A 56,830-nucleotide genomic window follows, 5' to 3' on the forward strand; every position below is an offset into this window, starting at 1 on the left:
GCCTGGCATGAGCAGGCGCTGTTCTATCGGCTGATCCAGCCGGGGAAGAACCGGTGGAATGCGGCGTTCTGGTGTGGGAGCCCGTCGGTGGTGCGGCGAGCGGCGCTGGAGGATGTTGGGGGGGTAGCGACCGAGACCATCACCGAGGATATCCATACCTCAGTCCGGATGCACGCTCGCGGCTGGAAGACGGTCTATCACAACGAGACACTCGCCTACGGCATTGCGCCGCAGACGTTTCACGCGTTTGCGGTGCAGCGGCTCCGCTGGGCGCAGGGGACGATGCAGCTGCTCCGGAGCCCTGACAATCCGCTCATTCGGCCTGGTCTGACGCTCGCCCAACGGCTGAACTATTTCGCCTCGATGATGACGTATTTCGACTCCTACCAGAAGTTGGTTTACCTCCTCGCTCCGTCGATCGTTCTCACGACTGGCCTGTTGCCTCTCGATGTTCCGGCCACTGCATATCTTCTCAATTGGGTCCCCTACTTCGGACTGACTTTGCTCGCAAATGTCGCCCTGGGGCGGGGACAGTTCCGCTTCTTGCTCGTCGAGCAGTACAACCTGCTGAAAATGTTTGTCTTTCTGTGGGCGACGACAGTGCTCGTCTGGCCGCGCCGGCTGACCTTCCGAGTAACTCCCAAGCGTGTTGATACGTCGGTTTCGCAGATGGAGCGCGTCCTGCTCCAGCCGCAGATCGCGCTCCTTGTCGTCATCGGGCTGAGCGTTGTGCTCGCGCTCGTCAATCTGATCTGGGGGATCACGACGACCTACAGCCGTCCGGACATCATTCTCGCGATGGTGGGCTGGGCGGTGGCGAACGCGGGGATCTTGGCGCTCGGCATTCGCGCAGTGCTGCAGCGGCTCCACGCACGCGCGACGTATCGTTTCCCTGTCCAAGTGACCATCGGGCTGACTGATGTCGCTGGCCGTCTCGTCAAGGGGAAGGCGGTTGATCTGTCGCCGACGGGGGTGGGCGTCTGCTTTGGCGAGCCGGTCACGCTTGGCAAAGCGGTGAGCGTCGTCATCGAACTGCCCTCCGGGCTGATTGGGGCGCGCGGGGAGGTGCGCTATGTCGCGCCCCAGCCAGACGGCAATATCAAGGTCGGCGTCCGGTTCATTGCGCTCCATCCCGCCGACCGCGAGCGGCTGATCTTCTTCCTCTACGTTGTGGCGCCGCGCTCGCTCACCCTCGCGCCGCCTGCTCCCGCGCCGGTGGCGCGCGTCGCCTGAACGCGAACGGGCAGCGGTCGCGAGTGGGGTGGGGACCCTACCGTGGCGGCGGAGAAGGCTGCGGATCGTCGAGAAAGAACTCGCCCTTTTCATCGTCATAGCCGAACACCTCGGCATAACGCGCCCAATCGATCGCGGTATCAAGTTGCCGCCGCGCTTCGCCCGGACTGAACGCTTCCTCCAGTTCGGCAATCAGCCGGTGGTCGCTTAGCCGTCCTTTCGGCGCAGCGCGGAGCTCCTCGGCGATTCGGCGGATCAGCTCCACTCGAACGAGGGCCTGCCGGCGGAAGATCTCTTTCTTCTCAAGAATGCTTGCCGCAGCGAAGCGCTCTCCTTCTGCCGTTAGGCGGACATCTCCTTCCTCAACCTCCGCAAAATCGAGCAGGTCGGCCGCTTCGACGATGGGCAGCAGTTCGTCGACTTCCAGCTGGAGATCCCGCGCCAGATCATCAAGGCCGCGCCAGCCGCCCAAGGCGTGGAGCTGCTCGATGAGCCCCGAGATCTCGCCGATGGCGACATGCGGCAGCATCTGATACGTCGGCAGCGGCGCAGCCTCTTGGACCGGCCGCGCGCCGGGCAGCAGCTTCGCGACATCTTCGCGCGGGTTCGTCATGATCCGGTAAATCGTGTCGACCAGCTGGGAGGAGGCAGGGCTTTGGAAGCGCCGCTCTGTGACAGGAAGCCCTGGCAGTTCAGCCCGGATGCGGCCGGGATTGGCGCTGAAGACGAGGAGCCGGTCGGCGAGCCGCACCGCCTCTTCGATGTTATGCGTCACGAGGAGGATCGCCCGGGTCGGAATGCGGCGCGACAGCCACAAGTCGAACAGTTCTCGACGCAGGTTCTCCGCGACAAGCACGTCGAGCGCCGAGAACGGCTCGTCCATCAGCAGAATTTCTGGTTCGACGACGAGCGCGCGCGCGAAGCCGACCCGCTGCTTCATGCCGCCGGACAGTTCGCGCGGATAGGCGGCTTCGAAGCCGTCGAGCCCGATGAGGTCGATCATCTCGAGCGCTTTGGCCCGGCGCACCTCGGGGGGCACGCCCTTCGACAACAGCCCCAATTCGACGTTCTGCAGGACGGTCAGCCAGGGATAGAGGGCGAACGTCTGGAAGACCATAGCGACCGAGGGGTTCGGCCCCTGCAGCGGACGGCCATGGACCCTCACCTCGCCTGCTGAGGGGGGGACAAGGCCGGCGAGGATCCGCAGCAGCGTCGATTTCCCGGACCCGGAGGGGCCGAGCAGGGCGACGATCTCGCCTGGACGAAGCTCGAGGCTGACGCGGTCGAGCACGAGCACGCGCTCCCGGCTGTTCCCGCCGCCGTCGTAGTACTTCACAATCTCGCTCGCGACAAGCAGGGTCTCCTGCTCTGCCGGCGCGGCCGGGGAGAGAAAGAACTGAGCCATCGCAACACCTCCTGAATTTACGCCGTGCGCTTGGCGCCTCAGTCAAGCCGGAAGCGCCGCTCGCTGAGAGCCGCAAGCCGCCGCCAGAGGAGCCGATTGATCAGCACCACCACGGCAGACATTGTCAGCGTGCTTGCCAGCAAGGTTGAGAAGTCGCCCGCCGCCGCGCTTTGCGCGATAGTGGCGCCCAAGCCGACTGTCTGGATCGTCTCTTGGCCGAAGGTGACAAATTCGGCGACGATGCTCGCGTTCCAGGCGCCGCCGGTCGCCGTGATCACGCCTGTCAGGAACGAGGGGAAAATTCCGGGCAGAATGAGATAGCGCCAGCGCCGCCAGCCGGTCAGCCGGTAGAGGGCAGCGGCTTCGCGCAGATCGTTGGGAATGGCCATCGCGCCCGCAATCACATTGAAGAGGACGTACCACTGCGTGCCGAGCAGCATCAGGCCCACAGCGGCTACATTCAGTCCCCCGGGCAGCGTCAGCAAAAGGAGCAGCAGCGCAGGAAAGAGCGCAGTTGCCGGGATGGAAGCGACGACCTGCACGATCGGCTGCGCCCGCTGCGCCAGCCGCGGGTTGAGGCCGATCGCGACCCCGACCGGGATCGTCCACGCCGCGCCGATGAGGAGGGCGGCGGCCACCCGAAGAAAGGTTGCGCCGGTGGCGACGCCGATCGCGAGCCAATCGCCGGGCGACAGCGCTGCGAGCAGCCGTGCCGCGCCGACAATGCCCCAGATGCCGAAGGCAGCGACCCCGGCTCCAGCGAGCGCGCCGCCCGCCAAGATGAGAAAGCGGGTGCCCGGCCGCGATGGCGAGGGGGAGCTGCTGCGCGATGGCGCCGGAAACAGCCGCCCGCCGAGGGTGTCGAGAAGACGCGCGAGCGGCTGGAGAAAGCGCCGCCCAAGCCAGTCGAGCACTGCAGAGCGGCGGAGCGCCGTGAGCACGGCGGACGTGGGGGCGAGCGCGGCTTCCGTCTGTTCCACCTTGAAGCGGTCGGCCCAGGCGATCACCGGCCGCCACACCAGCTGGTCGAGGAGCACGATCACAGCCACCAGCGTCGCTAGGCCGAGGAAGAGAGCGGCGATGTCCCCCTCGTCGGCCGCGGTGCGCAGGTAGGCCCCGAGGCCGGGCAGCTGAAAGCTCTGCTCGCCGAGGGTGAACTGTTCGGCTGCCATGAGGAAGAACCAGCCGCCCGCCCAGCTCATCATCGAGTTCCAGACCAACGGGATCGCGCCGAACGGCAGCTCCAATCGAGTAAACCGCTGCCAGCCGTTGAGGCGATGGATGGCCGCAACCTCACGCAGTTCGGAGGGGATGGTGATCAGCGAGTGATAGAACCCGAACGTCATGTTCCACGCTTGGCTGGTGAAGATCAGGACGATGGCAGCGAGTTCCAGCCCGACGTTGCTCCCTGGCAGGAGCGCGACCAAGGCCAGCACGACACCCGGCAGAAACGAAAGGATCGGGATGCTCTGCAGGATGTCGAGAATGGGAATGAGCACCCGTTCGGCCAGCCGGCTTGTCACCACGATGCGGGCGTAGACGAGGCTGAAGCTGAGCGAAAGGAGATACGCCAGCGCCATCCGCGCTGTCGAGAGCGCGGCGTAGCCGGGCAATGCCCAGGGCGAGAGGTCGATTTCGACAGTCGGGGTCATGGGGGCAGCCCAGCGGGCGGCAAGTTCGACGATGCCGACCGTGACGGCCGCCAGGCCGAGGAGCACCGCTCCGTCGGACCAGGGCGAGAACCGCTTCGGTGCACCCTGCTGGCTGCTGAGGGGAGGTTGAGGAAGTCGCGTCTCGATCATCGTGCACCCCCATCCGCCGCGTTTATGGCGGCAAGAAAAATCCCCCGGACTGACCGGGGGAGGGGGCAGCAGAAGGCGGCGGTCAGGCGCGCAGCGCGCGCTCCCCGCGGTCAGTCGGACGTCGGCGCGGCGGTCGGTCTGGTCTATCGTCCATAAGCGTTCCCTCTGCGCCGCGCTTGGCAGCGTCGGCCGGCGCTCAACCGCTGACTGGCAGGCGCGGGCGGCTGGTCCCGTTCCAAACGAGCAGTAACGAACTGAGAGACTGCCGCAGAAGCCACGGAGGCCGGCAGGACTCTACACCTCGCGCCTGCCGACGCGCAAGCAGCGCGAGGGCGCAGACTGCCCGCTGAGCATGGGACGTCTGCCTGCGCTCCCAGGAGAACGCGAATGCTGTGCCCGCGCGCTGGCACTCACCCGAGCGCGGCGAGGCGCTCGATGATCTTGGCGAGGCGAGCTTCGGCCGCAGCGAGCTTCTCGCGCTCCTTCGCGACGACTGCGGCCGGCGCTTTGGTAATAAACTGCTCGTTGGCGAGCCGGGCGCGGACGCGGGCAACCTCATCCTCAGTGCGGGCACGTTCGTCGCGAAGCCGCGCCTTTTCCTCTTCAACGTCAACGAGCCCTTCTCGCGGAAGGTAGACTTCGGCGCCGTCGAGGATCAGCGCGATGGCATCCTTGGGCGGCTCGGCGAGCGTTTCGACGATGGTGAGCGGGTCGATGCGAGCGAGCTGACGGATTGCGGACGCTTGGGCCGCATACATCCCGGCGTGGTTGCCGGCGACGAACGTAGCCGGGATCCAGCGCTTCGCTTCCACTTTCTCCTCAGTCCGGACGTTGCGCACGGCGCGGATCGCCTCCATGACAGTCGTCCAACTTCGCTCTGCATCGGGGTCGATCAGGGTCTCGTCCGGCTTGGGATAGGGCGCGATGATGAGCGCCTCGCTCCGGAATTCGCCGGTTGGGCGGGGGGCAGTCGCGAGGTGCCGCCAGATCTCTTCTGTCACGAACGGGATGAAGGGGTGGAGCAGGCGCAGCATCGTATCGAGCACCTGCCACGCGACCTCGGGCGCCGCGCTCTGGATCCCGCGCTCCTTCGCCTCGCGGGCATCCACCTTCGCGACCTCAAGATACCAGTCGCAGAATTCCTCCCAGAAGAAGGTTTCCGCGATGCGGCCTGCTTCCCCGAGGTTGAAGTCGCCAAGCAGGCGGTTGACATCGGCGACGACGCGCTGCGTTCGGCTCAAGATCCAACGGTCAGCCAGCTTCAGCGGCGCGTCAGCGCGGTCTTCCCCATCCTGCAGCGAGATGACAAAGCGCGAGGCGTTCCACACCTTATTGACGAAGTTGCGTCCCGCTTCAAGGCGGGTGGTCGTCAGGCGCATATCGTTGCCGGGGCTGGAGCCGGTGGCAAGCGCGAAGCGCAAGGCGTCGGTGCCGTAGGTCTCCATTAGGGTGAGCGGGTTGACCACGTTGCCGAGCGATTTCGACATCTTGCGGCCGAGCTCGTCGCGGACAAGACCGTGCAGGTAGACGTAACGGAAAGGCACCTTCCCCGTGTTCTCGATCCCGAGCATCACCATCCGGATGACCCAGAAGAAGAGGATGTCGTAGCCGGTTTCCATCACCGTGGTTGGGTAGAAGGTGCGGAAGTCCTCCGTCTCCTCCGGCCAGCCGAGCGTGGAGTGGGGCCAGAGCGCCGATGAGAACCAGGTATCGAGCGAGTCTGGGTCTTGCTCGAGGTCGGCCGAGCCGCACTCCGGACAGCGGTCGGGGTCGGTGAGCGGCACGATCGTCGCGCCGCACGCTTGGCAGTACCAGACCGGAATGCGGAACCCCCACCAGATCTGGCGCGAGATGCACCAGTCGCGGATGTTCTCCAGCCAGCGGATGTAGTCCTTTGTGAAGCGCTCGGGAACGATCGTGATCTCTCCGTTGCGGACAGCGGCGAGTGCCGGCTCTGCGAGCGGCTTCATCGACATCCACCACTGGAGGGAGACGATCGGTTCGATCGGCTCGCCCGTGCGCTCGGAGTGGCCGACAGCATGGCGATACGGCTCGGTCTTGACGAGCAGTCCTTGGGCGGCAAGGTCTTCGACCAAGCGGGCGCGGCATTCATAGCGGTCGAGCCCGGCGTACGGTCCGGCATTCTCATTCATCGTCGCGTCGAGGTTCATCACCAAGACGCGGGGGAGGTTGTGACGGAGGCCGATCTCGAAGTCGGTCGCATCGTGGGCGGGGGTCACCTTCACGGCCCCCGTGCCGAACTCGGGGTCAACCGCCTCGTCGGCCACGATGGGCAGCCGGCGGCCGATAATCGGGAGAATGGCGTGCTTGCCGATCAGGTGGCGGTAGCGCGGGTCGTCGGGGTGAACTGCCACGCCGGTGTCGCCGAGGATCGTCTCGGGCCGGGTGGTCGCCACCGTGATGAAGGTCTCCGGCTCTCCCTCAATGGGGTAGCGGACATACCAGAGATGCCCGTCGACCTCTTCAAACTCGACTTCAAGGTCGGAGAGGGCAGTCTGCGCTTTGGGGCTCCAGTTGATGATGCGCTCGCCGCGATAGATCAGCCCCTTGTGGTAGAGGTTGTAGAAGGTTTGGCGGACAGCGCGGGTGGAGATGGGGTCGAGGGTAAAGCGCTCGCGCGTCCAGTCGCAGGAGGCGCCCAGCTTGCGGTGTTGGAGAGAGATGATCGTGCCGTACTTCTCCATCCACTCCCACATCTTCTCGAGGAACTTCTCGCGGCCGAGCTCCTGCCGGGTCACTCCCTCTTTGGCGAGCTCCCGTTCGACGACGATCTGGGCGTAGATTGCGGCGTGGTCAGTGCCCGGCAGCCACAAGGTGACATCGCCGAGCATCCGGTGCCACCGAGTAAGGGTGTCCTCGATGGTGGCGGTGAGGGCATGGCCGAGATGGAGTTCGCCGGTGACGTTCGGCGGCGGCATGATCATGGAGAAGATCGGTCGGCCCGGCTCGATCTTCGGCGTAAACCAGCCGCCCTCAAGCCAAAACTGATAGATCCGGTCCTCGACGGCGCGCGGATCGTACGCTTTGTCCATCGGCAAGGCGCGCTCCGTCTCGGTCATCGTTTCCTCCTCCACGAGAAAACCCCCCGTCCGAAGACGAGGGGCTGCCTCATGGTATCACCTCGGGTTCGGCTGACCCCCGCGTCAGCCCTCTCGCGCACGCGGAGAGGTGAACTCGGTCGGCGTTGGGCGCGCCACCCCTCGACCTGCAACTCCCGAGCGACCTTCGGCGGCATCCTCCGGCCGGCGTTGCGCTGCTCGCCCCCGCTCTAGAGGAAGGAGAAGCCGCCGCTCCTCTCGTTCACCGCTCTGTGCCGAGAGTGTAGGGAGGGGCGCAATACGCCGTCAACTCCGCTCGCGGGGAGAGAAGCTAGCGGTCGAAGGGGGCGGAGGTAACGATCGCTGTTTGCTCCGAGGCGCCGCGCCGCGTCCTCCTTAGCAGCACCCGCTGCGCCGCTCCCTTTGCCTCTGCAAGAAAGCGGCTAACGAGCTCCTGCGGGGGCGGCGCACCGGTGAGAAAGTAGTATTGCGCCGTTCTGCCTTCGACATACGTACCGATGTAGGCAATCGCGACTTTCGGAACAATGCCGAGCCCGAATGGCGCAACGCCGACAAGCTGCCGCGCCAGCAGCCGCCAGACATAGGCTGCGCCGAGGATCGTCACAGTTTCGGCGAGGATCGCTTTCTTGTCGCCGAGCGGTCGACCGTAGGTCGCGCCCAGCTTGTACACCATCATGATCTGGTTCTTCGTCAGGATCAGCATCTCGGCGACGCCTGCGATGAAGGGGCCGAGCACGGGCACAACGTCCGGGATGTTGCTGATGGCGGCGATCTGCGCGTTGAGAAGTGCATATTCGCGGATCTGGTAAGCGGCGGCGAGATCGCGGAGCGCAGGCAGCCGCCGGCCAAGCCCGGCGGCCTCAAGCGGCAGCCGGTCGAACAGTGCTGGGCCGAGAACCGTGACGATCGCCGCCGGATCGAGAGACGAGAGGTCGACGATGTCGGCAGCCCGGTCGTTGGGGGTGACAAGGCGCACGCGGACGATCTCCCCAACGCGCTCTAGCTGTATCTCGAGCGCCGGGGAGTCGACGTCATGGCCGACGATGCCGACCTCTCCCCCGTGGCTGAGCGCCTCGATAATCGCTTGGCGTTCGGCTGGCGAGGCGCCCACCACTGCGATCCGAGCGGGACGAGCGATCTGCTCGTCAATCTCCGCGAAACTGCTGTCGCGAAGAAGTCCCCACACTGTGGTGAGGGCGCCGAGTCCACTCGCCATCCTCTGTCCCCCGTGCGCCCGCTCTCCGGGCGAGCTGGTTCGAGTCGGTCGTGCCTCAGCCGGCGTCGCGCGCAGTTCGCCGAACTACGCGCTCAATTGTACCGTCCCGGTCGCGCCGCGTGCTCTCAGGAACGAGCGGTTTGATGCGGGAAGCGACGGCCGTCTCCCTGCGGAGCAAGGCACAGCCGACCCTACCACCCTACAGGCACGAGACGGATGTCGCGCACTTGGACATCCTCCCAGCGGTTAGCCGCAACTTGGAACGCCGGCAGCCACTGTCCGACGCGGATCTCAAGGATGTTCAGCCCCGAGCGGAGCACCCCCTCCGGAACGCGGAAGCGGAGCCGCGTCCAGTAGGACGCATAGTCCCAGTCGCGGCCGGGCCAGTAGGGAGGGTCGAGCAGCTGGCCATTGATCAGGATGCGGTTGCCGCGGTCGTTCGGCTGGAGTGCTTGGAGCGTCAGCTCCCACTGCCCGGCGGGGTTATCGACATAAAACTCGCCGCGCCAACTGAGCGCCAGCCGGCCGAACCCGTGGAGGGGCCGCCAGGGCGCGGCGAGGTCTGGTTGGTCGCCGAGGTGGACCGGCACGTCGGCGGCGAGGATCTCGATCGGGCGGCGGTGAAGGCCGAAAAGCAGACAGCTTGCCGGGAGGAGGCGCAGCGGGATCGGGCATGACGGCTGACGGACCGGGCGGGGCGGCGCGCCCTTGGGCATCGTGCGCAAGGCGTCCCAGCTCGGTTTTGTCGCCTCGTAGCCCGGCTCGGCGAGCCGAAAGCCCGCCTGATTGTCATCATCCGGCTCGTCGGCGCCGAGGCTCCAGACGGTTACCATCCCGACCCACGGCCATTCGCGCGCGGCGAGGGCGAAGGCTTCCACGAGGTAGCGGCCGCGCTGCTCCTCGCTCACTGCCGGCCCGCCAACGGGTGAGGTCGGGTCGACAGTCCAGCCGAGCTCCGTGATCCAGATCGGCCGGTCGGCAAGGCCGGCTTCGACTAGGATCGCGCGCTGCTGTTCGATGCGCCGAATGTTCAGACCGCCGTTGGCCTCGGCGGGGGCATCCGGCGGCAGGCCGAAGCCGTAGGCGTGCGCGGCCAGAACGTCGAAATCGCGTCCGCCGGGGGCGGCAAGCTGGCGGCGCAGGAACACGCGGTCGTCCATCGCCCGGGCGCTCATCTCGTTGGTTGGCGCGAGCCCGGCGGCAATGACGAGGGCGTTCGGGTCGGCGGCGCGTACTGCTGCTGCCGCGTCGCCGAGCAGCCGGGCGTAGGCTTCAGGGTCGGGGGGGTCGCCGCCCCATTCGTGGGCGAGGTTCGGCTCGTTCCAGATGATGTAGCCGGCGACGCGCCCGCGGTAGCGCTCGGCGACCCGCGAGACAAATGCGGGGTAGAGCGTGGGGTCGCGCGGCGGTCCGTTTGTCCGCCCGGGCCGTGCCCAAGCCGGCTGGTGGTCGAGCCGCAGGACGACCCGCACCCCGTAATAGTCGGCGGCGCGGAGAATGGCGTCGGGATACTCCCAGTAGAACTCGCCGGGCGACGGCTCGACCTCGCGCCAGGCGAGCAGTTGAACGACCCAACCAAAGCCGGCCTCGGCCACGAGGCGCATCGGCCGGTCGTGAATGCGCACCGTGTGCACGGCGTAGCGCAGGGACTCGGCCGGGGGGCGGGCGATTGCCACGCCGCCGATCACCAGCGCGAGCAGGAGCATCACGAGCGCCAGCCGGACGATCATCGCGTTCGCCAGACCCCGCTGTCCGTCGCGACAACGAGCGCGCCATCGCGCGGGTCCCGAGCAACAGCGTTGATCCGCTCGCCGGCAAGGCCGAGCGCGCGCCAGCCGAGGCCGACGCGCTGAAAGACGCCGTCGCTGCTTGTTGCGGCGATCTCGACCCGGCCATCCGCGCCGGCAAGCAGCGCGACGACATGGCGCTCGTCCAATCCGCTCCGCCGCCACGCGCTGCCATCCCACCGCCACAGCCCATCCGATGTTCCAGCGACCAAGCCCTCAGTGGTGGGGAGGAGGGCGCTCACCGTGCCGGAGAGCGGCGGGAGTGCCCGCCAGACAGTGTCGTCGAGCCGATAGACGCCCTCATCGGTGCCCGCCCAGAAGGCGCGGCCATCGCTCGCAACAGCGAAGACGGTTCGGCCGGCCAGCCCGGCGTCGGCGAGTGCCCATGTCGCGCCGCGGTCGCGGCTTTGCAGCGTCCGGTCATACTCGACCCGGGCGATCAGGGTGTCGCCGCCGGCGGCGATAGCGGGGATGATCGCCCGGCGGTACTCGGCCTCGGTCACCGGTTCCCACGTGCGGCCGCCGGTGACCGAGCGAAGGATGCCGCGCTCGAAGGTGCCGGCGAAGAGCGTATCGCCCGCTGGCAGCACAAACAGTGTGAAGGTCTCGCGCAGGTCGCCGCTGAGCGGCCGCCAGCCCTCGGCCTCGCGGCGGTAGACGCCGTCGCTCGTTGCCGCGAGCAGCGTTCCTCCGTCTGCGGCCAGGCCGCGGACCAAAGGCCGGCCAACGCCCTCCCCGCTTCGCTCCCAGCCGTCGGCCCCGGCCGCAAGCACGCCGTGCGCGGTCACCGCCCAGACCCGCGTTCTGCCCGCTGCGGCGTAGACCGTTGCGCTGAGCGCTCCTCCGACCGGTGTCCAAGTTGTGCCGCCGTCGCGAGATTGGAAGACCCCTGCTCCCTCCGTCGCCGCAAGGAGCGCGCCCGCTCCAGCGCCGACTGCCACGACCGGGCGCGGCAGCGGAGGCCCGGGCTCCCACACCTCCCCAGTGGCGCTGATCCAGAGGCGGCCCTCGCTGCGCGCGGCGAGACGGCCGGCACTGTCCGCAGCGACTGAAGAGACCACCTGCGGCAGCGGCGACACATGCTGCAGCCGTCCATCGTGCAGCAGATGGATGCCGCTGCCGGCCGTGGCGATGACGAGACCGGCGCGTCCGCGGGCGAGGCTGAGCACAGTGACGAGGGGATCGAAGCGGGCGACGACAGACCAGCTCTGGCCGCCGTCCGGCGAGCGCAGCACTTCCCCCTCGCCGCCCGCCCAAGCGGTGCCGTCAGGATCGAAATGCACGGCGTAGATAGGAGACCGGGATGAGGTTCTCCGCCACTGCCGGCCGCCATCTTCTGTGCGGTAGACGCCGTCGACAGTCGCAGCAAGGGCAGTGCCCGGCTGGGGAGCGGCGGCCACGCCGTAAGCCGCCACGCCGCGCAGGTCGGCGGCGGTGTGCCAGCTGTCGCCCGCGCGACGGACGGCGACCCCCTCCTCGCGGTACAGGGCGACATAGACGGTCTCATCCGGCCCCACCGCAAGGCCAGTCGCCATCGCGTAGCGCGGAAGGCCGGCGTCATCGCGCACCCATGCCGGCGCGGCGCCCAGCGGGTGACAGCCGGCAAGCGCGGCGATGAACAGGAGCGCGACGAGCGGGCGCATGGTCAGCAAATAGCTTAGGGGATCGCGGCACGCTCCGGGACTGCCGGCTCTTCTTGCCGGAGATTGGGCACGACATGGCGGCGCGCGCTGCCGCGCGGCATCAGAAGCGCGGGCGCGACGGCGACTGCCGCGAACGCTCCGGTCAGCCAGAGCACGGGCCCGAGCGCCGCGCCAATGGCTGCTGCCGACGCGGCGACCAGGTCCGGCGGGAGGGCAGCGCGCTGGCGGGCATCGAGCAGTTGGTTTGCGATGGCGGCGTCGACCCCGTCGAGGCGCGTTGCCAGCGCGGCGCTGAACAGCGCGCCCAGCATCGCCACGCCGACCGTTCCGCCGAGCATGCGCGCGAACTGGACCGTCGATGTGGCAACGCCGCGGCGCGACCAATCGACGGCGTTCTGCACCGAGACCGTGAAGGCAGTGAAGCCGAACCCGGCGCCGATGCCGAGCAGCGTGAGCAATGTCAGCAGCAGCCACGGCGCCGCCAGAGGCCAGGAAGCGACCCCCAGCGCGCTGCCCGTGACGACGATCGTGCCAACTGTTGCCGCCCATCGGTAGCCGAGGGTCAGGATGATCCGCCCGGCGATCACCGCGCCGATGGTCCAGCCGATCGACAGAGGAATGAGAGCGATGCCCGCGTCGATGACCGTGCCGCCCCGCGCTCCCTGCACAAGCACGGGAATGAAGGTCGGCGCGCTGAACACTACGGCGCCGAGCGCGAGGGCGCCGAGTGTCGAGGCGCGGATGATCGGATGCTGGAAGAGCGCAAAGGGCAGGACCGGCGCGGCAGCGCGGCGTTCGATGGCGACAAACGCTGCCAGCAGCGCGAGGAACAGCGCCGTCAGGCCGAGGGTCGTCGGCGAGAGCGGGCCGCGGTTGCGCAGTTCGATGAGCGCAAATTGGAAGACCGTCACCGTCGCGATGAGGGTCCCCGCGCCTGCCCAATCGATGGGGGCGCCGTTCCGCGCGAGTGGCGGCTCGACGAGAGAGAAGCCGACAAGCGCTGCCGAAACGAGGCCGACCGGGACATTGAGGAGGAAGATCCATTGCCAAGCAAGCTGTTCAACGATCAGCGCGCCCAGCACCGGCGCGATGACGCTCGCGAGCCCCCACACGGCGCTGAACAGCCCCTGAATGCGGGCGCGCTCCTCGAGGGCGTAGAGGTCGCCGACGATGGTGAAAGCGAGCGGCTGGATCGCTCCGGCGCCGACCCCTTGGAGCACTCGCGCTGCGATCAGCTGCTCCATCGAGCCGGACAGCCCGCAGAGGAGCGATCCCACGACAAACAGCCCGACCCCGAGGAGATACGTCCGGCGGCGGCCGGAGAGGTCGGCGAGCTTGCCGAAGACAGGAACGGTGGTCGATGAGGTGAGGAAGTAGGCGGTGAACACCCAGGCGTACAGGTCCACCCCGCCAAGTCGGCCGACAATCGTCGGCATGGCTGTCGCGACGATCGTCGCCTCCGTGGCAGCGAGGAAGATGCCGGTCAGGACCGCGAGCGTGACCAGCTGGCGCCGGCGGCCGACCATCTCCACTGCGCCACCCTCCTCTGCCTCGCGCAATGCTAGTGGGAACCGCCAAGGCGGTCAATCGCTCGACGGCGAGGCGGCCACCATGCTACATCCTCCTTGTGCGGCCGCCATTCGATATCGACTCGCTTGCCGATCTGCTGACCGTTCGCCAGCTAGTGCAGGCCGTGGAGGCGCTGCCGCGGCCGGCTGCCCGCTGGGTCCGGCCGCCAACTGTCCTGCCGCGATGGGCAGCCTTGATCGCCGGCTCGTTCAACCCGCCGACGCGCGCCCACCTTGCACTCGTTGAGGCAGCGCGCGCTGCTGGCGCTGATCTTGTCGCGTTTGTCCTCCCGGTGCGCAGCGTTGACAAAGAGACGGTCGAGGCGGCGACGGTCGAGGACCGGCTGGCGCTGCTGGATGCGATTGCCGCTCGGCTTGGCACGGCGCTGGCGCTCACCAACGCCGGGCTCTACGTTGACCAAGCGCGTGCCTTCCGCGCCTTGCTGCCGGATGCGCGGCGCAGTTTTGTCATCGGCTTTGACAAACTGGTGCAGATCCTCGACCCGCGCTACTACGATGACCGGGAGCGGGCGCTGGACAAGCTGGTCGCTCTTGCTGACCTGCTCGTGGTGCCGCGCGCTGAGGCCGGGGAGGAGACGATCCGCGCTCTCCTTGCCCAGCCGGCTCATCAGCGCTGGGCGGCGGCGGTGACGGTGCTGCCGGCACCTTCCTCGCTCGAGGCGCATCTCTCGGCGTCCGCGGTTCGCGCCGGCCTGCACGACGGTGACCTCGACCGCTGCCTGCCCCCAGAGAGCGCGGCGTTCGTCCGGCGCTGGCAGCCGTACCGCCCCGGCCCCTACGCCGAGCGCTGGCGCGCGCTCGAGCGGGCGTTGCAGGGAGGACCGCCCGGCGCGGGAGAGACGAAGTTGCGTCCTTCGCGGGAGTGAACGAAAATTCGTTCATCGCTTAGTGGGGGAACCGATGCCCCGGTCCCGGCGTCGCTCGCTGAAGCTGCTGATCCCGTCGGCGCTGCTGTTTGTCCTGCTCTGTCTCGTCGCTCCGCTGCTGGTCGGCCTCGGCCTGCGGGCGCAGCGCGGCAATGAAGCGCCGCTCGGCGAGCTTGGCGGCGGGCAAGCGTGGGTCGGCATCCGCATGCGCCCTGTCACGCCGGAGGCCGCAGCGGTGCTCGGCCTGCCCACTACCAATGGCGCCCTCATCGACCGCATCTATCCGACGAGCCCGGCCGAGCAGAGCGGACTGCAGCAGTTCGATGTCATTATCCAAATCAATGGCCAGCCCGTGGCGACGGTCGATGCCGTGAGCGGCGTGTTCAGCGGAATGCGTCCGGGCACGCCGGTTTCGATCACCGTCCTTCGCCCTGACCCGAGCGGCCGAAGCGCAGCGCAGCGGCGGGAGATCGCCTTGGTGACGGGCACGCGGCCGCGCATCGGCGAAGTGCGCGGCTGGACCGACTACCGCAGCGCGAATGTTCCCTATCAGTTTCGCTATCCGAACACGTGGTTCATCGATGATGTGGGGGCGCCTGCCGAGCCGATCCTGATCGCGCCTCCGACGCCCTATAACGACGTCGTCCAGTTCCAAGTCTCGGCGAACGTGCCGGCGCTCGACCAATGGTACCGGCAGGTGCTGGAGAGCGCGCGCGAAGGGGCGGCCGAGGTGCGGGTCGAGAATGAGCGTTCGGTGACCTTGGCGAACCTCCCGGGGCGCCGCGCCAGCCTGACCATCATCGGCAGCGCTAATCTCGAGCAGAAAGTCGAATTTGTCCTCATTCGCGACAGCGCGACCAGCCGAGGCTACTTCATCTTTCTGTCAGCTCATCCTGTCTCCTATCCTGACTTGCTTCGCAACTTCGAGGATATCTTGGCAAGCTTTAGCATTCGCGGTTAGGCAGTGCTACACTCCCGGCTAGCCCAGACAACCCGACCCGGACTATCCAGTGCAGGACCCCGAGGCCGTTCCTGACGCGCCGCATTCGCTCGAGGCGGCCTATCAGGAAGCGCTCCAGCTGATCAAACAGAGCCGCTGGACAGAAGCGAAGCGCGCTATTGAGCGCGTCGAAGCGGTTGACCCAACTTACAAGAATGCGGCCAAGCTGCGCGTGATGGTCGAGGAAGTGATCCAGACCTCGTTCTACGGCTTCCGCCTGCCGCCGCATCTTGCCGCGCAGCAGCGGCCGCCTGCCGTCCAGACAGCGAGTGACGAGGAGCCAGAGGACGACCTGCCGCCGCCGCGCCGCACGCGCTGGCCGCTCCTGCTCACCGGCCTGATCGTCCTGCTGATGCTCGTCGCCATCTGGATGATGTTCCCGCGCTAATCCTCTGCTCGCTGCGGCTCCGCCGCGAGGCGACCCCGGCTGCGGAGCGCAGAAGCGGCCAGAGCAACCCCGCGAGGTGCGAGAGCGGCGCGCCGGTCGGGGGCGAGGGCGCAGCGTCGTAGACAGGCGTCGTCCAGCCAGACTACAGTAAAACGATGCTTACTCGAGAGAAGGCTGCCCCGCCTGCTGACCTCCCCATCCCCGTCAGCTTCCGCCTGCCGCTGGCGCTCCGCAGCATCGTCCGTCGCTGGCGGAAGGTAGTTGGGGCGACGATCGGGCTTTCGTTTGCGCTTTCCGTCGTTGTCGCCTTCCTCGAGCTGTCGGCAGGGGGAACCTATCTCTTCACGAGCGAGTACACCGAGACGGAGATGGATATCTACGTTCTGATGCAGGGGGGGGTGATCGCGCCGATCTTGCCCGGCGAGCGTCTTGGCGAGATCGAGGATGGACGGCTCTTTCTCAGCCAAGTCCGCGCTTTTCCGGAAGTGCGCGCCGTGATCGGCATCTATCTGACGGCGCTCAGCCGCGAGCGCGAGCGGCTGCCGAACGGCCAGCAAGCGACCGAGCCGTGGACGGCGGTCGGGGTCTACGGCGACCCGAGCCGTGTCGCCGGCACGCTGGTGCTCAAGGAGGGGCGCTGGTTCCGCCCGGGCAACGAGATCGTCGTCGGGCAGAGCTTAGCCGACGCTCGCAGGCTGCGCGTCGGCGACACCGTGATCCTGAACGGCCGCCGCTTTCAAATTACGGGGGTCGGGCATCTGCGGGGGGTCGGGTATGGCTCGAACGGCTACGCCTATCTTGATTTCGATACCGCGCGCGAGCTCTCTCGGGGGCGAGATGTTGTCAACCTCGTGATGATCGACACGGCAAACCCTGCCGCGACGGCGGCGCGGATCACCCGTGCCCGCGACGTTCAGGTGCTGACGAAGGATGAGGCGATCGCCTCCGTCTTGGAGCTGGCAAACTCGCGCCTTGTCGTCTACGTTCTGTTTTCCGGGCTTGCGCTCGGCGTTGCGGGGCTGTTCATTGCCAGCGTTCTGGGCGCCTCTGTCAACGAGCGGCGGACCGAGTTTGCGACGATGCTGGCAATCGGTCTGCCGAAGCGGACGATCCTCAGCCTCGTTCTCGGCGAGGCGCTGGTGATCGCGGTAATCGCTTCGTTCGTGGGCACGGTGATCGGCATCGGGATCGGCGAGCTGATGAATGTCTACTTTGCGCCGATTGCTCAGATCGAGCGGATTGCGGTCTTCGAGCCGGTGATGGCCGCGCAGATCCTCGCTATTTCGATCGCGCTTGGCGCGATTGCCGGGTTCTTTCCGGCTCGGGCCGCGCTCAGCCTGCAGCCGGCAGATGCCCTGCGCGAGGCATGATGTTCGAACTTCGCTCGGTGACACGGGAATACCGTCTCGATGAGGTGACCGTCACCGCGCTGGAGGACGTCTCGCTTCGGATCGAGGAGGGGGAATTCGTCGCTATCCTCGGTCCGTCGGGTTCGGGGAAGAGCACCCTGCTCAACCTGCTCGGACTGCTCGACGTGCCGACGGCGGGAGAGGTGCGGTTTGACGGCCGCGATGTCGTCCACCTCTCGGCGGGCGAACGGGCGCGGCTGCGCCTCGAGGCGATCGGCTTCGTCTTTCAGCGGTTTCATCTCGTCTCGGCGTTTTCCGCAATCGAAAATGTCGCCTTGCCGCTCGAGGCAGCGGGCTGGCCGGTGCACGAACGGTGGGAACGGGCGGCAACCTTACTGCGGTCGGTCGGGCTGGGCGACCGGCTGGTCTTTCCGCCGGCGCGGCTGTCGGGCGGGGAGCGCCAGCGGGTCGCGATCTGCCGCGCGCTCGCCAACCGGCCCCGCCTCGTGCTCGCCGACGAGCCGACAGGCCAGCTCCACAGCGAGGACAAGGCCGGGATCATCGCGCTCTTTCAGCAGCTGAACCGCGACGGAAACACCATTGTTGTGGTCACGCACGACCCTGAAATGGCACGCGCTGCCCGCCGGATCATCGAGCTGCGCGATGGCAGGATCGTCCGCGAGGCGCGAACGTGACCGAACGCGCACTGCCGCACCGCCGGCCGATTGCGCTGCGGTGGGCAGCGATCGGCGCGCTGAGCGCGCTTGCAGTTGGAGCGATCGCGCTCCTCAGCCAGTTGCGGCCCGGAGGCGGGGCAGCGACGCCGATGTCGCTCCTCGACCAGCCGGTGGCGGTTGAGGCGCGCGGTCGAGTGGTGCCGGAGACATGGGCAAACCTCGCGCCGACCATATCGGGGCAGGTAACGGCGGTGTTTGTCCGGGAGGGACAGGAAGTTGCCGAGCGGCAGGAGCTGATCCGGATCGAAAGCGACCTCGGCGCTTTCACGCTCGTCGCCCCGTTCCGGTCGATTGTCGCTCAGGTGAATGCGAAGCGGGGCGAGACCGTTCTCGCGGGCCAACCTGTCGTTGTCGTCGGCGATCTCTCCCGCTTCGTGATCGAGACGACCGACCTGAACGAATATGGCGTGGCGCGGATCCGCGTGGGCCAGCGGGCCGAGCTGACGTTTGAAGCGCTCGAGGGGCTGGTCGGCAAGGGGGTCGTGCGCAGCATCGCGCTGCGCGGTCAGGCGAGCCCGACGGGCGATATCACGTATCCCACTGTGCTCGAATTTGATGTTGCCGACCCCCGCCTGCGGTGGGGGATGACAGTGCGGATCCGCTTCGAAAACTAGCGGCTTTAGGCGAGCGCCTCGTCGATCGCCGCCTTGATGCGCGGCTTGGGAAGCGCACCGACGATCCGCTTCGCCTCGACGCCGCCTTTGAAGACGATGAGCGTCGGGATGCCCATAATGCCGAGCTGGCTGGGCGTCACCGGGCTTTCGTCGGTGTTCAGCTTCGCGAACTTGACTTTGCCTGCATACTCCTCGGCGAGCGCCTCGACCGCGGGCGCGACCATCCGGCACGGCCCGCACCAAGGCGCCCAAAAGTCAACCAGCACAGGCAGGTCGCTCTCCAGCACCTCCTGCTGGAAAGTCTGGTCCGTTACCTCAATCAGATTGGCAGCCACCTCGCACTCCTTCTGCGCCGGCGCTTCGCTAGGGAGCGGCAGCCGGCCTTCCAAGCGTAGCATCTCTGCAGGAGAGTGACGCAACAGCAACGCCGCTCTCCTTGCCGATCTGATATGAGTCTAACGGGAGCGACTCTTCACGTGACGCGAAGTTTCGTATCCTTATCCTTAGCATGGGAGACCGCCCTGGAGGGAGAGGCCATGAACAATCTCAAGACCTTGCTCTTGCTCGCCCTGCTGACCGGCTTGCTGATCTTCGTTGGGCGGCTGGTCGGCGGCGTCTCGGGGATGGTGGTCGCCTTCATCTTCGCGATCGCGATGAACTTTGGCGCTTACTGGTTCTCCGACAAGATTGCGCTGCGAATGGCGGGGGCTCATGAAATCGATGAGTCGCAGGACCCCGAGCTGTTCGCGATGGTGCGGCACTTGGCACTGCGTGCCAACCTGCCGATGCCGCGCGTTGCCGTGATCGATGATCCGTCGCCGAACGCCTTTGCCACCGGGCGCGACCCAGCGCATGGCGTCGTTGCGGTGACGACGGGCATCCGCCAGCTGCTGACCCCGACCCAGCTCGCCGGCGTGATCGCGCACGAGCTTGCGCACATCAAGAACCGCGACACCTTGACGATGGCGATCGTGGCGACGATCGCGGGGGTTATCAGTTTCATCGGCCAGATGGCGTCGTGGGCGCTGATGCTGGGCGGGTTTGGCCGGAGCGACGAGGAGGAGGGCGGCGGCGTCCTCGGCGGGCTGTTCGCGGTCATCGTCGCGCCGATCGTGGCGATGCTGCTCCAGTTTGCGATCTCGCGGGCGCGCGAATATGAGGCCGACGCGCTCGGCGCGCGCATCGTCGGCGACCCGGAAGCGCTTGCCAGCGCGCTGGCGCGTCTTGAGGCGATGGTGCAGCGCGTCCCAATGGAGGCGTCGCCGGCGACGGCGCATCTGTTCATCGTCAATCCGTTTGGCGGGCTGAACATCGCGCATCTGTTCAGCACGCACCCGCCGACGGCCGAGCGGATCGCGCGTCTGCGGGCGATGCAGTTCGCCTACCGCTAATCTGACGGCCACTCGCCGATGGGACAGGGGTGGATACTTGACGGCGAGTGGCGCCCGTTTCGCATCGGCGGCCGGCACGATCTCCGCGCCGCCGCATGGCGCCCAGGGAGCGAAGAAGCGCTCGTTGCGGGCAACCACGGCACGCTCGCCTTCGTTGGACCGACGGCCCGCGTTCTCCCTCCTCCGACGCGCGACAATCTGCGCGGCATCGCTTGGCGGCCGGACGGCGCCTGCGCGCTCGCGGTGGGCGACGGCGGAACGATTGTTGTCGTCGCGGAGACCCTTCGCCTGACGCCCGTGCTGACGCCGGTCAATCTCCGGCGGGCGGCGTGGCATCCCACGGGCGCGTGCTGTCTTATTGTCGGCAACGACGGGCTTGCGCTGCTCTGGACTGACGGCCGAACGCGGGCGGTCGGGTGGGGGCGCGCTCACCTGCGCGACGCTGCGTGGCGGCCGGACGGCGAAGAAGCGGTGATCGCTGGGAACGGCGCGCTGTACCGCTATCGCCGCGATGAGGATGACCTCGAGGTCATTGCCGAGCTGCCCGACGGCGATTTCACCGGGGTGGCCTGGCTGCCGGGGGGAGAGCGCTTCTTCGCCGTGGGCTACCGGCAGGTCGGCGCGGCGCTTGATGCCCGCGAGACGGTGGCGTGGCTTGGGCCGAAGCTCGAGCCGGCCTTCGCCGGGATCGCGGGCCACACGTTCGTCCAAGCGGTCGCGCGGCCGGGACGCGAAGAGGTGTGGATCGTCCAGCAGCCGGCGTATGCGGCGAGCGAGTCGCGCCTCCTGCGCTGGTCGGGGGGCGCGCCCGAGGTGGTCTTCCGCCACGAGACGGCGCGTCTTGTCCAGCTCAGTTTCGATGAACGGGGCGAGCGGGCGGTTGTCGTCGGCTCGCCTCGCGCTGCCTTCTGGCGCAGCTAAGCGCTGCCGGCTGCGGGGCGGCCGGGCGCTTCGTCATTGCCTGCCTCGCTCTGCGGCGAGCGCGGGGCGCGGGGGCGCCGCAGGAGGATGTCGCCGAACGGCTGCAGCTGCTCGACCTCGGCCTCGCCGCGGCGGACCATCTCAAGCATTGCCAGAAACGTCGCCACGATCGCCGCAACGCCCTGATGGGCGCCGACGGCGGAGCGGAACGAGAGTGTCTCGTGGCGGGCGAGGAGGCGGCGGAGGGTCTCGATCTGCTCGGCGACGGTTATGGCGGGTGGAGGGAGCGCGTCCGCTGCGCTCGGGCGGCGGCGATGGGCGAGGCTGAGGAGGAGCTGGCGCAGCCGCTCCGGGGGAAGGGAGATCGCAAGCCGGCGCGCCGGCGCGAGCGCGGGGGGCACGCGGCGCGGCCAGCAGCGCAGTCCGGCCTCCTCGCGCTGGCGGAGCGCTGCCGCGGCGGCTTTGAGGCGCTGGTAGTCGCGCAATTGACGGGCGAGCGCCTCGGCGGCGGCGATGGCGTCCGGCTCGTTTTCTTCCTCGCGGGGCGGGACGGCGGGAGGCGGCAGAAGCCGGATCGATTTGAGCAGCAGCAGCTTGGCGGCGACGACGAGGTAGGCGGCGATCTCGTCGAGGTCGGCGGCGTTCGCCTCGAGATAGGCGAGAAACTGGTCGGTGACGGCGAGCAGGGAAACGACGCTGATGTCGAGCTCATGCCGCTCGATGAGGGCGAGAAGAAGGTCGAGCGGGCCGTCGAACACCTCGAGGTGAACGGCAAAGCGGGGCCGACTGGCGAGGTCGAGGGGCACGTTACTCCTCGATGGGCGGAGTGGAAGTGCGGAGAGTGACGGCGTCGCGGAGGTAGACGTGCTCGATCTCGTCTTGGGCTTTGTCGGTGTTCACGAGGACGAGGACGCGAATGCAGGCGGGCAGGGCGCCCGGCACATTCATCTCATGGCCGCAGAGGAGGGGCACGTGGTGCCAGCCGAGCTGACGCGCTCCGACGGCGGGAAAGTCGGCGTTCAGGTCGGGGGTGGTGGTGAAGAAGACGGCAGCGATCTGGTCGACGGCGATGGCGTTGCGGTCGACGATGGCGCAGAGCAGCTCCCGGGTGGCGGCGAGGATGGCGCGCGAGGAGTTCTCCTCGACGGTGATCGCGCCTCGGATGCCGCGGACCATCATCGGGCCGGTGCCAACGCGCGCAGGTCGCGCAGATAGTCGGCGAGCGCTTGGGCAGCTTCGGCGGTGGTGGGGCGGTCGATCCGGTCGACGACGGCGCTGCCGACGATGGCGAGGTCGGCAAGGCGTCCCACCTGCTCAACGTGCTCGGGGGTGCTGATGCCGAAGCCGACGGCGATTGGGAGGTCGGTGACGGCGCGAACGCGGGCGAGAAACGCCGGCAAGTCAGGGGGGAGGTCGCGCCGGGCGCCGGTGACCCCGGTGACGCTGACGCAGTAGAGGAAGCCTCGGGCGGTGCGGGCGGCGAGGCGGAGGCGCTCCTCGGTGCTGGTGGGGGCGACCATCGCCACGAGCGCGATGCCGACCGCGTCGAGGGCGGCGCGGAGATCGCCCGCTTCTTCGGGCGGCAGGTCGGGCACGATGCAGCCGTCGATGCCGGCGGCGGCGGCGTCGCGCGCGAAGCGTGTCAGCCCGTAGCGGAGAAAGGGGTTGTAATAGCCCATGAAGAGGAGCGGGATGGTCACGCCGGCGCGGCGGACGGCGCGGGCGGCGTCGAGGCAGGCTGCGAGCGTGATGCCGTTCTGAAGGGCGCGGGTCGTTGCGCGCTGGATGGTCGAGCCGTCGGCAAGCGGGTCGCTGAAGGGGATGCCCAGCTCGATTGCGTCGGCGCCGGCGGCGGCAGCAGCGCTGGCGAGGGCGACAGTCGAGTCGGCGTGGGGAAATCCCACCGGGAAGTACGGAATGAGCCCGACCCGTCCGCGCTCGCGCAGGGCGCGGAGCGTCTCCTCCAACGTTGCCATCGCGCTCCCAGTGCTCCGTGTGGCGATGCGCCACTCTTTTTCCATGATAGCGAAAAGCGGGGTCAGAGCGCGGCGAGGGCGCGGGTGGCGGTGTAGACGGCGAGCAGGGCGAGGGCGTTGAAGCTGGCGTGGAGGAGAATGGGAGGCCAGAGCGAACCGGACCAGAGCCGAAGGAGGGCCAAGAGGATGCCCAAGAGGAAGGTGGGGAGCATCACCTGCGGCACGAGATGCGCGACGGCGAAGAGCGCCGAGCTGACGGTGACAGCGCCTGCGGTGCCCAGACGGCCGACGAGGCCGGGGAGGATGAAGCCGCGGAAGAACGTCTCTTCGGCGATGGGGGTGATGACGGCGCCGCTGAGCAGGGCGATCGCGAGGGAGAGGGGGGTGGCGCCGACGAGCACGTCGATGCGTTGGGGGTTTTCTTGGCCGAGGCCGAGCGCCTGCAGCGCCAGCCCATAGGCGAGCTGGATGATCAGGCCGGCGAGCAGCAGGCCGGCTGCGGCGAGCAGGGCGTCGGGGGGAAAGCGGCGAAAGCCGAGCGCGGCGAGGCCGCCGCGTCGCGCCGCGAAGGCGAGGGCGATGCCGAGCAGGCCGAGCTGGGCGGCGGTAATCGCGCCGATCGAGACTGGCCGGGCGAACGGCGCGACGTCGATGACTGGCCGAAGGAGGGCGAGAACGGCGAAGGCGCCGCCGACAATCAGGATGACGAGCGCGATGGCGGCGGCGATAGCGCCGAGAATGTCTCCGATGCCCCACGGAACTGGACTGCGCTCGACGTCCACCCGCTCTGTCCCCTGTGACCGCGGCGGCTTTCGCGCCGTCGGATCAATGGTAGCGCGATTGCGGGACCGAGCGGGAAGCGGCGGGCCGGGCGCGCGCCGTTGTTCGGGGTTGGTGTCCTTGGAACGACATTGGGGGTCGAGAGCTGAGAACTGCGCTCAGACAAAACATGTCCGATTGCGGCACAAGATGTCTCCAGAAATCACAGGTGGCATATCATTTCACGGCAACGGAAGGAGCGGGCGAGGGCAGTGTCACTCAGCGACTGGCTGCGGCAAGTTATAGAAGAGACCGTGCTGCTTCTGTTTCCAGGACGCCCTCTGCCTGCGGGGCTAGTAAAGAGGCATGTCTGGCGGGATCAGAAATATGTTGGAGCGGCTGCAGGACGAGTCGTTCCCTGGGAAGGGTGGAGCGCCAATCTTGCCAATCTCGATGCGAGATATCGCGCAATATTTGCAGATGTGGTCGATAACATCCTTCCAGAAAGCGAACGTTATCGGCTGTTTGGGGATGCTTTTTCGGAGGAGATCCGCGAGCTCAATCGCTTTGTCGTTCTGTTTGTCCTAGATTTTCCTCTGGAAACTGAGCAGGACATCATCCTCGCTGGGTTTACTCCTCGTCGAATGGCTCGTGTTCTGCATGCTTGCAAAATAGTCTCTGTAGAAGAGTTTCTCGACAAGACGACTTTGCACTGGGCAGCTGTGTTAACGCGCCTTGTGATGCTGCAACGTTTTCTCTCCATCCATCGAAAACCTCTTGAGGGGAATGAGCTTCCTTTACAGCATCTCTTATATCAGACCGGCTATCTTCACAAGCTGATCGTCTCATCAGGGCTTGAGCTTTATTCGATTGATCCCCCGCGAAGATCTGGAAGATTTGGGCATGATCTAGAGATATTGGCTAGAAATCCTGTCAAAAGTCCTGAGAAAATAAAGATAGGGGTCGAGGCATACTTAAAATCTCCTGGATATCATCTGGACAGCATCCCTCAATACATTAAGCGATTCTCGCTCGATGCTATCATGGTTGTTGCTCCTGATAATCCGCGTCCCGTTTTGTTTCCGAGATTGTCAAGTCTTGGAATTCCGGTCTATGAGGCGCATCGAGTGGCAGAACTTGGCCGCCCAAATTTTCTCGGCTTCTATCATCTTCCGCTTCATCAAGTGATTGCTGATCTGCGAGGGCTCTCGGAGCGGATAGTAGAAGTCATTCCTGCTCTAAGTTTTCAAAAAGATTGAGTGATGTCTCCGGACGAGGCGGCAGTTCAGTGTCCTCGCGCAATCCTCGCTCCTCCGCGATTAGGGACGTCCACTTCTGCGCGAGTGCCGCCTTTCTGCTGTCACGGGCCTCGCGTTTCTCCAGCCTACGGCGCCGGCGGCCCCCTCGGCGATGCCTCTCGCGTCGATGCTTGGCAGCGTGCAGTACTGATCGATCCGGCGGACAAGGTAGGCGGGCGCCAGTTCCTCTTGGGCGCTGGAGAAATCTCGGCCTTGATCTTTTTCCGCGGCGTGCCATATCATACGGTGGCAGGACCGGCGGAATCCCGCTGGTCGTTTTTGCGATCAGCGCGAGTTGCCCGCGTAGCTCAGTTGGCAGAGCACGTTCTTGGTAAGAACGGGGTCACCGGTTCAAGTCCGGTCGTGGGCTCCGCAGCCGGTTCGCCGTCGAGCGGCACCCATCCCGCCGCTCGAGCGTGGGGTCGATCAGCCACACTTCTCGGAGGAATAACTTTTGGCCCGCAAGAAATTTGAGCGCACAAAACCACACGTCAACGTCGGCACCATCGGCCATATCGACCATGGCAAGACCACGCTGACCGCTGCCATCACCAAAGTCTTGTCACTCAAAGGAGAAGCCGAGTTCCGGCCCTTCGAGTCGATTGACAATGCGCCGGAAGAGCGCGCGCGTGGCATCACCATCGCAATCTCCCATGTCGAATACGAGACCGATAAGCGCCACTATGCCCACGTCGACTGCCCCGGCCACGCCGACTATATCAAGAACATGATCACCGGCGCCGCCCAGATGGATGGCGCGATCCTCGTCGTCGCCGCTCCCGAAGGGCCCATGCCGCAGACGCGCGAGCACATCCTGCTCGCCCGTCAGGTCGACGTGCCCGCTATGGTCGTCTTTCTGAATAAGGTCGACGAAATGGACGACCCAGAGCTGCTGGAGCTGGTCGAACTCGAGCTGCGCGAACTGCTGAGCAAATACGGCTTCCCCGGCGACGAGATTCCCATCATCCGCGGCTCGGCGCGCAATGCCCTCGAAAGCACCTCGACGGACATTAACGCTCCCGAGTACAAGCCGATCCTCGAACTGATGGACGCCGTCGACAATTACATCCCCACGCCTGTCCGCGCTATCGATAAGCCGTTCCTGATGCCGATCGAAGACGTCTTCGGAATCAAAGGGCGCGGCACCGTCGTCACCGGGCGCATCGAACGCGGCGTCGTTCGCGTGGGCGACGAAGTGGAGATTGTCGGGTTCGGCGAGAACCGGCGGACGGTCGTCACCGGCGTCGAGATGTTCCGCAAGACCCTCGACGAAGGGCAAGCGGGCGATAACGTCGGCTGCCTCCTTCGCGGCATCGAGCGCGACGAGGTCGAGCGCGGCCAAGTGCTCTGCAAGCCGGGCAGCATCAAGCCGCACACGAAGTTCAAGGCCCAAGTCTATGTCCTTTCCAAGGAAGAGGGCGGCCGCCACACTCCCTTCTTCAACGGCTACCGCCCGCAGTTCTACATCCGAACAACCGACGTCACCGGCACGATCCATCTGCCCGAAGGCGTCGAGATGACGATGCCCGGCGACAACGTCGAAATGACGATCACCCTCATCACGCCGGTGGCGATCGAAGAAGGCCTGCGCTTCGCTATCCGCGAAGGCGGACGCACCGTCGGCGCCGGCTCGGTGACGCAGATCCTCGAATAACGGCACGCACCGGTGGCCCGCTCCCCGCAGGGCGGGCCACGGGTCTGCCGCCTGAAGGGGCGCTATGGCGAAGAAGAAAGGCGAGGCACGGGTGCTGATCACCCTCGCCTGCGTGGAGTGTCGGGAGCGTAATTACCTGACCGAGAAGAACAAGCGCAACGACCCCGATCGGCTAACCTTGCGAAAGTACTGTCCGCGCTGCCGCGGTCATCGCGAGCATCGCGAGACGCGCTAAGCGTCGCCCAGCGCGGGAGGCGTGGCGAGAGGAGTACGCGATGGCACTAAAACAGACGGCCCGTCCCGGTCAGGCCGCGCGGCCAGCGCCGCGTCCGCCGAAACCACCGGTGGCGCGCGGCCACGCCGCTCCCGGTCGTCGCCTCCGCTTCAAAGCGCCAGACTTTCGCTTCGCGCGCGACATCATCGCCGAACTGAAGAAAGTCACGTGGCCCTCGGCGCAGCAAGTGCGCGAGCTGACGATCGTCGTCCTCATCATCTCCTCGGTGGTCGGCGTAATCTTGGGCGGGATCGACTGGGTCTTCTCGAAGTTGGTGGAAGTCCTGCTGCTGCGGCCGATTTTCTAGGTCACCAGCGCCAACTGAGGTAGCTCGCTATGCAGACGCATGACACGCCCACTCCTCCTGCTGACGCCACGCTTCCGCCCCCCGAATCCGAGCAGCCTGCCGCGCCGCGCGGCGAGTGGTACGTCATCCACACCTACTCCGGCTACGAAAACAAAGTCAAACGCAACCTCGAGCACCGCATCGAGTCCATGGATATGCGGGACAAAATCTTCGAGGTGGTCATTCCGACCGAAGACGAGATCGAAGTCAAGGACGGCCAGCGCCGCCAAGTCCAGCGCAAGGTCTATCCTGGCTATGTCCTCGTCAACATGATCATGGATGACGACAGCTGGTATGTCGTTCGGAACACCCCGGGGGTCACCGGCTTCGTCGGCTACGGCAACCGCCCGGTGCCGCTCGAAGATCAGGAAGTGAAGCAGATCCTGCGGCAGATGGCCGCCGAGACCCCGCGGATCAAAATCGGCTTTCAGAAGGGCCAGAGCGTCCGGATCATCGATGGCCCCTTCACCGAATTCGTCGGCACCGTCGACGATATCAACCACGAGAAGGGGAAAGTGCGCGTGCTGGTGTCGTTCTTTGGGCGCGAGACACCAGTCGAGCTCGATTTCTTGCAAGTCGAGAAACTGTAGCGAGGCGTTCGCCCGCCTCTCCCGCCATCGCCCTGCGGTGGCGGAGCAGAGGTCGGCCTCTTCTCAGGAACGCGCGCCCACTGCGCCAGGCGCGGCCGGCCGCACCTCCGGACCTGCGGCGCGTGCCGGGAGTACCGGCCGCACAGCGCGAGGATGACGCTGGGAGTAACAAACTATGGCGAAGAAGGTCAAAGCAGTCGTCAAGCTGCAGATCCCTGCCGGCAAGGCGACCCCGGCGCCGCCCGTCGGACCGGCGTTCGGCCCGCACGGCATCAACATTATGGCGTTCGTGAAGGAATATAACGAGCGCACTGCCTCCCAAGCCGGCATGATCATCCCAGTGGAAGTGACGATCTACGAGGATCGATCGTTCACGTTCATCACCAAGAGCCCGCCCGCCAGCGATCTGCTCAAAAAAGCCGCCGGCATCGAGAAAGGCAGCAAAGCGCCAAATCGCGAGAAAGTCGGCCGCGTCTCGAAGGAGAAGATCCGCGAGATCGCAGAGATAAAGATGAAAGACCTCAATGCCACCTCGATCGAGGCGGCGATGAAGATCATCGAGGGCTCGGCCCGCAGCATGGGGATCGTCGTCGAATAGAGAAGGCTCAGAGGGGGAGTGCGCTCTCGGCACGCCCGTACCCCGGAGGAAATGACAATGCGAAAGCGTGGCAAGCACTATCTGGCAGCGCTCGAAAAGATCGACCCGGCAAAACGGTATGACCCGAGAGAAGCGATCGCGCTCGCCAAGGCGATCCGCTTCGCGAAATTCGATGAAACTGTCGAGCTGCACCTTCGGATGGGGCTCGACCCCCGGCATGCCGATCAGCAGGTGCGCGGTGTTGCGCTCTTGCCCCACGGCCTCGGCAAGCGCGTGCGGGTGCTCGTGTTTACTGGCGACCCCGAAGGCATCCGCAATGCCCAAGAAGCGGGCGCCGATTACGTCGGAAGCGACGACCTGATCCGCCGCATCGAAGAAGGATGGCTCGACTTCGACGCCACGATCGCGACGCCGGAGGTAATGGGCAAAGTGAGCCGGCTCGGCCGCATCCTCGGCCGCCGCGGCCTGATGCCGAACCCTCGCTCCGGCACCGTCGTCCAGCCGGCGGACGTTGGCCGCGCAATCCGCGACGCGCGCAAAGGCCGCGTCGAGTTTCGGCTCGACCGCACCGCGAACATCCATGTGCCGATCGGCAAAGTCTCTTTCGACGACGCAGCATTAGTCGACAATTTGGCGACAATCATCGATGCGATCGTCAAGGCGAAGCCGAGCGGCGCCAAAGGCCAGTACGTCAAGAGCGCAACGCTCACGACGACAATGGGCCCGGGCATTCCGCTCGACCTCAGCTCGACGCTCGCCTTGAAGGCCGCGTAGCATCCGCGCCTCGCCGGAACTGCGGGAAGAGGCGCCACAATCGAACAGCCGAAGACGCAGGCGCGCGCTGCGCTTAATCTCCTGCCGAGGCGCTCGCGACTGGTCCGACGGACCGGCGTGCTCGCGTGGCCTCTGCAGGTGCGGAGGCCACAGCGCTTAATGGGGCAGAGAGAAGGGAGGACCATGCCGACCAAAAAGAAGGTCGAAACCGTTCGCGAGCTGACCGACCTCCTCAGCCGCAGCTCAATCACGGTGCTGACCGACTATCGTGGCCTGTCGGTGGCCGAGCTGAACGCCGTCCGCGCGCGGTTCCGCGACGCGGGAGCGGAGTATCACGTGGTCAAAAATACGCTCGTCCGGCGAGCAGCACATGCGACGGGCTGCGAGGCGGTCGAGCAGTTTCTCGTCGGCCCGACCGCGATCGCCTTCGGCTTCGACGATCCCGTCGCGCTCGCCAAGGCGGTCCAAGACTATCTCCGAGCGACACGGACGGTGCTCACCGTCAAAGGCGCTGTCCTCGACGGCCGGGCGGTCTCCCCGGAGCAGCTCGCCGAAATCGCCGCGCTGCCGCCCAAGATTGAGCTGTTCGCCCGCGTGCTCGGCGCCATTCAAGGGCCTGCCGCGGCGCTGATCGGCGCTGTCCAAGGCGCCCTCGTGCAGTTGCTGCTCACTCTCCAAGGGCGGGTGAAGCAGCTGGAAGATCAAGGAGCAACCCCGGCAAGCGCCGGGCTGGAGGGAACGATGGCGACCAAGATCGACACCCTGATCGAGCAGATCAAGAGCATGACCGTGCTGGAAGCGGCGGAGCTCGCCAAGCGGCTCCAAGAGGAGCTTGGCATCACCGCCGTCGCTGCCGCTCCGGTGGCCGCTGCTGCCGGCGCGCCCGCCGCCGCCGAAGCCGCTGCTCCTGCCGAAGAGAAGACCGAATTCGATGTCATCCTCACGGGATTCGGCGATAAGAAGCTGGAAGTGATCAAAGTGATCCGGGAGATCACCGCCCTGGGGCTGAAGGAAGCGAAGGACTTCGTCGAATCGGCGCCCAAGCCAGTGAAGGAAGGGATTTCCAAGCAAGAAGCCGAAGCTCTCAAGGCGAAGCTCGAGGCCGCCGGCGCGACCGTCCAAATCAAATAACCTTCCCCGTCGACCTGCTCGGGCCAGAACGCTCGAGCAGGTCAGGCCTTCCCCTCGCCGCCTGCCGCTCGACGGCGCGCGGGTTCCTGCTGCTGCCCACGCGCCCTCCTCACCGACCCGGTCAGCGGCACACGCCCAAGAGCGTGGCACGCCGCCCGGCCTGCCATCGGCGCGCCGGTGAGGTTCGCGTTCCTTGCCTGGGCAGTGCGGTCACGGCGCTGCCCGCCAACGCCTCTCTTGCGGCTGCTCCGTGCGTCACGCTGTCGCCGGAATGGACGCGTGATCCTGCTCCAACGCCACCGCTGCGTTCATGGAAGACGGACGGCGCGGACCTGAGCAGCGCCGCTCCACGCCGCCTGCTGCTCCCTCAGAGAAGACTGGCTGCTCCATGCCAGCTGGCGGAGACGCGCGCGGGCGCATGCTGCGGACAGCTATGCTAAACTACAGTTGCCGAAGCATTAGGAAATCGAAATGGATACCAGCGAGCAGGTGAGTGATCTCCTCCTCCTTCTCCCAGAGCTGGTGCGCCGGCTTCGCCCCCGCCCTCCGCGCGACAGCCATCCTCCTTCTCTCTCGCTCGCTCAGATCAAGGCGCTGACCCATCTTGCTCAGCACGGTGAAGAGAAGATGTCGGAACTGGCGCGCGGGCTCGATATCTCGCTGCCGGCCGCGACCGACCTCGTTGACCGGCTCGCGGCGGGCGGTCACGTCGAGCGCGTCCGCGACGAGCGCGACCGTCGGATTGTTCTCGTGCGCCTCTCTCCCCAAGCGCGCGCGCGCATCGAGCCGATCCTCCGCCTGCGCCGCCGCGCCGTCGAGCAGACTCTCGCCGCTCTCGACGACCACGAGCGTGCTGCCTTCATCAAGGGACTGCATCTCCTCGCTCAGAACCTCGCCGCGGAGCTGGGCGAGGCGACGCCGGAGCGCCGCGGCGATGCCTAATGTCCTCGCTGAGCGCGCTGAGCGCGCCGGCCGAGTGCTGCACACCGCCTCTCCTTTCCGCGTCTTGCGCCACCGCAACTTCCGCCTCCTTTGGATCGGCACGCTCGTCTCCAACTCGGGCGACTGGATGGACCAGATTGCGCTCAACTGGCTCGTGCTGACGATGACCGGCTCGCCGGTTTACCTTGGCGTGCTCAACCTCTGCCGGAGCGGGCCGATCCTGCTCTTCACCTTGTTCGGCGGCGCGGCGGCCGATCGCTTCGAGCGCCGCCGGCTGATGATGATCACGCAGTCGGGCGCGATGCTGACCGCCATCGGCCTTGGCGTCGTTGCGCTCGGCCACGGCTCGGTCGGGCTGGTGCTGGCGCTCGCCGCTCTGCGCGGCGTGTTGATGTCGGTCAACCTGCCAGCACGCCAAGCCCTCATCTCAGAGCTTGTCCCGCGCGAGGAGCTCACTGCCGCGATCAGCCTCAACTCCGCTACCCTCAACATCAGCCGCGTCCTCGGCCCTTCTCTGGGCGGCGTTCTGATCGCGACCATCGGCATCGCCGGCGCGTTCTTTCTCAATGCGGCCACCTTCATCGCCGTTCTCTACGGTCTCTACGAGATGCGCGGCCTCGCTCGCCCCGCGCAGCGCGAGGAGCCCGTCCTCCGCAGTGTGCTCGAGGGGCTGGCGTTCATTCGGCAGGACCGCATTCTCCGCTCGCTGCTCGTTGTCGCGCTCGCGCCGCTGGCGCTGGGCATGTCGTATCAGCCGATGCTCGCCGTCTTCGCCAAGGAGGTGCTGGACGTCGGCTCGGTTGGGCTCGGCGTGATGATGTCGGCTGCCGGCCTCGGCGCGGTCGTCGGCGCGCTCGGCGTCGGCACCATTGCCGGCGGGATCCGGCGCGGCCGGCTGATGTTCGCCGGCATGGCGCTGTTCGGCGTCGCGCTGGTCGTCTTCGCCTTGTCGAGCGCGCTCTGGCTCTCGGCGCTGGCGCTGCTGGCGGTCGGGATTGGCAGCGCCGTCTATCAGGCGCTGAACAACACCCTCATTCAGGTTCACGCGCCCGACGCCCTGCGCGGCCGGGTCATGAGCATGCTCTTTCTCACTCGCGGCCTTGTGCCGCTTGGGGCGATGCTGGCAGGCGTTGGCGCCGCGACGATCGGTGCGCCGACGACGATGGCGCTCTTCGGTGCCCTCATTGTCGTTCTGACGGCGGTCGCCCTCCTTGCGGGAACCCCGGTGCGAGAGCTGCCGTGACGATCCGTGCCGCGCCAGCCTCGGCGAGCACACCCCGTCGCACCGGCTTTTCCGCCCTGCGGCACCGCAACTATCGCCTCCTCTGGAGCGGCATGCTCGCGACCAGCACCACGATGTGGATGGAGCAGCTCGCCTACGGCTGGCTGGTGCTCGAGTTGACTAACTCGCCGTTTCTCCTCGGCTTCGTCAGCTTCTGCCGCACGGTTCCTACTATCCTGTTCTCCATCTGGGGCGGCGTTCTCGCTGACCGCCTCGACCGTAAGCGGCTGCTCCTGCTCTGTCAAACGCTGACCTGGGCGACCATCACGGCGCTGGCGCTGCTGACGACCCTGCGCCTCGTTGAGGTGTGGCACGTCTTCCTCGCGGCTTTCCTCGCCGGCACCGCCCAGTCGTTCAACCTCCCCACCCGCCAGTCGATCATCAACGACGCGGTCGGGAAGGAGGACCTGCCCAACGCCATCGCTCTCAATTCCCTCTCATTCAACGTCTCCAAGGTGATTGGGCCGAGCATCGCCGGCATCATCGTCGGCGCAGCAGGCACGGCTGCCGTCTTCTGGACGGAGAGCGCGATTATGCTGTTCGCCCTCGTCACGACCCTGTTCCTTGCTCTTCCGCCGCGTCCCTTCGAGCCGTCCGATCAGTCGCCGCTGCGCGACCTCGCCGACGGCTTCCGCTATGTCCGTCACGACGCCCTCATTCTCGGGCTGCTGCTCGCCGCTGCCGCGCCGGTCCTGCTCGCCTGGCCGTATCAGATGCTGCTGCCAGTGCTTGCTCGCGATGCGATCGGAACCGGACCAGAGGGGCTCGGCATCCTGATGTCGGCCTCGGGCATCGGCGCCATTGTCACCATCTCGCTGATGGTGTTCCTCGGCCAGCGCGGACAGCGGCAGCGCGTTCAGTTCGTGGCGATGGTCGCCTTCGGCGTCTTTCTGATGCTCTTTTCGCAGTCCACCCACCTCTGGCTGAGCGTGATTATTATCGCGTTCATCACCGGCAGCAGCATCCTCTACAACATCCTGAATCAGACAGCGCTCCAGACCTCCGTGCCCGACCGCATCCGCGGCCGCGTGATGGGGATCTATATGCTGGTGATGGGACTGAACCCGCTTGGCGCCCTGCTCTTCGGAGCGCTCGCCGATGCGGTCGGTGTCCAGCCGACGGTGCTGCTGATGGGGGCGCTCACCGTTCTTGCCGCTGTGCTGCTGTTCTGGTGGCACCCCGCGCTTCGGCGAGCAGAAGCGTAGCGGGAACGATCACCGGGCTGGCTGGTTCGACCGTGACCCCAACGCAATCTCCGGCCCGCGCGCACGCTGGGGCGACGGCGATGAGCGAAGGCAGTCGGCCGGCTGTCAACCAGGCGAAGCTGGGCGCTCCCGGAAAACGGGTCGCCGCAACGCGGAAAGACACATTGGTCGAAGCAGCGGATTAGGCTGCCGTGCGCGCCAGTAGCTCTCTAGCGCGGGAGCGCACGCTCGGCGCCGGGTCGTGCTCGGCGAGCGCGCCGACGGCGGCGAGGAAGGGGGCGCGTGCCGCGGCTGGCCAGCGTTCGAGCACCGCGAGCGCCTTGGTGCGCGTTGTGACAGGTCCCGCAAGCGCCAAGGTGAGAAGCGGACCGCCCGCGGCCGGGAAGCGCGCCGCGATGTCGAGCGCCACAGTCAGCGCGTGGGCGATCTCCCATGGCGTCGTCTCGCCGGCCGGCTGGAGTCGGCCAGCAGCAGCGGCGACAAAGCGCGCGGCATCGTCCTCGGCGATCTGGTCGCCGAGCGCTCTCAGGAGCCCGGCGAGCTCATCCGGCTCGGCGAGAGCAAGCCAGCGGAAACATTCCTCGACGGTCGGCCGGCCGATCGCCCGCGCCGCTGTCAGCGCGTCTCGCCGCGCTGCGGGGGTTGCCGCCTCAGCGATCGCGCGCTCAGCGACTGCCGCCCAGCCCGGGTCACTCAGGCGCGACTGGACCGTCGCCAGCAGGGCGGGCCGCTGCCCCTCGTCGACAATGCCCGGCTCAGCGAGCGCGGCGCGGAACAGTTCGAGCCGCAGCAGCTGGGTCAGGTCGCGCCGTTCCGCGGTGAGGGCAAGGTAGCGTTCGAGGGTCACCGCGGCATCCTCGTACTGGGCGAGCGTACCATCCGGTCCGCCGACGACAGCATCATGCGCGAGCGCGGCGAGGAGCGCGCCGGCGCCGTCAACGATGGTCGGGTCGGGCGCGGTCGCGAGGATCTCCGCCAGCCGCGCCGCGCGGGCGATCGTAAGCGCGCTGTAGCCCTCATAGCCGGGCGCGAGACCGCTCGTCACCAGCAGCCGGCGCATCGCCGGGGTCGGCGCGCTGGCCAGCAGTTCGACGAGTTCAACCTTGGCGAGCCCCTCCAGCTGAGGCAGGAGACGGCGGCCTGCTTCGTCGAGGCTGCCCAGCGCGGTCGCGAGGCCGCTTACGGCGATCCGGGTGAACGCCGGGTCGCGAGCAAACCGCTCGAAGATCGGCACGTCCGCCGGCTGTCCAAAGAGCGTCAGCAGCGCGAGCGCGTACTTCGCCGTCCCGATATGCTCGGTCGCGACGAGCAGCGCGCGCGCCTGGTCGTAGAGCGTCTCGGCGTTCTTGCCTCGGCTCTCCGCCAGCACCGCCTCGAGCGCTTGCCGAATGGCGACGCCGCGCTCGTCGGCGGCGAAGGCGGCGTCGGCACGAAGACGAGCGGCGTCGGAGCGGTCGGTGACGAGCGCGCGGGCGGCCGAGAGGATCTGGGGCACCTCAGCGGGCGGCGCGTCCGGATCAGGCTCGGGGACGGGACGGCCGGCCAGCACCGCCGCATAGACCGAGGCCGGGTTGGCCGGCGGCGGCGGCGCGCTCGGGGCGCTCCCGCCGGTGATGCGGGCATAGCGACGCCGGACCGCCGGCCAGCGCGAGCCGGCGATGAGCAGAACGAGCGAGACGCCATGGACGACGCCGGCGGCGAGGGCAAGACCGGGCGTCGCCGGGCTGTAGAGAACGGCAAAGTCGCTGCCGGCGAGTTCGCCGAGATTGGCCAGCGTTAGGAGCGGGTAGAAGACGAGGATCTGCAGCAGCTGCAGCATGCCGAACACGAGGATGAGCTGATTGATCGCCGGGCGGATGGGCCAGCGCAGCCCGACCGCGATCGCTCCCCAGCCGAGCGTCAACGTAACGAGCGGGCCCGCCGCCGCGATCAGCCACTGCTCGCTCGGCGTCACGCGCCCGGCGTAGGCCGTGTAGCCCCAGTAGAGGAAGAAGCCGATGCCGCGCAGCTGCGCTCCCGTCAGAAGGACCGCAGCGGCATGGCCGAGCTCGTGCAGATAGACCGCCGGCGGCGTCAGGAGCAGGAACGCCGTCAGGCTAGCGAGGCTGCGCGCCCCCGGCGTCGGCTCCTCAGCCAGCAGCCCCCGCCAGCCGCGGGCAAGCTGGATCAGCGTGTAGAGCGCCGCGCCGGCATAGAGGAGCGAAAGGAGACCGAAATCCACAGCCAAAGTCTACGCGGTTTCGCTGCCGGGCAGGAGAAAGGCGCCATTACGACAGCTTCTCGACCGTATCGAAGGTCGGCTGGAAGTTGATGCGCTGGCGGAGCCCGCGGATCGTGCGGCGGTAGGCGTAAGGCGCTTTTTCGTGATAAAGCGCAAAGACGGGGACCTCGGTAGCAGCGATCTCCTGCAGCCGCTCATAGATCGCGAACCGGCGGCGCGGGTCGCGCTCCTGCCGTCCCGCTTCGACGAGCTGGTCGACTTCGTCATTGCGGTAGCCGCCGCGGCTCGTCGTATTCGCGCCGCCGCGCGAGTACATGAAGTTGCCCATGATGAAATCGGGGTCGCCGTTCGCCCAGCCCAGCTGCCCGAAGCGGAGCGCCCACTCTCCCCGATTGACGACGTCGGTCAGGGCGGCGGTTTCGAGCTGCTGCAGCCGGAGGTCGATGCCGAGCGGCCGAACGACGACCTGCAGATAGGCCGCGATCTCCTTGTACGGCCGCGCCTGGCCGGCGCCATCCGTGTAGGGGAGCAGCGCCTCGACGCGGCGATCCCCGAGCGCGGCTCGGGCAAGCCGCGCCGCCTCGGCAGGATCGTAGCGGGGCGTGCCCTTCGGCGAGAACCAGCGGGCGGAAAACGGCGAAAGCAAGCTCCGTCCCGGCTCGCCGAACCCCCGCACAATCTCCTTCGTCACTTCTTCCCGGTTGAGCGCGAACGCCACCGCTTGGCGGAGCCGAACGTCATTGAATGGCGGCTGCCCGCAGTTGAAGAAGAGATACTGGGTGATCGAGATCGGGTCTGACCCGACAATGATGTCCGGCTCGTTCCGCAGCTGCTCGGCCTGTGCCGGCAGGATCGCTCCCAGTTCCACGAGCGCGTCCACCTCGCCTGCCCGCAGCGCCGAGACGCGCGTGTTCGGGTCGGGAAGGACGCGCGCTTCGATGCGGCGGACGCGGGCGCGCGGACCCCAGTAGCGGTCGTTCCGCTCCAGAATGGCAAATTGGCCGCGCTCCCACTGTTTCAGGATGAAGGGCCCGGTCGCGGCCGGGATATCGAGGAAGTCGCCGTTCGGCGCGAACGAGGCGGGCGAGAACATTGCCGAGAAGAAGTTCGACATCGTCGCCTCGAGGAGCGGATACGGCCGCTCATGGACGATCTCGAAGGTGTACTCATCGATCGGCCGGAGCTCGGCCACCGGACCGTAGGCGACCGGGGCGTTCATCGCGGTGTAGGGCGACGTTCGCGGGGAAATCTGGAAATTGCGCTCGATATTGCGGATCGCGGCGGCAGCGTTGAACGGCTGCCCGTCGGTGAAGGTGACCCCGCGTCGGAGGGTGAAGGTCCAGCGCAGGCCATCGTCCGAGAGCTGCCAGCGCTCGGCCAGCCACGGGACCGGCTCCAGCCCATCGCCAAGCCGGATCAGCGGCTCGTGGACCATCAGCGAGGTGTGCGTGAAGTAGGGGTCTTGGGGCCCATTGGCGAGGTCGCGCGACAGCCCGACCCGAAGAGTCGCCTCGAGGTCGGGCTGCGGCGCGACCGTCGCGGAGCCGGTCTCTTGGAGGCGGCACCCGACGAGGGTGCCGAGGGCGCCAAACGCAATCCCGCCCAGTACTGTCCGGCGGGAGATCGTGCGGGTCATCGTCTCGCTCCTTTCTTCTCCGAGCCGTTCGCGCGCCAAGCACGGAACTCCGGGTGATGCAGCACGGCCGACGCGAAGCGCTCCAAGTACATCAGGGTCTCCTCGGCGCTCAGCGCGCCGTTGCCGTTGAACACGAAGCGAAAATGGTCGGCTCCCTGCTCGGCGATCAGCTGCTCGAGTGCGCGCCGGCAGCCCGCGCCGTCGCCGATGATCGCCTGCTCGGCGCAAAACTCCGCAAAGGGGCGCTCGCGGAACGGCTGCCCGCGCTCGCGCGCCAAGGCGCGCCGGCGGTCTTGGACCGCCTGCCAGAGCCGGACCGCGAGGTCCTTCGCTTCCGCCGGTGTCCGCCCGATGCAGACATAGCGGCTGAAGGAGACGCGCCGCGGCCCCTCCACGCCGAGCGCTTGCCGCGCCTTCTCGAGGAGCGCAAGCTGCCGCTGCTCTGGCGGCTCGAGGCTGAGGAGAAGCCGGTAGCCGCGGGCCGCCGCAAATGCGATCGTTTCGTAGGAGGCGCCCGCGACGAAGATCGGCAGCGGCTGGGCCGGCCGCAGGGTCACGGGCAGGTCGGCGAAGCGCCAGCAGGCGCCCTCGGCGCTGACGGCGGGCGAGCTCCACGCCTTGAGCAGGAGGTCATGCGCCTCGAAAAAGGCGGCGCGGCGCAGGTCGTCCGGAACGGCGCGGCTCAGGCCGGGGCTGGAGCCGCGGCCGATCCCGACATCGAGCCGGCCGCTCCCAAGCTCGTCCAACTGGGCCAGCGCTTCGGCAAGGAGGACAGGGTGATACAGCGGCAGGACGACGACCGAAAGCCCGACCCGGATCGTGCTTGTCCGCGCCAGGGAGGCAGCGGCAAGCAGCAGGGCAGAGGGCGCGCCGCTGAGCCCCTCCGAAAAGTGCTGCTCATTGAACCAGACCGAATCGAATCCCAGCTGCTCTGCTGCCTGCACCAGCGACAGCAGCGGCTCAGGATGGCGGATGCCGCGCTGCAGTCCCGCGACCCCGAGATGCACCATCAGTGCGTCCTCCACCGCGGGTCGAGCCGGTCCTGAATGGCATCGCCGACAAGATTGGCGAGGACGGCAAAGCCGACAATGCACACTCCCGGAGCGAGCATCAGCCACGGCGCGGCGCCGAGGTAGGCGCGGCTCTCCGCAAGCATCGTCCCCCAGTCTGCCGAGGGCGGCTGCGTTCCAAGCCCCAGAAAGCTCAGCGCCGAAACAGTGAGCAGCGCTTGGCCGAGGTTGAGACTGGCGAGCACAACAACGGTCGGCACTGTTGCCGGCAGCAGATGGTGGCGCGCGATCCGCCATGGGGTCGCCCCGATTGCGGTGGCCGCCTCGATGAACTGGCTGGCGCGGACGCTCGCTGTCACGCTGCGGACGATCCGTGCTTCTTCGGCCCAGCCTGCGCCGATCAGGGCGATGACGACGGCAAGCCGCCCCGTTCCGAGCGTGCCGAGGATCGCCAAGGCGACGAGAAGGCCCGGCAACGCCAGCAGCATGTCCAACAGCGCGCAGACGAAACGATCGACCGCGCCGCCGCGCGCCCCGGCGAGTATCCCGACCGCAGCGGCAAGCGCCATCGAGCCGCTGACGGCGAGCAGCGCCGTCAGCAGGGCCGCCTGCCCGCCGTGGAGGAGACGGCTGAGGACATCGCGGCCGAGCTGGTCGGTGCCGAGCAGCGCCTCCGGCCCCGGCGGGAGAAGCCGGCGGCCGAGCGCGATCTCGTTGGGGTCGGCGGGCGCAAGCGCGGGCGCAAGGAGCATGAGTGTCAGGCTGGCCCCAAACAGGAGGACGGGCGCCCACGCGCGCGTGGCGCGCACGGCGCGCGCGCGAAGGAGAGGAGGAGCGACGGTCATCGCGCCCTCCATCCGCCGAGCGCGACCCGCGGGTCGACCACGCTCGTCACCACGTCTGTCACGAAGTTCGCCGCGATCACCATCGAGCCGGTGAGGAGGACATAGCCCGCGATCACGGGCACATCGCGGCCCGAGATGGCCGTAATCACCGCTGTCGCCATGCCCGGCCAAGCGAAAATCGTCTCGACGATGACCGTGCCGGCGAGGATATTGCCGAACCGGACGCCGACAGAGGCGATCAGCGGCGCGGCGGCGGCGCGCAGGACATGCTGGATGGCGACCGTCCGTTCGGGGAGCCCCTTGGCGCGCGCGGTCCGCACGAAGTCTTCGGCCAGCACGCTCCGGACCGCGGAGCGCGTTAGGCGGAGCGTTGCGGCAGCAGGGACGACCGACAGCGCCGCCACGGGGAGGATGAAATGCTGCCACGCGCCGTACCCGGCGACCGGCAGCAGACGCAGGCGCTCGGCGACGACAACACTCAGCCCGATCGCCAGCAGGAAGGACGGCAGCCCGGCGGCAAGAACGATCGCGCCGCGCACGCCGAGGTCGACCGTCGCCGACCTGCTGAAAGTGACGGCGAGCCCAAGGCCGAGGCCGACGACCGTCGAGACGACCAGCGTCGCGAGGCCGAGTTGAACCGTCGGCCAGATCCGCTCGCCGAGGATGGCCAGCACCGGCCGGCGGCTCAGGATCGACCGGCCGAGGTCGCCCTGGATGACCCGCCCGAGCCAACGGACATATTGAACGGGAAGCGGCGCGTCAAGCCCGAGCTGCCGCCGATACTCGGCCAGCAGCTCCGGGGTCGGTGTCTGACCGTCCTGCTCGAGCGCGATCAGGGCGGGGTCGCCCCGCGCAGCGCTCACCAGCAGGAAGGCGGTGATGGTAATGACGAAGAGAGTAGTGAGAGCGAATATCGCTCGCTGCGCGAGATACCGAATGGCCATCACTGGCCATCCCGCGCGGGGCCCGCCAAGCACGCGCCGACGGGGGGACAGGTGCTGCCCATCGCTGGTCCCCCAGAAGCAGAATCGCTCGCCGTGGGACCTCCCGACCGCCGCGCTGCTCGGCACAGGGTCAGGTCGAGTGGGCGAGGCGACCGGACTCCAGCCTCACGGGCTGATTACCGTTGCGGCACAGTGCCGGAATTGCACCGGACTTCGCTCGCTGCCCCTCTCAGGGCAATCCCACCCGAGCGTGGGCAGGACTGTAGCAGGGAGGATGTCGGCAGATCAAGGGCGGGGACGGCGGCTGCGCCGCAGGATCAGGCAGAGAACCCGCCCGTCTCGGCACAGGCGCGCCGGGCCGCGTCCCTTCCGCGGAGGCGCTCCGCTGCCGAGCCTCGCCACGCGCCAGAACGCGAGACCGTCCTCTTCGCGCGCGAGCGGCCAAGAAGCTGGGCGCAGCGATCGGCTGTGATCCGTCTTGAGCGACGACTGCACTATGCCCCGATCTACCTTCCCGGCGGTTAGGGCGCAAGAGTGCGCGAGGCGAGGTCGGACAGCGCGATCAGCGGATTGGCGAGGAGAAAGACGACCACGACGCCGATCGAGGCGAGGGCGACCGCGGCGACCGTCGGCGCGGCGGCCGTCACCGCCGTCTCTTCGTCGGCGGGCAGCAAGTACATCGCCCGGACGATGCGCAGGTAGTAGTAGGCGGAAACGGCGCTGTTCAGCACGGCGATCACGACCGCCCACGCCAGCCCCACTTGGACCGCCGCGCTGAAGAGGTAGAACTTGGCGAAGAAGCCGGCGGCAGGCGGCAGGCCGGTGAGCGAGATCAGGCAGAGCGTCAGCGCCGCCGCGAGGAACGGCGCCCGCTTCGCCATGCCGTTGTAGGCGCTGATCTCGTCGCTGTTGAGCCGGTTCGAGATCGCGATCACGGCTGCGAAGGCGCCGAGGTTGGTGATCGCATACGCAAGCAGGTAGAAGATGACGGCCGAACGGCCGAACTCGGTCTGCACCGCCAGCCCGAGCAGGACGTAGCCGGCTTGGGCGATCGAGCTGTAGGCGAGCATCCGCTTGATATTCGATTGGACCAGCGCCGCGATATTGCCGAAGGTCATCGTCAGAACCGCCAGCGCCACCCAGAGGACGCTCCAGTCGACCGGGAAGTCCGGCGGCAGCGCCAGCCAGAAGAAGCGGAGGATCGCCGCGAAGGCCGCCGCCTTGCTCCCCACCGACAGCAGGGCGGTAATCGGCGTCGGCGCGCCCTCGTAGACGTCGGGCGTCCACATCTGGAACGGCACCGCCGACACTTTGAAGCCGAAGCCGGCGACAACCAGCGAGAGCGCCAGCAGCAGGACGCCTCGGTCGGGGGAATGCGTCACGCTCAGCTCGCGCGCCATCGCCGCGTACGTCGTCTGGCCGGTCAGCCCGTAGAACAGCGCCATGCCGTAGAGCAGGATCGCCGACGACAGCGCGCCGAGCAGGAGGTATTTCATGCTCGCTTCGGTCGACTTCTGGTCCTTCAGGAAGCCGGCAAGGGCGTAGAACGAGATGCTCATCAGCTCGATCGCGATGTAGGTCGTCATCAGCTCGGTCGCGCTCGAGAGGAGCATCATCCCGGCGACTGCCATCAGGATGAGCGAGAAGAACTCGCCGCGGTAGCGCGGAAAGCGGTCGGCATATTCCACTGCCGCGAGCAGCCCGAGAGCGGCGATGCCGAGGAAGAACAGCTTGAAGAACAGGCTGTACGGGTCGACCGCGACAGCATCGAGCAACGAGCCCCGCTGCGTCCAGAGGGCGAGCGTGAAGCCGAGCGGCGCCAGCAGTCCGACGAGCGAAATCGTCGCCAGCGTCGTCTTGTTGCGGACGACGAGGTCCAGCATCAGGACGACCATCGCCAGCGTGATCAGCGAAGCTTCGGGCGCGATGAACAGCAGGTTCATAGCAGCATCATCCGCCGAGCCGAGCAAGGATCGGCTGCAAGCCAGATTCAAAGACGCGGGTCAGCACTGTCGGGTAAACGCCGACGAGCACGATGATGGCAACGAGCGAGAAGAGCGGCACCATGTCGATCGGGTCGGCGTCGGTGAGATGGGCCCACCGCGGATTGAGCGGCCCGAAGAAAACGCGCCGGTACATGAACAGGATGTAGCCCGTGGCGAGCAGAACGCCGAAGGCGCCGAGCACGGCCGCCCACGCATAGGCTTGATAGGAGCCGAAGAAGATCAGGATTTCGGCGACGAAACCGGCGAGCGACGGCAGGCCGAGCGAAGCGAGCCCCGCGATCAGGAACACTGTCGCCAAGACCGGCATCCGCGCCGCGATCCCGCCGAAATCGGCGATCTGGCGCGTGTGCGCTTTGTGGTAGACCACGCCGACCGCCGCGAAGAGGAGGCCGGTGATCGTCCCGTGGGTGAACATCTGGAGCGCGGCTCCGTTCAGGCCGAGCATATTCAGCCCGGTGACGCCGCCCGCCACGCCAAGCAGAACATAGCCCATATGCGACACCGACGAGTAGGCGACGAGCCGCTTCATGTCGGGCTGCATGATCGTGACGAGCGCGCCGTAGAGGATGCTGATAACGGCGAGGGTGACGAGGAGCGGCGCGTACGCCTGCATCTGCTCGGGGAAGATCGTCAGCAGCACGCGGAAGATGCCGTAGGCACCCATCTTCAGCAGGACGCCGGCAAGCAGCACCGAGATCGCGGTCGGCGCGTCGCCGTGGGCATCCGGCAGCCAGGTGTGGAGCGGCCAGACCGGCAGCTTCACCGCAAACGCGATCAGGATGAAGAAGAACATTAGGGTCTTCAGCGGCGCAGCGTAGCTCTGGTTGGCAAGCGCAAAGATATCGAACGTCGCCTGAGCCGAGTTGAAGTACAGCAGGAGGATGCCGACGAGCATGAACGCCGAGCCGGCGAGGGTGTAGATCAGGAACTTCATGGCAGCGTACATCCGCCGGCCGCTGCCCCAGATGCCGATCAGGAGATACATCGGGATCAGCTCGACTTCCCAGAACAGGAAGAAGAGGAAGAAGTCGAGCGCCATGAAGACGCCGAACACCCCGGTCTGCAGCAGGAGCAGCAGGATGTGATATTCGCGGACGCGGGTGTCGATGGCGTTCCAAGAGATGAAGACGGCGAGGAACGAGAGCAGCGCGGTCAGCAGCACGAGGGGGGTCGAGAGGCCGTCGACGCCGAGGTAGTAGTCGACATTGAACTGCGGCGAGGTGGGAATGCGGATCCAGGGCAGCCGCTCGACGAACTGGAGACCGCCTCGGTTCAGGTCGTAGGCGAAAAAGAGATAGCCTGAAAGCGCGAGCGCAAGCCCGGTGACGACGGCAGTAACAATCCGCACCAGCCGGTCGTTCCCGCGCGGAAGAGCGAGCAGGATCAGCGCGCCAACCACCGGCAGGAAGAGGAGAACGCTCAGCAGTCCCACGCTACCTCCCGATCAGCCCGCCGGTCCAGACGAGGGACACGACGAAGAGCAGCACTGCGCCGAGCGCGAGGAAGATGCCGTAGTACTGCACGCGGCCGGTCTGCCAGCGGCGGAACCCCTCGCTCAAGACGCTGAAGAGCGTCCCTAGGCCGTTGACGACCCCGTCGACGATGTTCGTGTCGAACCAGCCGAGCGCCCGCGAACCGCGCAGGAACAGGAGGTTGATCGCGCCGTCATACAGTTCGTCGAGGTAATACTTGCGCTCCAGCAGCGTCGTCACCGGCCCGAAGGCGCGAGCGACTGCCGCGGCACGGCCGGGCACGGCGTAGAGGAACCAGCCCGCTGCCAGCCCTGCGAGCGCGACCGCGGTCGAAAGCGCCGCGATCGTCAGGTTGATCGGCGGCGCTGCGCCGTGAACGCCGGGCACGTTGTGCAGGTAGTGATGAAACCCGCCGCCGAGCGCCCAGAAGCCAGCGACGGTCGCCGGCACCATCAGCACCATCAGCGGGAGCGTCATCACCCACGGCGATTCGTGCGGCGTCGCGCCGTGGTGGGCCGGCGCCGGCATCCCCGGCACGAGCGCAGGATGGGCGTCATGGCCATGCTGCTCCGCCGAGCGGTGGTCGCTGCTCCCGTGCTCCGCGTGGCTGGCAGCGCCCCGGTGAGCGCCGAAGAAGGTGAGCATCAGCAGCCGCATGATGTAGAACGCCGTGAGGAAAGCGGTGACCTCGGCGATCACGAACAGGATGACGTTCCCGTGAATGAGCGACTCGGCGATGATCTCGTCCTTGCTCCAGAAGCCGGCGAAGGGGAAGACGCCGGCGAGCGCGAGCGCGCCGACGACGAAGGCAGCGAAGGTGACCGGCATGAAGCGCCTCAGGCCGCCCATCTCGCGCATGTCCTGCGTTCCCGCGCCGTGGATAACCGAGCCGGCAGCGAGGAAGAGCAGCGCCTTGAAGAAAGCGTGGGTGAACAGGTGGAAGATGCCGGAAACGAGCGAGCCGACGCCGAGGCCGAGCATCATGTAGCCGAGCTGGGAGATTGTCGAGTAGGCGAGCACCTTCTTGATGTCGGTCTGAACGAGCGCGATCGTCGCCGCGAAAAGGGCGGTGACCGCGCCGATCCAGGCGACGATGGTGAGCGCCGCCGGGACACCCGCTACTCCCGTTGCAGCTTCGAAGAGGGGGAAGGTTCGGGCGACGAGGTAGACGCCCGCGGCGACCATCGTCGCGGCGTGGATGAGCGCCGAGACCGGCGTCGGACCTTCCATTGCGTCCGGCAGCCAGACATGGAGCGGGAACTGCGCCGACTTGCCGATGGCGCCGGCAAACAGACCGAGGGCGGCGATGAGCAACGCCCCGGCCGCGATCTCCTTCGCCTCAGCGGCGGCGATTAGCCGCGGGATATCGGTTGTGCCGGCGGCGACGAAGAGCGCCATCAGGGCGATTGCGAAGCCGAAGTCGCCGATGCGGGTGGTGATGAACGCTTTCTTGGCCGCCTCAGCAGCCGACGGCTTGGCGTACCAGAAACCGACGAGCAGGAACGACGACAGGCCGACCAGTTCCCAGCCGACATAGACGAGGACCAGGTCCTGCGCCAACACCAAGCCGAGCATCGACACCGAGAAGAGCGAGAGGTAGGCGAAATAGCGGCTGTAGCCGGGGTCGCCGGCCATGTAGCCGATCGAGAAGAGGTGAACGAGGAAGCTGACGCCGGTGACAACGACGAGCATCACCGCTGTCAGGGCATCGATCTGGATCGAAAAGGGGAAAGAAACTTGGCCGACCTGAATGAACGGGATGGCGGCACGGAACGGCTCGCTGCGCGTGAAGAGGGCGAAGAAGAACGGCAGCGAGAGCAGAAACGCCGCACCGACCGCGAAGGTCGAGACGTAAGCGGCAATCGCCCGGCCCCGCAGGACGAGAGCGTTCAGCAAGAACGCCAAAAGCGGCAGGAAGAGGATCAGCCACGCTAGGTCGGCAGTCACGGTCATCGCTCCTCGCTCCACGGCGGTCGGGCTGCGGGCAAGGCGGCAGGGAGCTGGGACGGGAAAGGACGTCGGGTCATCAGGTGTTCCTGAGCGCTTCTTCGGCGACGTGGTCTTTGCCGAGCGGCACGAGCACAACATAGCGGGCAGCCTCGCCCCGCTGGCGTTCTTGGGGGTGGGGCCAGGCCATCGCCGGCACGCCGCCCGCCTCGAACAGCTCGCGCCACATCTGCGCCATCTTCTTGTTCGGGACTATCCGCGCGACGATGTACACCGCATCACCACTTCAGCAGATTCAGCCGGTCGGGGTCGATCGTCTCGCGCCGGCGGTAGATCGCGAGGATAATGCCGAGCCCGAGCGCCGCTTCGGCGGCGGCGACGGTCAGGATGAAGATCGCGAACGCCTGCCCGGTCAGGGGGACCGGCTGGCCGGCAACCGTCGAGACGGGGCCGAAGCGCGAGAAGGCGACCAAGGCGACGTTCACGGCGTTGAACATCAGCTCGATGCCCATCAGAATGGCGACCGCATTGCGCTTGGCGAGCGCGCCGTACAGCCCGATGCAAAAGAGCATCGCGCTGACGACTAGGAAATGGTTCAGCGTTACCGGCATCATCCGCGGTCCTCGCGCGCGATCACGATCGCCCCGATCATCGCCGCCAGCAGGACGACGGCAGCGATCTCAAACACCAAGACGTAGGGGTTGAAGAGCGCCTTCGCAATCAGCATCGTCGTGCTCTCCGGCAGCGCCGCCATCGTCGCGGTGGCGGGAAAGACGCCGGCCGCCAGCACGACCGCCATCACCACAAACAGCGAGAGCGACAGGCCAAGCGCGGGGATCCACTGCCGCCCTTCTTGGTTGCCCGATTGGATCTGATGGGTGAGCATCACGGCGAAGACGATCAAGACCGCGATCGCCCCCGCATACACCATGATCTGAATGCCGAAGAGAAAGTCTGAATTGAGGACGAGATACAGCCCGGCGACGGCGAGGAAGACGACGGTCAGAAAGATCGCCGAGTGAAACAGATTGCGCGAGCCGACGACGCCGACAGCCGCGACGACCGCGACGATCGAGAGCACCCAGAACGCGATCGCGGGAGCAACGTCGGTCATCGCTCCTCCCTCGTCGTGCCGGACGGCAGCAGGTCAGCGAGGCGCGGCAGCGAGGCGAGGGAGGCCGCCTCCTCGTTTGCCCGCGGCGAGGGGGCGACGAGCGGCAGATTGATCCGGTCGGGCAGGTCGGTGGCATATTCCGGCACGCCAAACTCGCTCGGGTCGTTCGGGCCGTCGATCAGCTGCTGCTTGGTGATGTACATCGTCCGCCGGTCGTAGGTCGCCAGCTCATAGCGGCTGCCCATGAAGACGGCGGCGAAGGGACACGCCTCAACGCACAGCCCGCAGTACATGCAGCGCTCGCCGTGGAAGTCGTAGCGGTCGACGACGCGCCGCGAGGGGTCGATCGGGTGCGGATGCGTTTCGATGACGATGACGCCGTGGGGGCAGGCCTTGGCGCACATTGAACAGCCGACGCAGCGATCCTCATACCAGACAAACGACGTGCCGCGGATGCGCCGCGGGATCGGCAGCCGCTCTTCCGGATATTGGACCGTCACTGGTTTGCGGAAGAAGTGCTTCATCGTGACGGCCATCGCTTTCAAGATGCCAAACCCGTTCATGCTGCGCTCCAGTTACGACTGCGCCGAGACCGGCGCTCGGGCTGTCATTGCGGCTTGCGCTGCGAGGCGCCGCGCACGCATATCCTCTGGGCGATTAGCGCGGCGCGGCAAGCGCGAGAGCGCCCAAAGCACGAGCGCGCCGGCAGTCACCCACTGCAGGATGGCGACCGCAAGCAGCGGCACGCCGGGGATGAGCAATCCGAGCGAGGTAATCAGGATGCTCAGCAGCGCCAGCGGCACCAGTACCTTCCAGCCCAGGTTCATCAGCTGGTCGATCCGCAGCCGCGGGAAGGTCGCCCGCATCCAGATGAGCAGGAAGAAGATGAAGTAGCTCTTCAGGATGAACAGCAGCCACGGCGGCAGGACCTGGTCGAGCCAGAACAGCTTCCAGCCGCCGAGAAAGAGCACGTTCAGCATCGCCCCGAAGGCGAGAGCATGCGTGTACTCGGCGGCGTAGAACATGATGAACGCCATGCCGCCGTACTCGGTGTGGTAGCCGGCGACGATCTCGCTCTCCGCTTCGACGATGTCCATCGGCGTCCGGTTCGCTTCGGCGATCGAGGCGACGGTGAAGACGAACAGCGCGAGCGGCAGGATGAGCGCGTAGACGACGGTCTGCTGATTGGCGATTGTGAGCGTGTTCATCGTCCCGGCAATGAGCACCACGCTGATCACCGCCAGCACGAGCGGCACTTCATAGGAGACAAACTGGGCGACAGCGCGCATGGCGCCGAAGAGGGCGAACTTGTTGTTCGACGCCCAGCCGGCCATGAAGGCGGCGAAGGCGGCAAGGGAGGTGATCGCTTGGAAGTAGAGGACGCCGATGTCCATCGAGACAGGCGTCATCGTCGGCCCAAAGGTGAAGACGGCGAAGCCCATGAATGCGGGGATGAAGGCGACGATCGGCCCGAGCATGTAGATCGGCTTGTCGGCGCCGGCCGGGATGACCAGCTCTTTTCCGACCCCTTTGAGCGCATCGGCGATCAGCTGCAATGTGCCGTTCGGCCCGACACGGTTCGGCCCAATCCGGATTTGGAAGCGGCCAAGCAGCCGCCGCTCGCCGAAAACAAGTACGACATTGCTGACAGCGACCCACAAGAAAGCGCCGACAGCGCCGCCGAACCCAAAGAGAAGATAGATCACCCAATCGGGCAAGCCGGTCTGCGCCTGCAGCCAGGCAAGGACCGTCCCCCACATGCTGCTCAAGTTCCAGATGAACTGGTAGTAGAAGGCGACGAAGTCCATCAGCGGTCAACCTCGCCGACGACGATATCGACCGAGCCGAGGATGACGATCATGTCTGCCACTTTCCAGCCGATGCACATTTCGCGGAACGGCGTCAGGTTGATCAGCGACGGGGCGCGAACGTGAAAGCGGTAGGGCGCGGTCGTGCCGTCGGAGACGAGGTAATACCCCAGTTCGCCTTTCGGCCCTTCCACCGCTTGGTACACCTCGCCCTTCGGCGGGCGGAACGTGCCCGAGACAAAGTCGGGGGAGAAGGGATGACGCACATCCCCCTCCGGAAGCCGCTCGAGGCACTGCTCGATGATCCGCAAGCTCTGGCCGACTTCCCAGAAGCGGACCATGAAGCGGTCGTAACAGTCGCCGTTCTGGCCGACGATGACATCGAAGTCGACTTGGTCGTAGTAGAGGTACGGGTTCGCTTTGCGGAGATCCCAAGCGACGCCCGAGCCGCGCAGCATCGGTCCGCTGCAGCCGCAAGCGATTGCCAGCTCCTTCGGCAGGATGCCGACGCCCTTCGTGCGCGTGATCAGCAGGTCACTGTTCGCCAGAAAGTCGTAGTACTCATCGATCCGGCCGGGCATCTCGTCAAGGAACCGCCGAAGGGCAGGGAAGAACTCAGGCGGCACGTCCTGCGCCACCCCGCCGATCCGCATGTAGTTGGTCGTCAGCCGTTGGCCGCAGGTCATCTCGAAGAGGTCGAGGATCTGCTCGCGGTCGCGGCCGATCATGTACATAATCGCGGTGCCCCAGCCGCCGAGGTCTTGGAAGAACGTTGCGGCGGCAAAGAGGTGGCTGGCGATCCGCTGCAACTCGGCGAAGATCATGCGCAGCCACTGGGCGCGCGGGGGCGCTTCGATCCCGGCGAGCTTCTCGACGGCCAGCACGTAGCCGAGCTCGTTGCTCATTGCCGAGAGATAGTCCATTCGGTCGGTGTAGGGGATGCACTGGGTGTAGGTCTTCTCTTCCGCCAGCTTCTCGGTGCCGCGGTGGAGATATCCCATCACGGGCTTCAGGTCGACGATCGTCTCCCCGTCGACGGTCAGCTGCACGCGAAAGACGCCGTGCGTGCTCGGATGCTGCGGTCCGATGTTGACGACAAACGGCTCGGTCTTCAGTGCCATGGTCTGCTCTACTGGGCAAGCGGAAGGAAATCCTTCCGCAAGGGATGGCCGCGAAATTCCTCCCACAGAAAGAGGCGCCGCAGGTCGGGGTGTCCGGCGAAGCGGATGCCGAAGAGATCGTAGATCTCGCGCTCTTGGAACTCGGCGGTCTGCCAGAGGTCGACCAGTGACGGCACGACCGGGTCGTCCCGAGTGTCGGTGCGCACTTTCAGCGCCAGCTCGTGGTTGTGCTGGAGTGAGCGCAGCACATAAACGACCTCGAAGTAATCGTCCTCGATGTAGTCGACCGCAGTCTCCATGACGAGATAATCGAAGGCGAGCGACGGCTCATCACGAAGATACTGACACACCTCGACCAGCGAAGCTGGAGCGAGCCGGACCCCAAACGCATCGACAGCCTGAACCGCGTCGGGAAAGCGCGCTCGGATCAGGGCGGCGACCTCTGTTGGAGGGAGGATGGTCGTCATGCGGTTGCCCGAGCTGACTGGGTGGACCAGTCCTGCACCTGATAGGCAGCGCCGGAGTCAATCCGCTCGCGGCGGACGATGCCCTGCTTCTGGATCTTCTTGTGCAGCAGCAGGATCCCGTAGAGAAGCGCGTCAGGGCGCGGCGGGCAGCCGGGTACATAGACATCGACCGGGATGATCATGTTCACCCCGGGGACGACGCTATAGCTGTTGAAGTAGGGCCCGCCGGCATTGGCGCACGAGCCCATCGAGATCACCCATTTGGGCTCGGGGATCTGGTCGTAGATCCGCCGGATCGGAGCCGCCATCTTCCACGTGACCGTGCCCGAGACGATGATGAGGTCAGCCTGGCGCGCCGAAGGACGGAACGCCTCCATCCCGAAACGCGCGATGTCGTACCGCGCCGTTGTGCTCGCAATCATCTCGATGGCGCAGCAGGCGAGCCCAAACATCAGCGGCCAAGTGGCGGACTTGCGCGCCCAATTCAGCACGAGGTCGACGCGGGTCAGGAAGACATTGCGGCCGATCAGATCCTCGGTCGGAATTTCGTCTGGATACGGCACCCGCGGCGCGCCGTAGAGGATAGGAACCTCGGTTGAGCCGGAATCGTGCAAGACGACGCCCGGCGGTGGCTGGATCAGCCCTTCCCAACGCTCGGTCGTCATCGGCTACCTCCACTCCAAGGCGCGGCGCTTCCACTCATAGGCAAAACCGACCACCAAGATGAGCAGAAAGATCGCCATCGCCACAAACAGCCCAAGGCCAAGCTGGGCGTCGACCGCCTCCCGGAAATACACTGCCCACGAGAAGAAGAAAATAGCCTCCACATCGAAGACGAGAAAGATGAGCGCATATAGATAGTAACGAGTATTGAATTGCACCCAAGTTGCGCCTTCTGTCTCGATGCCACACTCGTAGGCGGTCTCTTTGACCGGGTCTGGCTTCTTCGGCGCAAGGAACCGTTCGGTGACGATGCCGCCCAATGGAAAGAGGATCCCAAAGAAAAGGAAGAACAGTAAGTAGACGTAGTCGCCCACGACGGTCCTCCGAAGGGCGCCCTCGGCTGCCGCAGCGTTCCTGCGCCTGTCCGACCGCGGCGATTATCGCACAGCTCTGAGAAGGCGAGCAAGTGAAAGTTGTAACAAGCGTCCAGCCCGCCGCTGTGCGGCGGCTTCTCGCGGCGGCCGCGCGCCCGTTCGGGGCGCAGCAGATGCGCGGACAGCGCGACCGCGAGCGGCGACTCCCGCTCCAGCGACCCTGACAGCGCAAAGCCGGGGCCCTGCCGTTCCTTGCCGCGAAACGGAGGCGGGCATCCTGAGAGGTGCAGCAGTATCGTTGTTGCGCGGCCCGCAGAGCGCGGCGACCCCGCTTGGGGCAGACGCCTCGACGGTCTGCCTGCCCCGATGAGAACGGGACACCGGCGCCGCCCTCGCTTGGAAGCGGCGCGCCGAGGAGCGGGGTGCCGCTGCTGGGCGCCGGCGACGACCACGAACTGCGTCGCCTCAGCCGCGTTTGGACGAAGGCCAGCGCACGGTCACGACTACTGACTCGGCGTCGGCGACCCAGCGATGCGAGAGACCGGGCGGCCAATGAGCAAAGTCCCCCTCTGCGGCGAGAAGCGCCTCGCCATCGGGAAAGAGGATGCGGAAGCGGCCGCGGACGAGAATGCACAGCGTTGTCGCTTCATCGGCCGACCATTCCTGCCGGGCATCGCCGGCAGCGTGCCGCGCCCACTTCACTTCTACCTCATCGGAGTGAAGCGGTCCTTCAACGAAGTGGCCGACGATCCAGCTTCGATACGGTGCGCCCGCCGCGAACGCGTTGCCCACGGTCACGCGGTCAATCATCGGCCGGTGGCGATGAGGCGTCTCTCGCTGCGGTGGGAAGAGCGCCGGCGCAGCCGGCCGCCGTAGTGGCGTAGGCGGGCAGGGAAGTGCCGCGCGCGGCTGCCGGCGGGGCAATGAATGCCGGGCCGCTCAGGAGGCTGACGTGCTGCAGGGCGCGTCTCTTTGCCGGCATGGAGAGCATATTGTACCGCTCCCATCGCTTGAGTAGGATCTCGCCGCCTCGGCGCGGGGTAGCGGGACGGCCCCGCTCCCGCGAGGCAGTTGGATGGAGCGTGCCTGCCCTGATCTTGGCGGTCGGCCTAAGCGCGGTCGCCATTGTCCCTTTGCTCTCGCCGGGGTTCTTCCACAACCATGCCGGGCTGTTGCCGGCCTATCTCGCGGCACGCCCGCTTGGCTGGGCGACGGCGCTCGGTCTTCCGGCACTTGGCCCACTGCCGCACGCTGCGCTGGCGCTGGTCCAGCTCGTGTCGCCGGAGCCGGCGAGCGCGCTCAAGCTCCTGCACGGCGCCGCGCTCCTCGCCGGGACAGTCGGCGCGTTTGCCGCCGGGGCGGCGCTCTGGCGCCTCGCGCGGCCGACCCGCGCTGCTGACGCTTGGCAGGGCGGCGTGCTCGCGGCCACGCTCTACGCCGCGGTGCCGCTCCGGCTCGCTGCCACCTATGTCCGCGGTGACCTCGGCGAAGCGTTCGCCGGGGCTTTGCTCCCTTGGCTCGCTGCGCTGGCGCTGGGCGGCGCGCCGCCCGCCGCGCTCGCGGGGGGAGCCCTCGCGTTGGCACTCGCCCAGCCGGCGCTGGCTGCTGGGGGCGCGCTCGCCGCGCTCGCGCTGCGGTGGGCGGCCGGCCGGCGCGCCTTCCCCGGGCCTGCAGTCGCGCTCGCGAGCGGGGTCGCCGTCGGCGTTGCGGCGTGGCTGCCGAGTTGGCGCAGCGTAGGCGTGGCGCCTGTTTCGCCCGATTCGGTCCAGCCGGCGCATCTCTTGCTCGCCCGCTGGGGATACGGCACATCGCCGGAGGCAGGGATGCCCATCCAGCTGGGGGTGGTGGCAGTCGGCGGCGGCCTGATCGCCCTCCTTGCCGGTCAATGGCCCGGCCGGCTGAAGGCAGCGCTAGCCGGGATAACCGCCGTCGCGGTCGCGCTCAGCCTCGCGGGACCGCTCTGGTCGCCGCTGGTCGCGTTCGTCGGCCAGCCGTGGCTGCTGCTTGGCCTCGCTGCGCTCACTCTCGTCCTGCTCGCCACGGGCCTGCCGCTGCCCGCAGGACGCGAGGCGGTCGCCAGCGTCATCGCGCTTGCGCTGGTCGCGCTCGTTGCCGTCTTGAACGCGCTTCAGCCGATCCCGCTGGCTGCCCTGTCGCGCGGCGACCCGGTGCTGGCTGTCTTCGGTGACCGGGTCGTCCTGCTCGCCAGCCATCGCGATCCGCCGGCTGCTCCCCGGACGATCACGGTTGATTGGCAGGCGCTCGCCGATGGGGTCGAAGACTATCGGGTCCGACTGCGCCTGCTCGATCGTGACGGCGCGCCGGTCGTCGAACGCGACTTTGTTCCCCTGAACGGCGTCCGTCCAACCGGCGGGTGGGTGAAAGGCGAGGTGATCCGCGACACACTTCCCCTGCCGGGTGGACTTCCCCCGGGCAGCTATCGGGTCGGGATCGGGCTTGTGCGCGCAAACGGCGAACGGCTGCCGGTCCGCGACCAGCAGGGCGGCCGTCCCGCTGACGAAGTGATCCTTGCCGAGGTGACAGCGCCGTGACCGACGTTGAAGCGCTGGCTGCCCACTCTCCCGTCCGGGCGGCCGCGAAGGCGGTGCGCGGGGTGCGCGCGTCGTATCCGGCAGCAGCGCTCCTCCTCTCGCTGATCGCTGGGTGGCCGTTGCTTCATCCCGAATTCCTCGGCGGCGCGCCCGGCGCGCTCCGCAGCCTCGAGCGGCTGCTGACGCTCGAAGCGACCGGCGCGTGGCCGCTTTGGGTCGATGCCGAGGGCCCTCTTCCCGTCGTGCTGGCGTGGGCGCTCGCGAAGGCCGGAGCTGGTCCGCTCATCGCCATCAAGCTGGTTATGGCGATTGCGGTGGTCGGTTCGGCGCTGACGATGTACTGCATCGCTGCCGACCTGTGGGGGCGTCGGGGAGGGCTGCTCGCGGCGCTGCTTTTCGTCTATGCCCCGACGCGGCTGGTCGACCTTTACGTTCGCGGCGCCGTCGCGGAGGCGCTCGCCTGGCTCTCGCCGCCGCTTCTGCTCTGGGCAGGGCGCCGCGCTATCCTCGCCCGTTCTGCTCGATCGGCTGGCGCTGCCGGCGCTGCTGCCGGGGGGGGCGTGCTCTTCCTGCTGCTCACGCACCTCGGCGTCGCTCTGCTTGCGCTTCCGGCGGTCCTGCTGTTCTTCGCCTGGACGCTGCTGACCGCGCGCAGGGGAGAGAAGCGGGGCGCTGCTTGTGGGAGGAGGGCGGTCGCGCTGAGCGGCGCCGCGCTGGCAGGGGCGCTTCTCAGCGCGGCGCTGCTCGCTCATGCCCCGCGCGCCGCTGCCGGCGATCCTGCCGCCTTCATTGTGTTCCCGCATCAACTCCTTTCGCCGCGCTGGGGTATCGGCGCGCCGGCGCCGGGTCCGGATGACGCGATCTCCTTCGATCTTGGGCTTGCACCGACCACGTTGACCCTTGCGGCAGTGGTGCTCGCCTTCTGGCAGCGCGAAGGACGCCATGCTGCCTTGCGGCTGAGCCGGCGCCGGCGTGCCGCGCTCGGGTTCTTCGCGACGCTCGCGCTGATCGCGACGCTGCTTACCTTACCGCCCACCCTGCCCTTCTGGTCGGCGCTGCCTGGCGCGGCGGCGCTCGAACTGCCTTGGCGGCTGCTCGGCGTGGCCGCTCTTGCCCTTGCCGCTGCCGGCGGTGCCTGCGGACTGCTCTCCTTCGGCCGTCCCGCGGGGCAGGTCGCCCTCGTCACCTTCATCGGCGTTGCCATCCTCGCCGTCTTCCCCTATCTCCAGACGCCGGAGGGCATCTTTCGGCCGCCGCCCCCGGGCGCGCCGCTGCGCTGAGCGGACGCTGGCGGCTTTCTATACTCTCGGCGTGCGGGGAAACAGGAAGCTGGACCGCGGGATGCTGGTGGTGGCGGCGCTCTCGCTGGCGGCGTGGGCGCCGCTGCTGACGGACGGCTATTTTCTGAACGCCCACGACGCTGCGCACAGTCTCATCTTTGTCACGCAATTTGAGCAGTCTCTGCGCGACGGGGCGATCCTGCCTCGCTGGGGGCCGGATTTCGCCTTTGGCTACGGCTATCCGCTCTTTGTCGTGTACAACCCGCTCAGCGCTGGGTTGGCCGGCCTGCTCAGCCTCGCCGGCCTAGGCACACTCGGCGGGGTGAAAGCCGTCTATCTCCTCGGCTTTGTCGCAAGCGGCTTGACGATGTATCTCTTCGTCCGCGCACTCTTTGGGAGTGCTGCCGGCGTGCTCGCGGGGGTCCTCTATGTCTACGCTCCCTACCGGTTTGTCGACGTCTACGTGCGGAGCGCTGCCGCCGAGTCGCTCTCCTTCGTCTTTCCGCCGCTCGTGCTGTGGGCCGCGTACCGTCTTGCCCATCCCCGCGGGCCCCGCCTCGGCGTCGTGATTGCCGGCGGTCTTGCCCTCGGAGGGCTTGTCCTCACCCACACGGGGATGACCGCCATGGTCGCGCCGCTCCTTGCCGCTTGGGCGCTCTTCCTCGTTGCGCGGCGCGGCTGCCGGCTGCGCTGCCATCCCGCGTTCGCGCTCCGGTCCGTCGGCGCGACGGTGACCAGCCTTGCGGCGATGGGCGGCGTGGCGCTCGCTGTCTCCGCGGCCTACTGGCTGCCGATGCTCGCGGAGCTGCGCTACACCAAGAGCGATCAATGGACCGGCTATCCCTTCACCGACCATTTTGTCTACCCGTTTCAGCTGCTCTCGCCCGACTGGGGGTATGGCTTCAGCGGGCCGGGACCGCGGGATGAAATGGCATTTCAGCTCGGCATCCTTCTCGTGGTGCTGACACTGCTCGCGATCAGCCGGCTTGGGCAGCGGCGCAGCCGGGGAACGGTGCTGTTCTTCCTCGGGGCGACCGCAGTCGCGCTCGCTCTCCTCTGCCCACCGGCGCTCGTCATCTGGGAGGCGGTGCCCCTTGGCAGCGTGATCCAGTTTCCATGGCGGCTGCTGGGGATCGTGGCGCTAACGACTGCGGTAGTGGGCGGCGCGGCGCTGCCGGCGCTCGCCGACCGGCTCTCGCCGGCGTGGGCCGCGTTCAACCGGAGGCCCGGACTGCTCGCTCCGCTTCTCCTGCTCGCGGTCGTTGCGAGCCAGGCCTATGCAGTGCCGCAAGCAACGCCGGTCACCGCTAACGATGTCGCCCCCGGCGCCGTCGTTGAGTTCGAACTGCGCTGGGAGAACCGCACTGGGGCGACGGCCTTTGCGACCGAGATCCCGACCACCTCTCCTCTCGTCGAGCAGTATCGTGCCGGCCGCCCGCTGCAGAAAGCCGTCGCTGCCGACCCTGAGGCGACGGTCACGATGCTCCATCACGGCGGCAGTTCAGATGTCGTCCGGGTCA

Annotated in this window: 53 protein-coding genes, 1 tRNA gene and 1 pseudogene (1 of these 55 cut by a window edge); 25 read left to right on the forward strand and 30 right to left on the reverse strand. The window is 67.1% G+C overall.

Annotation, left to right across the window (positions count from 1 at the left end; all coding sequences use genetic code 11):
• Positions 1–1,233 (forward strand): PilZ domain-containing protein (locus NZ773_12415; GenBank protein ID MCS6802728.1); only part of this gene is annotated, 1,233 nt, incomplete at its 5' end.
• 37 nt (positions 1,234–1,270) lie between these two features.
• Here NZ773_12415 and NZ773_12420 read toward each other — a convergent pair.
• The 7 genes from NZ773_12420 to NZ773_12450 form a co-directional block, all read right to left on the reverse strand.
• The gene (locus tag NZ773_12420) at positions 1,271–2,638 is read right to left on the reverse strand and encodes a nitrate/sulfonate/bicarbonate ABC transporter ATP-binding protein (protein ID MCS6802729.1); all 1,368 of its coding nucleotides are present in this window, start codon (positions 2,636–2,638) and stop codon (positions 1,271–1,273) included.
• A 38-nt stretch (positions 2,639–2,676) separates the two neighbouring features.
• On the reverse strand, positions 2,677–4,440 hold the full coding sequence (locus NZ773_12425) for an ABC transporter permease subunit (protein ID MCS6802730.1): 1,764 nt from the start codon (positions 4,438–4,440) through the stop codon (positions 2,677–2,679).
• A 410-nt stretch (positions 4,441–4,850) separates the two neighbouring features.
• A complete protein-coding gene (locus NZ773_12430; protein MCS6802731.1) occupies positions 4,851–7,520 on the reverse strand; it encodes a valine--tRNA ligase in 2,670 nt (889 codons plus the stop codon).
• Between the two features lie 310 nt (positions 7,521–7,830).
• On the reverse strand, positions 7,831–8,736 hold the full coding sequence (locus NZ773_12435; protein ID MCS6802732.1) for a hypothetical protein: 906 nt from the start codon (positions 8,734–8,736) through the stop codon (positions 7,831–7,833).
• 191 nt (positions 8,737–8,927) lie between these two features.
• A complete protein-coding gene (locus NZ773_12440) occupies positions 8,928–10,466 on the reverse strand; it encodes a cellulase family glycosylhydrolase (protein MCS6802733.1) in 1,539 nt (512 codons plus the stop codon).
• Entirely contained in the window at positions 10,463–12,175 is a 1,713-nt protein-coding gene (locus tag NZ773_12445) for a hypothetical protein (GenBank protein MCS6802734.1), read from the reverse strand. The genes NZ773_12440 and NZ773_12445 overlap by 4 nt, the downstream gene beginning before the upstream one ends.
• A gap of 5 nt (positions 12,176–12,180) precedes the next feature.
• The gene (locus NZ773_12450; GenBank protein ID MCS6802735.1) at positions 12,181–13,692 is read right to left on the reverse strand and encodes an MFS transporter; all 1,512 of its coding nucleotides are present in this window, start codon (positions 13,690–13,692) and stop codon (positions 12,181–12,183) included.
• Between the two features lie 32 nt (positions 13,693–13,724).
• Here NZ773_12450 and NZ773_12455 point away from each other — a divergent pair, with 32 nt between their 5' ends.
• From NZ773_12455 to NZ773_12480, 6 genes are all read left to right on the forward strand, one after another.
• The gene (locus NZ773_12455) at positions 13,725–14,621 is read left to right on the forward strand and encodes a hypothetical protein (protein MCS6802736.1); all 897 of its coding nucleotides are present in this window, start codon (positions 13,725–13,727) and stop codon (positions 14,619–14,621) included.
• A 34-nt stretch (positions 14,622–14,655) separates the two neighbouring features.
• Positions 14,656–15,582 carry a PDZ domain-containing protein gene (locus NZ773_12460; GenBank protein MCS6802737.1) on the forward strand — a complete coding sequence of 309 codons (927 nt, stop codon included), beginning with the start codon at positions 14,656–14,658 and terminating at the stop codon, positions 15,580–15,582.
• A 49-nt stretch (positions 15,583–15,631) separates the two neighbouring features.
• Entirely contained in the window at positions 15,632–16,009 is a 378-nt protein-coding gene (locus NZ773_12465; protein MCS6802738.1) for a hypothetical protein, read from the forward strand.
• 155 nt (positions 16,010–16,164) lie between these two features.
• Complete coding sequence (locus NZ773_12470) at positions 16,165–17,379, forward strand: ABC transporter permease (GenBank protein MCS6802739.1); 1,215 nt, start codon at positions 16,165–16,167, stop codon at positions 17,377–17,379.
• Entirely contained in the window at positions 17,376–18,053 is a 678-nt protein-coding gene (locus NZ773_12475; protein MCS6802740.1) for an ABC transporter ATP-binding protein, read from the forward strand. The genes NZ773_12470 and NZ773_12475 overlap by 4 nt, the downstream gene beginning before the upstream one ends.
• Entirely contained in the window at positions 18,050–18,709 is a 660-nt protein-coding gene (locus NZ773_12480) for an efflux RND transporter periplasmic adaptor subunit (GenBank protein ID MCS6802741.1), read from the forward strand. The genes NZ773_12475 and NZ773_12480 overlap by 4 nt, the downstream gene beginning before the upstream one ends.
• Before the next feature lie 5 nt (positions 18,710–18,714).
• On the opposite strand, the gene trxA is transcribed toward NZ773_12480, so the two are convergent.
• Complete coding sequence (trxA, locus tag NZ773_12485; protein MCS6802742.1) at positions 18,715–19,107, reverse strand: thioredoxin; 393 nt, start codon at positions 19,105–19,107, stop codon at positions 18,715–18,717.
• Positions 19,108–19,245: 138 nt separating this feature from the next.
• Here trxA and NZ773_12490 point away from each other — a divergent pair, with 138 nt between their 5' ends.
• A complete protein-coding gene (locus NZ773_12490; GenBank protein MCS6802743.1) occupies positions 19,246–20,100 on the forward strand; it encodes a zinc metalloprotease HtpX in 855 nt (284 codons plus the stop codon).
• An 18-nt stretch (positions 20,101–20,118) separates the two neighbouring features.
• Entirely contained in the window at positions 20,119–21,021 is a 903-nt protein-coding gene (locus tag NZ773_12495; GenBank protein MCS6802744.1) for a hypothetical protein, read from the forward strand.
• Here the strand turns inward: NZ773_12495 and NZ773_12500 are convergent.
• The 4 genes from NZ773_12500 to NZ773_12515 form a co-directional block, all read right to left on the reverse strand.
• Complete coding sequence (locus tag NZ773_12500) at positions 21,018–21,827, reverse strand: segregation/condensation protein A (GenBank protein ID MCS6802745.1); 810 nt, start codon at positions 21,825–21,827, stop codon at positions 21,018–21,020. The two genes, NZ773_12495 and NZ773_12500, sit on opposite strands and share 4 nt — an antisense overlap.
• 1 nt (position 21,828) lies before the next feature.
• Positions 21,829–22,200 (reverse strand): chorismate mutase, encoded by a 372-nt coding sequence (aroH, locus tag NZ773_12505; protein ID MCS6802746.1) that lies wholly within the window; start codon positions 22,198–22,200, stop codon positions 21,829–21,831.
• Positions 22,197–22,997 carry a tryptophan synthase subunit alpha gene (trpA, locus tag NZ773_12510; GenBank protein ID MCS6802747.1) on the reverse strand — a complete coding sequence of 267 codons (801 nt, stop codon included), beginning with the start codon at positions 22,995–22,997 and terminating at the stop codon, positions 22,197–22,199. The genes aroH and trpA overlap by 4 nt, the downstream gene beginning before the upstream one ends.
• Positions 22,998–23,059: 62 nt before the next feature.
• The gene (locus tag NZ773_12515; GenBank protein MCS6802748.1) at positions 23,060–23,779 is read right to left on the reverse strand and encodes a CPBP family intramembrane metalloprotease; all 720 of its coding nucleotides are present in this window, start codon (positions 23,777–23,779) and stop codon (positions 23,060–23,062) included.
• Positions 23,780–24,028: 249 nt separating this feature from the next.
• On the opposite strand from NZ773_12515, the gene NZ773_12520 reads away from it, so the two are divergent.
• The 13 genes and pseudogenes from NZ773_12520 (at position 24,029) to NZ773_12580 (ending at position 33,850) form a co-directional block, all read left to right on the forward strand.
• Entirely contained in the window at positions 24,029–25,015 is a 987-nt protein-coding gene (locus tag NZ773_12520; protein ID MCS6802749.1) for a hypothetical protein, read from the forward strand.
• Between the two features lie 336 nt (positions 25,016–25,351).
• Positions 25,352–25,424 (forward strand) — tRNA-Thr (locus tag NZ773_12525).
• Between the two features lie 84 nt (positions 25,425–25,508).
• A complete protein-coding gene (tuf, locus tag NZ773_12530) occupies positions 25,509–26,708 on the forward strand; it encodes an elongation factor Tu (protein MCS6802750.1) in 1,200 nt (399 codons plus the stop codon).
• A gap of 64 nt (positions 26,709–26,772) precedes the next feature.
• Positions 26,773–26,943 carry a 50S ribosomal protein L33 gene (gene rpmG / locus NZ773_12535; GenBank protein MCS6802751.1) on the forward strand — a complete coding sequence of 57 codons (171 nt, stop codon included), beginning with the start codon at positions 26,773–26,775 and terminating at the stop codon, positions 26,941–26,943.
• A gap of 40 nt (positions 26,944–26,983) precedes the next feature.
• Positions 26,984–27,289 carry a preprotein translocase subunit SecE gene (secE, locus tag NZ773_12540; GenBank protein MCS6802752.1) on the forward strand — a complete coding sequence of 102 codons (306 nt, stop codon included), beginning with the start codon at positions 26,984–26,986 and terminating at the stop codon, positions 27,287–27,289.
• A gap of 29 nt (positions 27,290–27,318) precedes the next feature.
• Positions 27,319–27,918, forward strand: coding sequence for a transcription termination/antitermination protein NusG (gene nusG / locus NZ773_12545; protein MCS6802753.1), 600 nt, complete (start codon positions 27,319–27,321; stop codon positions 27,916–27,918).
• A gap of 175 nt (positions 27,919–28,093) precedes the next feature.
• On the forward strand, positions 28,094–28,516 hold the full coding sequence (rplK, locus tag NZ773_12550) for a 50S ribosomal protein L11 (GenBank protein ID MCS6802754.1): 423 nt from the start codon (positions 28,094–28,096) through the stop codon (positions 28,514–28,516).
• Between the two features lie 57 nt (positions 28,517–28,573).
• Entirely contained in the window at positions 28,574–29,290 is a 717-nt protein-coding gene (rplA, locus tag NZ773_12555) for a 50S ribosomal protein L1 (protein ID MCS6802755.1), read from the forward strand.
• Between the two features lie 183 nt (positions 29,291–29,473).
• A pseudogene (gene rplJ, locus NZ773_12560) lies at positions 29,474–29,953 on the forward strand (50S ribosomal protein L10).
• Between the two features lie 78 nt (positions 29,954–30,031).
• Entirely contained in the window at positions 30,032–30,421 is a 390-nt protein-coding gene (gene rplL / locus NZ773_12565; protein MCS6802756.1) for a 50S ribosomal protein L7/L12, read from the forward strand.
• 471 nt (positions 30,422–30,892) lie between these two features.
• Positions 30,893–31,363 (forward strand): MarR family transcriptional regulator, encoded by a 471-nt coding sequence (locus NZ773_12570; protein MCS6802757.1) that lies wholly within the window; start codon positions 30,893–30,895, stop codon positions 31,361–31,363.
• Complete coding sequence (locus NZ773_12575; protein ID MCS6802758.1) at positions 31,356–32,606, forward strand: MFS transporter; 1,251 nt, start codon at positions 31,356–31,358, stop codon at positions 32,604–32,606. Before NZ773_12570 ends, NZ773_12575 begins: the two co-directional genes overlap by 8 nt.
• A complete protein-coding gene (locus NZ773_12580; GenBank protein ID MCS6802759.1) occupies positions 32,603–33,850 on the forward strand; it encodes an MFS transporter in 1,248 nt (415 codons plus the stop codon). Before NZ773_12575 ends, NZ773_12580 begins: the two co-directional genes overlap by 4 nt.
• 181 nt (positions 33,851–34,031) lie before the next feature.
• Here NZ773_12580 and NZ773_12585 read toward each other — a convergent pair whose 3' ends face one another.
• The 18 genes from NZ773_12585 to NZ773_12670 form a co-directional block, all read right to left on the reverse strand.
• Positions 34,032–36,071, reverse strand: coding sequence for a M50 family metallopeptidase (locus NZ773_12585; protein MCS6802760.1), 2,040 nt, complete (start codon positions 36,069–36,071; stop codon positions 34,032–34,034).
• A gap of 46 nt (positions 36,072–36,117) precedes the next feature.
• The gene (locus NZ773_12590; GenBank protein MCS6802761.1) at positions 36,118–37,707 is read right to left on the reverse strand and encodes an ABC transporter substrate-binding protein; all 1,590 of its coding nucleotides are present in this window, start codon (positions 37,705–37,707) and stop codon (positions 36,118–36,120) included.
• Positions 37,704–38,717, reverse strand: coding sequence for an LLM class flavin-dependent oxidoreductase (locus NZ773_12595; GenBank protein MCS6802762.1), 1,014 nt, complete (start codon positions 38,715–38,717; stop codon positions 37,704–37,706). Before NZ773_12595 ends, NZ773_12590 begins: the two co-directional genes overlap by 4 nt.
• Complete coding sequence (locus tag NZ773_12600) at positions 38,717–39,562, reverse strand: ABC transporter permease (protein ID MCS6802763.1); 846 nt, start codon at positions 39,560–39,562, stop codon at positions 38,717–38,719. The genes NZ773_12595 and NZ773_12600 overlap by 1 nt, the downstream gene beginning before the upstream one ends.
• Positions 39,559–40,506, reverse strand: coding sequence for an ABC transporter permease (locus NZ773_12605; GenBank protein ID MCS6802764.1), 948 nt, complete (start codon positions 40,504–40,506; stop codon positions 39,559–39,561). The genes NZ773_12600 and NZ773_12605 overlap by 4 nt, the downstream gene beginning before the upstream one ends.
• Positions 40,507–41,027: 521 nt before the next feature.
• The gene (locus NZ773_12610; GenBank protein MCS6802765.1) at positions 41,028–42,449 is read right to left on the reverse strand and encodes an NADH-quinone oxidoreductase subunit N; all 1,422 of its coding nucleotides are present in this window, start codon (positions 42,447–42,449) and stop codon (positions 41,028–41,030) included.
• Positions 42,450–42,456: 7 nt separating this feature from the next.
• Positions 42,457–43,944: an NADH-quinone oxidoreductase subunit M gene (locus tag NZ773_12615; protein MCS6802766.1), complete on the reverse strand. Its 1,488-nt coding sequence runs from the start codon at positions 43,942–43,944 to the stop codon at positions 42,457–42,459.
• Between the two features lies 1 nt (position 43,945).
• Positions 43,946–45,937, reverse strand: a complete 1,992-nt coding sequence (gene nuoL / locus NZ773_12620) for an NADH-quinone oxidoreductase subunit L (protein ID MCS6802767.1) — start codon at positions 45,935–45,937, stop codon at positions 43,946–43,948.
• A 73-nt stretch (positions 45,938–46,010) separates the two neighbouring features.
• The gene (locus NZ773_12625; protein MCS6802768.1) at positions 46,011–46,205 is read right to left on the reverse strand and encodes a hypothetical protein; all 195 of its coding nucleotides are present in this window, start codon (positions 46,203–46,205) and stop codon (positions 46,011–46,013) included.
• 4 nt (positions 46,206–46,209) lie between these two features.
• Entirely contained in the window at positions 46,210–46,542 is a 333-nt protein-coding gene (gene nuoK, locus NZ773_12630) for an NADH-quinone oxidoreductase subunit NuoK (GenBank protein MCS6802769.1), read from the reverse strand.
• On the reverse strand, positions 46,542–47,045 hold the full coding sequence (locus NZ773_12635; protein ID MCS6802770.1) for an NADH-quinone oxidoreductase subunit J: 504 nt from the start codon (positions 47,043–47,045) through the stop codon (positions 46,542–46,544). The genes nuoK and NZ773_12635 overlap by 1 nt, the downstream gene beginning before the upstream one ends.
• Positions 47,042–47,608, reverse strand: a complete 567-nt coding sequence (locus tag NZ773_12640) for an NADH-quinone oxidoreductase subunit I (protein ID MCS6802771.1) — start codon at positions 47,606–47,608, stop codon at positions 47,042–47,044. Before NZ773_12640 ends, NZ773_12635 begins: the two co-directional genes overlap by 4 nt.
• 12 nt (positions 47,609–47,620) lie before the next feature.
• Positions 47,621–48,853, reverse strand: coding sequence for an NADH-quinone oxidoreductase subunit NuoH (gene nuoH, locus NZ773_12645; GenBank protein ID MCS6802772.1), 1,233 nt, complete (start codon positions 48,851–48,853; stop codon positions 47,621–47,623).
• Positions 48,853–49,974: an NADH-quinone oxidoreductase subunit D gene (locus NZ773_12650; protein MCS6802773.1), complete on the reverse strand. Its 1,122-nt coding sequence runs from the start codon at positions 49,972–49,974 to the stop codon at positions 48,853–48,855. The genes nuoH and NZ773_12650 overlap by 1 nt, the downstream gene beginning before the upstream one ends.
• Positions 49,975–49,982: 8 nt before the next feature.
• Entirely contained in the window at positions 49,983–50,441 is a 459-nt protein-coding gene (locus tag NZ773_12655) for an NADH-quinone oxidoreductase subunit C (GenBank protein MCS6802774.1), read from the reverse strand.
• Positions 50,438–51,106, reverse strand: a complete 669-nt coding sequence (locus NZ773_12660; GenBank protein ID MCS6802775.1) for an NADH-quinone oxidoreductase subunit B — start codon at positions 51,104–51,106, stop codon at positions 50,438–50,440. The genes NZ773_12655 and NZ773_12660 overlap by 4 nt, the downstream gene beginning before the upstream one ends.
• A 3-nt stretch (positions 51,107–51,109) precedes the next feature.
• Positions 51,110–51,478, reverse strand: coding sequence for an NADH-quinone oxidoreductase subunit A (locus NZ773_12665; GenBank protein ID MCS6802776.1), 369 nt, complete (start codon positions 51,476–51,478; stop codon positions 51,110–51,112).
• Between the two features lie 465 nt (positions 51,479–51,943).
• Entirely contained in the window at positions 51,944–52,288 is a 345-nt protein-coding gene (locus tag NZ773_12670) for a signal peptidase I (protein MCS6802777.1), read from the reverse strand.
• Between the two features lie 272 nt (positions 52,289–52,560).
• Here NZ773_12670 and NZ773_12675 point away from each other — a divergent pair, with 272 nt between their 5' ends.
• The 3 genes in view from NZ773_12675 to NZ773_12685 are tightly spaced (at most 31 nt apart) and all read left to right on the forward strand, a layout consistent with a single transcriptional unit that may run on beyond the window.
• Positions 52,561–54,030 (forward strand): hypothetical protein, encoded by a 1,470-nt coding sequence (locus NZ773_12675; GenBank protein MCS6802778.1) that lies wholly within the window; start codon positions 52,561–52,563, stop codon positions 54,028–54,030.
• Positions 54,027–55,310, forward strand: coding sequence for a hypothetical protein (locus NZ773_12680; GenBank protein MCS6802779.1), 1,284 nt, complete (start codon positions 54,027–54,029; stop codon positions 55,308–55,310). Before NZ773_12675 ends, NZ773_12680 begins: the two co-directional genes overlap by 4 nt.
• A 31-nt stretch (positions 55,311–55,341) precedes the next feature.
• Positions 55,342–56,830, forward strand: the 5' portion of a protein-coding gene (locus NZ773_12685) for a hypothetical protein (protein MCS6802780.1). The gene runs 293 nt beyond the window's last position; only the first 1,489 of its 1,782 coding nucleotides appear in the window; its start codon is at positions 55,342–55,344; its stop codon lies off the right edge, out of view.

It is taken from the genome of Dehalococcoidia bacterium (assembly GCA_025054935.1).
Lineage (GTDB): Bacteria > Chloroflexota > Dehalococcoidia > SpSt-223 > SpSt-223 > JANWZD01.

What these genes read in the sequence shown, in the direction of transcription:
- NZ773_12420 (MCS6802729.1), bottom strand. Translation starts at nt 2,638, where the DNA reads ATGGCTCAGTTCTTTCTCTCCCCGGCCGCGCCGGCAGAGCAGGAGACC.
- NZ773_12425 (MCS6802730.1), bottom strand. Translation starts at nt 4,440, where the DNA reads ATGATCGAGACGCGACTTCCTCAACCTCCCCTCAGCAGCCAGCAGGGT.
- NZ773_12430 (MCS6802731.1), bottom strand. Translation starts at nt 7,520, where the DNA reads ATGACCGAGACGGAGCGCGCCTTGCCGATGGACAAAGCGTACGATCCG.
- NZ773_12435 (MCS6802732.1), bottom strand. Translation starts at nt 8,736, where the DNA reads ATGGCGAGTGGACTCGGCGCCCTCACCACAGTGTGGGGACTTCTTCGC.
- NZ773_12440 (MCS6802733.1), bottom strand. Translation starts at nt 10,466, where the DNA reads ATGATCGTCCGGCTGGCGCTCGTGATGCTCCTGCTCGCGCTGGTGATC.
- NZ773_12450 (MCS6802735.1), bottom strand. Translation starts at nt 13,692, where the DNA reads ATGGTCGGCCGCCGGCGCCAGCTGGTCACGCTCGCGGTCCTGACCGGC.
- NZ773_12455 (MCS6802736.1), top strand. Translation starts at nt 13,725, where the DNA reads ATGCTAGTGGGAACCGCCAAGGCGGTCAATCGCTCGACGGCGAGGCGG.
- NZ773_12460 (MCS6802737.1), top strand. Translation starts at nt 14,656, where the DNA reads ATGCCCCGGTCCCGGCGTCGCTCGCTGAAGCTGCTGATCCCGTCGGCG.
- NZ773_12470 (MCS6802739.1), top strand. Translation starts at nt 16,165, where the DNA reads ATGCTTACTCGAGAGAAGGCTGCCCCGCCTGCTGACCTCCCCATCCCC.
- NZ773_12475 (MCS6802740.1), top strand. Translation starts at nt 17,376, where the DNA reads ATGATGTTCGAACTTCGCTCGGTGACACGGGAATACCGTCTCGATGAG.
- trxA (MCS6802742.1), bottom strand. Translation starts at nt 19,107, where the DNA reads ATGCTACGCTTGGAAGGCCGGCTGCCGCTCCCTAGCGAAGCGCCGGCG.
- NZ773_12490 (MCS6802743.1), top strand. Translation starts at nt 19,246, where the DNA reads ATGAACAATCTCAAGACCTTGCTCTTGCTCGCCCTGCTGACCGGCTTG.
- NZ773_12495 (MCS6802744.1), top strand. Translation starts at nt 20,119, where the DNA reads ATGGGACAGGGGTGGATACTTGACGGCGAGTGGCGCCCGTTTCGCATC.
- aroH (MCS6802746.1), bottom strand. Translation starts at nt 22,200, where the DNA reads ATGATGGTCCGCGGCATCCGAGGCGCGATCACCGTCGAGGAGAACTCC.
- trpA (MCS6802747.1), bottom strand. Translation starts at nt 22,997, where the DNA reads ATGGCAACGTTGGAGGAGACGCTCCGCGCCCTGCGCGAGCGCGGACGG.
- rpmG (MCS6802751.1), top strand. Translation starts at nt 26,773, where the DNA reads ATGGCGAAGAAGAAAGGCGAGGCACGGGTGCTGATCACCCTCGCCTGC.
- secE (MCS6802752.1), top strand. Translation starts at nt 26,984, where the DNA reads ATGGCACTAAAACAGACGGCCCGTCCCGGTCAGGCCGCGCGGCCAGCG.
- nusG (MCS6802753.1), top strand. Translation starts at nt 27,319, where the DNA reads ATGCAGACGCATGACACGCCCACTCCTCCTGCTGACGCCACGCTTCCG.
- rplK (MCS6802754.1), top strand. Translation starts at nt 28,094, where the DNA reads ATGGCGAAGAAGGTCAAAGCAGTCGTCAAGCTGCAGATCCCTGCCGGC.
- rplA (MCS6802755.1), top strand. Translation starts at nt 28,574, where the DNA reads ATGCGAAAGCGTGGCAAGCACTATCTGGCAGCGCTCGAAAAGATCGAC.
- rplL (MCS6802756.1), top strand. Translation starts at nt 30,032, where the DNA reads ATGGCGACCAAGATCGACACCCTGATCGAGCAGATCAAGAGCATGACC.
- NZ773_12570 (MCS6802757.1), top strand. Translation starts at nt 30,893, where the DNA reads ATGGATACCAGCGAGCAGGTGAGTGATCTCCTCCTCCTTCTCCCAGAG.
- NZ773_12575 (MCS6802758.1), top strand. Translation starts at nt 31,356, where the DNA reads ATGCCTAATGTCCTCGCTGAGCGCGCTGAGCGCGCCGGCCGAGTGCTG.
- NZ773_12590 (MCS6802761.1), bottom strand. Translation starts at nt 37,707, where the DNA reads ATGACCCGCACGATCTCCCGCCGGACAGTACTGGGCGGGATTGCGTTT.
- NZ773_12595 (MCS6802762.1), bottom strand. Translation starts at nt 38,717, where the DNA reads ATGGTGCATCTCGGGGTCGCGGGACTGCAGCGCGGCATCCGCCATCCT.
- NZ773_12600 (MCS6802763.1), bottom strand. Translation starts at nt 39,562, where the DNA reads ATGACCGTCGCTCCTCCTCTCCTTCGCGCGCGCGCCGTGCGCGCCACG.
- NZ773_12605 (MCS6802764.1), bottom strand. Translation starts at nt 40,506, where the DNA reads ATGGCCATTCGGTATCTCGCGCAGCGAGCGATATTCGCTCTCACTACT.
- NZ773_12610 (MCS6802765.1), bottom strand. Translation starts at nt 42,449, where the DNA reads ATGAACCTGCTGTTCATCGCGCCCGAAGCTTCGCTGATCACGCTGGCG.
- nuoL (MCS6802767.1), bottom strand. Translation starts at nt 45,937, where the DNA reads ATGACCGTGACTGCCGACCTAGCGTGGCTGATCCTCTTCCTGCCGCTT.
- nuoK (MCS6802769.1), bottom strand. Translation starts at nt 46,542, where the DNA reads ATGCCGGTAACGCTGAACCATTTCCTAGTCGTCAGCGCGATGCTCTTT.
- NZ773_12635 (MCS6802770.1), bottom strand. Translation starts at nt 47,045, where the DNA reads ATGACCGACGTTGCTCCCGCGATCGCGTTCTGGGTGCTCTCGATCGTC.
- NZ773_12640 (MCS6802771.1), bottom strand. Translation starts at nt 47,608, where the DNA reads ATGAACGGGTTTGGCATCTTGAAAGCGATGGCCGTCACGATGAAGCAC.
- nuoH (MCS6802772.1), bottom strand. Translation starts at nt 48,853, where the DNA reads ATGGACTTCGTCGCCTTCTACTACCAGTTCATCTGGAACTTGAGCAGC.
- NZ773_12650 (MCS6802773.1), bottom strand. Translation starts at nt 49,974, where the DNA reads ATGGCACTGAAGACCGAGCCGTTTGTCGTCAACATCGGACCGCAGCAT.
- NZ773_12655 (MCS6802774.1), bottom strand. Translation starts at nt 50,441, where the DNA reads ATGACGACCATCCTCCCTCCAACAGAGGTCGCCGCCCTGATCCGAGCG.
- NZ773_12660 (MCS6802775.1), bottom strand. Translation starts at nt 51,106, where the DNA reads ATGACGACCGAGCGTTGGGAAGGGCTGATCCAGCCACCGCCGGGCGTC.
- NZ773_12670 (MCS6802777.1), bottom strand. Translation starts at nt 52,288, where the DNA reads ATGATTGACCGCGTGACCGTGGGCAACGCGTTCGCGGCGGGCGCACCG.